The organism is Pseudomonas sp. KK18 (assembly GCF_037094675.1).
In the GTDB taxonomy this organism is placed as follows: domain Bacteria; phylum Pseudomonadota; class Gammaproteobacteria; order Pseudomonadales; family Pseudomonadaceae; genus Aquipseudomonas.
On the sequence record NZ_CP146605.1, the window covers coordinates 2,107,956 to 2,163,428 of the forward strand.

A 55,473-nucleotide genomic window follows, 5' to 3' on the forward strand; every position below is an offset into this window, starting at 1 on the left:
GGCGTCGGGCTCCATGGGTGGCTTGTTCGGGGTGGGCGGTGCAGTGGTTGCCACGCCGGTGCTGACCAGCATCTTCGGCACCAGCCAGGTGGTGGCCCAAGGGCTGTCGCTGGCCCTGGCGCTGCCGAGCACCAGCGTGACCCTGGTGACCTACGCCTGGCACCACGAAGTGGACTGGCTGATCGGCGTGCCTTTGGCCGCCGGCGGTTTGCTCAGCATCAGTTGGGGCGTGAAAGTCGCCCACGCCATGCCGGAGCGCATGTTACGCGGGCTGTTCTGCGGGTTCCTGGCGGTGTGTGCGGTGATGCTGACGTTTAAAGTTTGAAGCCTTCGAGGATGTATTCGGCGAGGCATTCGGTAATCGGCGAGGTGGTACGCGGGTTGCGCAACAATCGCAGATTGACCGACGGCAGCGGCGGAAAACCGTCCGCTGTGCCCAATATGCGCAGGTCTTCGGTCACCAGGCTTTCCATATTGATCGTGACGGCCAGGCCGGCACCCACCACTGCGAGGATCGCGGCCCCGTTGGAGCTGTGATACGCCAGTCGGTACTCCTGCCCCTGGGCGTCCAGCGCGGCGCGTGCCCACTGCGTGCAAAAACTGTCGAGGCCGGAAATGGCCAGGGGCAGGGCGCTGTGCTCATCCATGCAGAAGCAGGGCGCCGCCACCCACACCATGCGTTCATGGCGCAGCAGTTCGCCGATTTCATTTCCCGGTTCGCGGCTGATAACGGTCAGGTCGAGGTCCCGGCGCTGCATCAGCACCGGCGACGACTCACAGTGCATTTCAATCTGGATCAGCGGGTAAGCCTTGGAGAAGCGCTTGAGAATCCCCGGCAAGTAGCGCATCACGTAATCGTCGGGTGTGCCGATGCGCACCAACCCGACCATGTGCGGCTCGCGCAGGGTGTTGAACACTTCGCTGTGCAACTTCAGGATCCTGCGGGCATAGCCCAATAGCACCTGGCCTTCCGGAGTCAGCCGCACCTGGCGGCCATCGCGCTCGAACAACTTGCGCTGCAACACATCTTCTTCCAGGCGCTTCATCTGCATGCTTACCGCCGACTGGGTGCGGTTGACCTGCTCGCCGGCGCGGGTAAAGCCCCCTTGATCAGCGATGGCGACGAAGGTGCGCAGCACCTCGGTGTCGATACTCGGGTAGCTGGACAATTGATCAATCTCCGAGATGTATTGCATAAGAAACATTCGTTGGATTGATCATAGCGCCAGGCACAGACTTCAGTCATCCCCACTGGAGGGCGAGATGATGAAAGGTCAAAGAGGCTTTGTACTGATGGCGAAGCGGCCGTTTTCCGGGCTGCTTCAACTGGGTTCCCGGTGGATGGCCGTGCACCGTGAGCGTCAGCTGTTGATGAGCATGAGCGATGAGGCGCTCAAGGACATCGGGCTCAACCGTGGCGATGTCGAGCAGGAAAGCCGCCGGCATTTTTGGGAAGACCCGCTGCGAAAATGACTCGGGATGCAGTAGGGTGGTTCGCGAGCACACAAGGAGATGCCCATGCCCGCAGAACTGTCCTTTTCCCTCAAGCAGGCGCGACGCCTGGCGCTGGCCGCCCAGGGTTTTTCCGGGCGCCAGCCGCCGGCGTTGATCAAGGCGGCGCAGGTCAATCGCCTGGTTGAGCGTTTGGGCGTGTTGCAGATTGATTCGGTAAATGCGGTGGTGCGTTCGCACTACCTGCCGCTGTTTTCCCGTCTGGGGCATTACTCTCCGTTGATTCTAGAACAGGCCGCCTGGAGTTCGGGGCGGCGCCGCTCGCTGTTCGAATATTGGGGCCATGAGGCGTCGTTGTTGCCAATGGCGCTGTACCCATTGATGCGCTGGCGCATGGAACGGGCGGCCCGGGGGCAGGGGATCTATCAGCAAATGGCGCGTTTTGGTCGCGAGCAGCAGGCCACCATCGCCCGGGTGCTGGGCATCGTCGAACAACAAGGCGCCCTGGGTGCGGGCAGTTTGTCGACCCGCGAGGAGCGCGCCGGCCCGTGGTGGGACTGGAGCGATGAAAAGCATGCGCTGGAATGGTTGTTCGCCGCCGGCCAGGTGACCGTCGCCGGGCGGCGGGGTTTTGAGCGTTTGTATGACCTGCCGGAGCGTGTGATCCCGGCCGACATTCTCCAGCAACCCCCCTTGGACGAGGCTGAGGCGCAACGCGGTTTGCTGCTGCACAGCGCCACGGCGCTGGGGGTGGGCACTGAAAAAGACCTGCGCGACTACTTCCGTCTGGACCCGGCCGACAGCCGTGGGCGCCTGGCGGAGCTGGTCGAGGATGGGCAATTGATCACCTGCGAGGTCCAGGGCTGGAAACAGCCGGCTTATTGCCTGCCCGAGCCGAAAGTCCCGCGCAAGGTGCCTGCCAGCGCACTGTTATCGCCTTTTGATTCGCTGATCTGGGAGCGCAGCCGTACCGAGCGGTTGTTCGATTTCCGCTATCGGCTGGAGATCTACACGCCCCAGGACAAGCGGGTATATGGCTACTACGTGCTGCCGTTCCTGCACAACGAGCGGATTGCCGCGCGCGTGGATCTGCGGGCGGAGCGGGCGGCCGGACGCCTGGCGGTGCATGCCGTTCACGAGGAAGAGCCGGGGCTGGACGAGGAGGGCATGCGCGCGCTGGCCCTGAATCTGCGGCAGATGGCCGACTGGCTCGGGCTTGAGCAGATACAGCTCAATTGCCAGCGGGCCAGTGCGGCACGGTTGCGGGTAGAGCTTTTAACGCTTGACCTGTTTTAGCGTCTCGGCGATCAGGAATGCCAATTCCAGCGACTGATCGGCATTCATCCGTGGGTCGCAGTGGGTGTGGTAGCGGTCCGACAGCCCGTCTTCAGTAATCGGCCGCGCGCCACCGATGCACTCGGTGACGTTCTGCCCGGTCATCTCGATATGAATCCCGCCGGCGTAAGTGCCTTCGGCTTCATGCACCTGGAAGAACTCCTTCACCTCACTGAGAATCTGCGCGAAGTCCCGTGTCTTGTAGCCGCTGCTGGCCTTGATGGTGTTGCCGTGCATCGGGTCGGAACTCCACAGCACCTGCTTGCCCTCGCGCTGTACCGCGCGGATCAGGTTGGGCAGATGGTCGCCGACCTTGCTGGCACCCATGCGCGCAATCAGGTTCAGGCGGCCCGGGTCGTTGTCCGGGTTGAGGATGTCGATCAGGCGGATCAGGTCGTCGGGGTTCATGCTCGGGCCGACCTTGACCCCGATCGGGTTGTTCACCCCGCGCAGGAATTCGACGTGGGCACCGTCAAGTTGGCGGGTGCGATCACCGATCCAGAGCATGTGTGCCGAGCAGTCGTAATAGTCGTTGGTCAGGCTGTCGCGGCGCACGAAGGCTTGTTCGTAGTTGAGCAGCAGCGCTTCGTGGGCGGTGAAGAAACTGGTCTCGCGCAGTTGCGGCGAGCTGTCCATGCCACAGGCACGCATGAAGGCCAGGGTTTCGTCGATGCGGTCGGCCAGTTGGCTGTACTTCTCGGCCAGGGCGGAGTTGGCGATGAAGTCCAGGTTCCACTTGTGCACCTGGTGCAGGTCGGCAAAACCGCCCTGGGCAAACGCCCGCAGCAGGTTCAGGGTGGCGGTGGACTGGTGGTAGGACTGCAGCAGGCGGTCCGGATCGGGCACGCGGCTTTTTTCGTCGAAGCCGATACCGTTGACGATATCGCCGCGGTAGGCGGGCAGGGTGATGCCGTCGATGGTTTCATCGTTGGAAGAGCGCGGCTTGGCGAACTGGCCCGCCATACGCCCGACCTTGACCACCGGGCAGCCGGCAGCGAAGGTCATCACAATCGCCATCTGCAGCAGCACCTTGAAGGTGTCGCGGATTTTTGCCGCCGAGAACTCGGCAAAACTCTCGGCGCAATCGCCGCCTTGCAACAGGAAGGCGCGACCCTGGGTCACCTCGGCAAACTGACGGCGCAACTCACGGGCTTCACCGGCAAACACCAGCGGCGGATAGCTCGCCAGGTTTTGCTCGACCTGCGACAAATGCGCGGCGTCAGGGTACTGGGGTTGTTGCTGGATCGGCAGGGCGCGCCAGCTGTCGGGGCTCCAGGGTTGGCTCATCATGAACTCGAGTGATTTGCGGTCGGGCCGTCATGTTATCAGCAATTAGTACGTGACCTGCTGCCGCCGGTTCGCCCACAATCCCGGCTTTCCCGTTGGCACGCCGTTAGGAGTTGCAATGTCTGAGGAGCGCGTCGAGCGCCTGCTGGCCGAGGTCCATGATGACTTCGGCATGATCCGCGTGCTGGAAGTGGCCGATTACCGCTTTCTCGAGTTTGGCGATGCCATCGAGCAGAGTTGTGTGTTTACTGCTGACCCGAGCTGGTTGGAGTATGACTACACCCGCGCGATGCTGATTGGGGCGTTGTGCCATGAGCAGCCGGAGAGTGCGTTGTTCCTGGGCTTGGGCGCTGGGACGTTGACCCAGGCCTGTCTGAAGTTTTTGCCTTTGGAAGATGTTGAGGCCATCGAACTGCGGCCTGATGTGCCGCGTCTGGCCATTGAGTACTTGGGGCTGGATGATGATCCTCGGCTGTATATCCGCGTTGGGGATGCGTTGGAATTGCTGCCTTCGGCTGAGTCGGCGGACCTGATTTTTGTCGACCTGTATACGGATGTTGGCCCGGGCGTTGGGCATCTGGCTTGGACGTTTTTGGAGAACTGCCAGAAGAAGCTGAACCCGGGGGGGTGGTTGGTGATTAATCAGTGGGCTACGGATGATGGGAAGCCGTTGGGAGCGGCGTTGTTGCGTGGGTTGTATCACCGGCATTATTGGGAGTTGCCGGTGAAGGAGGGGAATGTGATTTTGCTGGTGCCGGCGGATCTGGATCAGGTGCTCGATGTGGCGGCGTTGTCGGCGCGGGCTGAGGCGTTGGCGCCGCGGTTGGGGTATTCGTTGCAGTCGCTGATCAAGGCGATTCGGCCGGCTACGTAGGGTTTTGATTGTGTACATATCCGTTGCTGCGGTAACGGCCGCTTATGGTTCCGCTCTTACAGCGGGTCACTTTTGGCAAACGCCCGGAATGCCGGCCCAGCCAAAAGTAACCAAAAGGTCTTTGCCCCACCACTCGGTGCCTCGCCTAGGCTCGGCATGCCCGCACTCCGGCCCGGTTCCGCGGGCCGCCGCGACGGGCCATCCATGGCCCGGCGCGGCTAAATCGGCATCCTTGCCGATTTACCCGCTCCACCGTGCCTACTTGCGGCCATCGTGGTTGACGGGGCCCGCAGATCAAAATCAAAAGCAAGAGCACAGCGGCCTACCGGCCGGCTTGAGTGTTAAAAGCAAAAGCAAAGACCAGAGCGAAAACAAAGCCGCTTTTCTGTAGGAGCTGGCTTGCCGGCGATGCAGACACCTCGGTACATCAGACACACCGAGGCGATGCCATCGCCGGCAAGCCAGCTCCTACAGTGCACCGTGCCCGCTTTAGCTTTTGATTTTGCTTTTAACACTCAAGTCGGCTTTCAGGCCGCTGTGCTCTTGATCTGCTTTTGATCTTGATCTTAGGCGCCCCGTTAAACCACGCTGGCCGAACGCAGGCTTTGGAGCGTGGGTAACCCGGCAGGACGCCGGGTTAGCCGTCCTGGGCCAAGGATGGCCCATGACGGCGGCCCACGGTCCAAAGCCGGAGTGAGGGCACACCGAGCCTAGGCGAGGTGCCGAGTGGTGGGGCAAGAGCGTTTTGCTTACTTTTGCGCTGTTCAAAAGTGAGCCGCTGTAAGAGCGGAACCAATAGTGGCCGTTACCTAAATAACGGATATGTACCCCGCCCCAAGCCCCCTCCACAATCAACAGCCTTTAAAAACCCCAGGCCGCTTCTCGACCATCGCCCGTACACCTTCCTTGGCATCCTCACTATTCAGCAGTTTCTCCACCAAAACGGGCAACCCGGCCGCCGCCGCGGTCTCCCCCTCGATCCGTGCCTGGCGCGCCGACATCAGCGTGGCCTGCACCCCCAGCGGCGCCTGCTGGGCAATGCGGTTTGCCAGCGCCACCGCCCGGGGCAACAAATCCTCGCTGGCCATCACCTCCTGCACCAACCCCAACCGCAGCGCTTCATGGGCATCAAACTCATCCCCCGTGAGCAACCAGCGCATGGCATTCCCCCACCCCGCGATCTGATGAAAGCGCAACGTCGCGCCCCCAAAAGGAAAAATCCCGCGCTGCACTTCCATCTGCGCAAACCGGGTATTGCTGGCACACAGGTTGATATCCGCCGCCAACATCAACTCGATACCAATGGTCAGGCAGTACCCCTGAGCCGCAACAATCACCGGCTTACTGACCCGGGGCCCCGCGAAAACGCCCCACGGGTCACAACCACCCAACGGCGGTTGCCAGCCTTGTGCCATCGTGGGCCCCACATTGGCCAGGTCCAATCCGGCGGTAAAGTGATCGCCATGCCCGAAGACAATGGCCACCCGCGCTTGCTCATTGCGATCAAATTCGCCATACGCCAGGCTCAAATCATTGAGCAATTCCAGGTCGAACGCATTGCGCTTGGCCACGCGATCCAGCCCCAGCAACAGGATATGACCCTGCTGTTCACGGCTGACGCGGCTGTTGGTGGCTTGGTTCATGGGGTGTGCCCTCGGGCGCAAAGGGAGGTTTCGGACCGAAGGGCCCGCTGTTAAGGGTGAACCGTTTAAGCGTCATGACCAACAGGGCCGGGCCTTTGAAAAATAGACCCTGCTGCCTGGATGCGCAAAGCCTTTGATGCAGAGGCGTTTACCTGCGGTTTGCGATAAAAAAAGCTCCCTTTTTCAGCGATTTCCGGTATAGTGCGCGCCGGCCTTTAACCGGGCCGCGTTTAGGTAGCGCAATTCCCCGAAGTCAGCTTCGGCTGCACGTCCGCACAGCGGACTCTTCCTTGACGAATCTTTTTCATTCATTCGTTTTCGCAAATCCCCGCCGACAAAGCAGCCAGGGCGACTCTTGAGTCTCAACACGGCATGCGCAGCTTTGGAGCATGGGTCTTTGCGGATGCACTTAGAGGCAGACCCATGACCCAGGAAACCGGCGGCTTCGCCGCTTTTAATCTTAACCCGAACATTCTTGCTGCCGTCATCGCGACTGGCTACGAAGAACCTTCGGCTATTCAGCAGCAATCGATCCCGATCATCATGGCCGGCCAAGACATGATTGGCCAAGCGCAAACCGGTACCGGTAAAACCGCCGCGTTCGCCCTGCCAATCCTGCACTGCATCGATCCTGCCAAGCGCGAGCCGCAAGCCCTGATCCTGGCGCCAACCCGTGAGTTGGCGCTGCAAGTAGCAACCGCTTTCGAAACCTACGCCAAGCAAATGCCGGGCGTTACCGTTGTGGCCGTTTACGGCGGCGCGCCTATGGGCCCACAACTGAAAGCAATCCGTAACGGCGCACAGATCGTTGTCGCCACTCCGGGCCGTCTGTGCGACCACCTGCGTCGCGACGAAAAAGTGCTGTCGACCGTGAACCACCTGGTTCTGGACGAAGCTGACGAAATGCTCAAGCTGGGCTTCATGGACGACCTGGAAGTCATCTTCAAGGCACTGCCAGCAACCCGTCAGACCGTACTGTTCTCGGCTACCCTGCCACAGTCGATCCGTGCCATTGCCGAACGCCATCTGCGCGATCCGCAACACGTGAAGATCCAGACCAAGACTCAGACCGTTACCGCGATCGAACAGGCTCACCTGTTGGTTCACGCTGACCAGAAGACCTCGGCTGTATTGAGCCTGCTGGAAGTCGAAGACTTCGACGCCCTGATCATGTTCGTGCGCACCAAGCAAGCGACCCTGGACCTGGCCAGCGCCCTGGAAGCCAAAGGCTACAAAGCCGCTGCGCTGAACGGTGACATTGCCCAGAACCAGCGTGAGCGCGTGATCGACTCCCTCAAGGATGGCCGTCTGGACATCGTTGTGGCGACCGACGTTGCTGCCCGTGGCCTCGACGTTCCACGTATCACCCACGTGTTCAACGTTGACATGCCTTACGATCCAGAGTCCTACGTTCACCGTATCGGCCGTACCGGCCGTGCTGGTCGCGAAGGTCGTGCATTGTTGCTGGTGACTCCACGTGAGCGCCGCATGCTGCAAGTGATCGAGCGTGTAACCGGTCAGAAAGTTGCCGAAGTCCGCCTGCCGGATGCCCAGGCCGTTCTCGATGCGCGCATCAAGAAACTGACCAACAGCCTGTCGCCACTGGTGGCTGATGCTGAATCGACCCACGGCGACCTGCTGGACCGCCTGACTGCCGATATCGGTTGCACCCCGCGTGCCCTGGCTGCAGCCCTGCTGCGCAAGGCGACCAACGGTCAGGCCCTGACCCTGGCTGCCATCGAGAAAGAACGTCCACTGGTGCCGAACAACGCTCCGCGCGGTGATCGTCCAGAGCGTACTGGCGACCGTCCGGACCGTGGTGATCGTGAGCGTCGTGCTCCGGTTCCATTGGCTGAAGGCCGTGCTCGCTGCCGTACCGCGCTGGGCGCGCGTGATGGCATCGCTGCCAAGAACCTGCTGGGCGCTATCCTCAACGAGGGTGGCCTGGCACGTGAAGCGATCGGTCGCATCCAGGTGCGTGACAGCTTCTCCCTGGTGGAGCTGCCGGAAGATGGCCTGGAGAAACTCCTGACCAAGCTGAAGGACACCCGCGTTGCCGGTAAGCAGTTGAAGCTGCGTCGCTACCGCGAAGATTGATCCGCCCTTGGGCTGATTGATCGAACATAAAAAATCCCCGACTGGTTCGGGGATTTTTTTTGCCTGCAATCAGGCGAAACGGTAGATGTCCATGCCCAGCGCACCCATGGTAAAGCCTTGGTGGGCTGCGCTGAATTCACCGCCGGCGCCCCGGGCGAAATACAGCGGCAGCAAATGCTCGTCGCTGGGGTGGCTGCGCACGGCATGAGGTGCCTGGCGACGATAGTCGTGCAGCGCGGCTTCATCGTTGGCTGCCAGTTTGCTGACCATCCAATCGCGAAAATCCCGCGCCCAAGGCTCGATGCTCTCCGGCCCGGCATGCCAGTCCAGTTCGCCGAGGTTGTGGGTAATGCTGCCGGAGCCGATCAGCAGCACGCCCTGTTCCCGCAGGCTCGCCAGTGCGTGGCCGACACGGGTTTGCAGGGCAGGGCCCATGCGGCTTGGCAGCGATACCTGCACCACCGGGATATCGGCCGCCGGGTACATCAGCGACAGGGGCACCCAAGTGCCGTGGTCGAAGGGGCGCTGATCATCAATGCGCGCTTCCAGGCCGTCAGCCTTGAGCAACTGCACGATTTGGGCGGCCAACTGCGGGTCACCGGGTGCCGGGTACTGCACCGCGAACAGTTCCCGTGGGAAGCCGCCAAAGTCGTGCCAGGTCTCTGGTGCGGCGCTGCCAGTCACGAGCAGCCCCTGGCTTTCCCAGTGCGCCGAGACCACCACAATGGCCTTGGGGCGTGGCAGCTCGGCTGCCAGGCGCTTGAGTGCCGGGCCACTGGCACCGGGTTGCAGGGCAAGCATGGGCGAGCCGTGGGAGATAAACAGGCTGGGCAGCATGAGTAGGGTCCTGAGGGTTAAGATGGGACCATCTTCAATCAGATCATTGATCTAAATCTAATATAAGTTTTAGCGCTATTTGATCAAGTTTTAGGATAAATCATGGAACCTGGATTTTGGCATGAGCGGTGGGCGCGCAATCAGACGGGTTTCCACTTGCCCGAGGTGAATCCTTACCTGCTGCGCCACTGGCCCGGTCTGGGTGTGGCGAGCGGGGCGCAGGTGCTGGTGCCGTTGTGCGGCAAGAGCCTGGACCTGGTGTGGCTGGCGAGCGTCGGGCATCGGGTGATCGGGGTCGAGTTGTCGGAAAAGGCCGTTGAAGAGTTTTTCAGCGAGCAGGAGCTGGCGCCGCAGGTCAGCCAGCGCGGCGCTTTCAAAGTTTTCCAGGCGGGTTCCATCGAGCTGTGGTGCGGGGATTTCTTCGCCCTGGATGCCGGTGCCGTGTTTGGTTGCACAGCGCTTTACGACCGGGCGGCGCTGATTGCCCTGCCACCGTTGATGCGCGAGCAGTATGCGGCGCACTTGAATGGGATTCTGGCGGGAGGCAGTCGTGGCCTGTTGATCACCCTCGATTATGAACAGTCGCAAAAGGCCGGCCCGCCGTTCGCGGTGAGCGATGAGGAAGTGCAATTGCTCCTGGGCGGCCGGTGGAGCCTGGATGTGCTGCAGGAGCAGGACATCCTGGGGGACAGCTGGAAGTTTGTTCAGGACGGCGTCACGCGCCTGGACGAGCGGGTGTACCGGTTGGCCAGGCGCTGAAGAGCGCCCACAAAAAAGGGGCGATTGAATCGCCCCTTCTTCTTGTCGCTATCAGCCGCGACGACGCAGTGCGTCAATTCGCTCTTCCAGTGGCGGGTGGCTCATGAACAGGCGAGCCATGCCCTGCTTGATGCCACCGTTGATGCCAAAGGCGGTCAGGGTGTTCGGCATGTGCACCGGCAAGCCCTGTTCGGAGCGCAGGTGCTGCAGGGCGCTGATCATCGCGCCGGTACCGGCCAGGCGTGCGCCGGCTTCGTCTGCGCGGAATTCCCGTTTGCGCGAGAACCACATCACGATCGAGCTGGCGAGGAAGCCCAGTACCAGTTCGGCGAAGATGGTCGCCACGTAGTAGGCCATGCCCTGGCCCTGTTCGTTCTTGAAGATCACCTTGTCGACGAAGTTGCCGATGATCCGCGCGAAGAACATCACGAAGGTGTTCACCACGCCCTGGACCAGCGCCAGGGTGACCATGTCACCGTTGGCCACGTGGCCGATCTCGTGGGCCAGCACCGCCTTGATTTCGTCGGGCGAGAACCGCTCCAGCAAGCCCTGGCTGACGGCCACAAGGGCGTCGTTCTTGTTCCAGCCGGTAGCAAAGGCGTTCGCTTCATAGGCCGGGAAGATCCCGACTTCAGGCATCTTGATCCCGGCTTCGCGGGACAGTTGCTCGACGGTCTGCAGCAGCCATTGCTCATGACGGGTGCGTGGCTGGGTAATGATCTGGGTGCTGGTGCTCATCTTCGCCATCCACTTGGAGATGAACAGCGAGAAAATCGACCCGGCAAAACCAAAGACCGCACAGAAGATCAGCAGCTGATTGAGGTTCAGATCAACCCCGTTGGCCGCCATGATCCCATTGAAGCCGAAAAGGCTCAGCGTGATGCTGGCAATCAGCACGACCGCCAGGTTAGTGGCCAAGAACAGCAGAATGCGCATCATGGTTGTAGAATTCTCCTCATGCTTAATATGTCGCGTACTGCGGGGTATATAAGGTGCGGCATGGGGCTATTCAACCGGGGGACTATTTCAAACTGTGTCCTACAGCCTGAATGTAGAGCCTTGAAGGGAATTTCCGAGGCCTGGTGTGGCTCGGCAGCCTCGCCCCATTGCCTTGCAGCCCTGTAATTATAGGGTGATGCCCGAGCAAGGGTGGAGCCGGCAGGTGTAAAAGGCGATACCGCCCACGCAGGGCAGAGAAGTGTTGCCAGATAATCGCTGTACGACCACGGGGGGGCCGTACAGCGCAATGCCCATTACTGGCGATAGGACTTCAGGAAGTTGCCGATGCGACCAATGGCCATCTCCAGGTCATCCACCCGCGGCAGGGTGACCACCCGGAAGTGATCCGGCCACGGCCAGTTGAACGCCGTACCCTGGACCACCAGCAGCTTTTCCGACAGCAGCAGGTCGAGCACGAACTTCTCGTCGTTGAGGATCGGGCACACTTTCGGGTCGATCCGCGGGAACGCATACAGCGCCCCCATCGGCTTGACGCAACTGACGCCGGGAATCGCGTTCAGCAGTTCCCAGGTGCGGTTGCGCTGCTCCAGCAGGCGGCCTTGTGGCAGCACCAGGTCGTTGATGCTCTGGTAGCCGCCCAGTGCGGTCTGGATGGCGTGCTGGCTCGGCACGTTGGCACACAGGCGCATGTTGGCCAGCATGTCGATGCCCTCGATGTAGCTCTGGGCATTGTGCTTGGGGCCGGAAATGGCGATCCAGCCGGAACGGAAGCCCGCCACCCGGTAGGATTTAGACAGCCCGTTGAAGGTCAGGCACAACAGGTCCGGCGCCAGGGAGGCGGTGCAGATGTGCACGGCGTCGTCGTAGAGGATCTTGTCGTAGATCTCATCGGAAAACACCACCAGGTTGTGCTGGCGCGCGAGTTCGAGCATGCCCAGCAACACTTCCCTGGAGTAGACGGCGCCGGTGGGGTTGTTCGGGTTGATGATCACCAGGGCCTTGGTGTTCGGGGTGATCTTGGCCTTGATGTCGGCCAGGTCCGGGAACCAGTCGGCACCTTCGTCACACAGGTAATGCACCGGATGGCCACCGGCCAGGGTTACGGCGGCGGTCCACAGCGGGTAGTCGGGAGCCGGAACCAGCACTTCGTCGCCGTTGTTGAGCAGGGCCTGCATGGACATGACGATCAGCTCGGACACGCCGTTGCCCAGGTAGATGTCTTCGATGCCGACACCTTCAACCTGCTTCTGCTGGTAGTACTGCATGACGGCCTTGCGCGCGCTGAACAGGCCTTTGGAGTCGCTGTAGCCTTGTGCGGTAGGCAGGTTGCGGATCACGTCCTGGAGGATTTCGTCCGGCGCTTCGAAACCAAAGGGTGCCGGGTTGCCAATGTTCAGCTTGAGGATGCGATGGCCTTCCTCTTCCAGGCGTTTGGCGTGCTTGAGCACCGGGCCGCGAATGTCGTAGCAGACGTTGGCGAGCTTGTTCGATTTGCTGACCTGCATGGCGATGTGATCCTGAAAATGAACGATCCAGACGGTGTGAAGACTACCGTGCTGAGAATCCTGCGTTGGCCTGACCCATAAATACGTTTGAATGCCGGTAACGCGGGTGCCAGACTGGCGCTTTGAAGAGGCGCAATCATACGTGCCGCCTGATCCATGGAAAAGACACAGATCAGGCTTTTTCAGTTGCCGAGGTGTACCGATGGAAAAGTTGCAGAAAACCGTTGAAGAATGGAAAGCCATGCTCGACCCGGAGCAGTACAACGTGTGCCGCCTCAAAGGCACCGAGCGACCGTTCAGCGGCAAGTACAACGGCACCAAGACCGACGGCGTCTACCACTGCATCTGCTGCAATGAGCCGCTGTTCGATTCCAGGGCCAAGTTTGACTCCGGCTGCGGCTGGCCCAGCTTCTACGAGCCGATCGCCAAGCAGGCCATGGTCGAGATCCGGGACGTCAGCCACGGCATGATCCGCACCGAAGTCACCTGCGCCAAGTGCGATGCGCACCTGGGCCACGTGTTCCCGGACGGACCGCCACCGACCGGTTTGCGTTACTGCATCAACTCGGTGTGCCTGGACCTGGTACCGCGCTGAGCCGTCAGGCTCCTGCGGGCTTCGTGCCCGCAGGAGCCGTTATATCAAGGCATAAGTCCCGCCAATTAAATTGCACACAATTGAATTGCCTACTATCGTTCAGTCCTTCTTATCTTTGTAGAGGCACTGCCATGAGCGACAACCTGCTGAGCATCCCTTGCACCACCATCAAGGGTGAGCAAAAGACCTTGGCCGATTTCGCCGGCAAGGCGATTCTGGTGGTCAACACTGCCAGCAAGTGCGGCTTCACCCCGCAATACAAGGGGCTTGAAGAACTCTGGCAGCATTACAAGGACCAGGGCCTGGTGGTATTGGGCTTTCCCTGCAACCAGTTCGGCAAGCAGGAGCCGGGCAACGAAGGCGCCATTTCGGAGTTTTGCGAGCTGAACTTTGGTGTCAGTTTCCCGCTGTTCAAGAAGATTGACGTCAACGGCAGCGATGCCCACCCATTGTTCGTACAGCTTAAAAAGCAGGCCCTGGGATTGCTGGGCTCCAAGGGCATCAAGTGGAACTTCACCAAGTTCCTGATCGGTCGCGACGGCCAGGTGGTCAAGCGCTTCGCCCCGACCACCAAGCCCCAGGACCTGACCCAAGAGATCGAAGCCCTGCTCAAATGACCGACCTGTCCCTGGCCCTCGACGACCAACTGTGCTTCAAGCTCTACGCCGCCTCCCGCGCAGTCACCCGGGCCTACAAGCCGATGCTCGATCAGTTGGGCCTGACCTATCCGCAATACCTGGTGATGCTGGTGCTGTGGGAATGGCAGGCTGCAGTGGTGTCGCAGCCTACGGTCAAGGCCCTGGGCGAGCGCCTGCTGCTGGATTCCGGCACGCTGACGCCACTGCTCAAGCGCCTGGAGCAGCTTACCCTGGTGCGGCGTCAGCGCAGTGCGCTGGATGAGCGTGAAGTGCACCTGAGCCTGACCGATGAAGGCCGGCACCTGCGCGACCGGGTGCAGCCGCTGAAGGCCCGCCTGTTGTGTGACAGCGGCGTTGATCTGAACCAGGCCGATGCCTTGCGTGACGGTCTGGATCAGCTGTTGCGCCAGATCAAAGACTTGTCGTAGTCGGCACCCACAGATCGAGCAAGGCCTTGAGTTCTTCCCGGCGAAACGGCTTTGCCAGGTAATCGTTCATGCCCGCAGCCCGGCAGCGCTCGCGTTCCTCGGACATGGCATTGGCCGTCAAGGCGACGATCGGCAAGTCCGGCCAGCGCCCGCTGCGGCGGATCTGCCGACTGGCCTCATAGCCATCCATCACCGGCATATTGCAGTCCATCAACACCATGTCGAAGCCTTGCTCTTCCAGCAGCTTGAGGGCTTCACCACCGTGGGCGGCGACGATCACCTCGCACCCGAGCTTGCCGAGCATGCCCTTGGCCACCAGTTGATTGACCGGGTTGTCCTCCACCAGCAGGATGCGCGCCCGGTGGGCGAGGGGGCCGGTTTCCAGCTGGATCAGGTCCAGGACCAGGTCCGGATCGGTGCGCAAGTTGCGTTGCAGGACCTGGTACAGCGCGGTGCGGCTCAGGGGGCGGGCCTGTTGCTGCAAGGGGGCCAGGGCCGCGACTTCTTCGCTGGGCATGAAGTTGCCGTAGGCGGTTACCACCAGGATCGGGGCGGTGATCATCGGGCGCAGGCGGAACAGGCATTCGGGGCAGTCGGTGATCAGCAGGTCGGGATTCTGCCCGCTCAAGTCATCGTCGATGGAATAACAGCGCGGAGCCAGGCCCCAACTCGGCAGCAGGCTGGTGAGGAGTTCTGCCAGCCCGCTGCTGGTGCTGGTGATGGCGATTACATCTCCAGCCAAAGGCGCCAGGCGCACCGCCGGCAAGTGGGTCGGCAAGGGCAGGTCGGCACAGAACTGGCTGCCAAAGCCAGCTTCCGAGCTGATGCTCAGGCGGCCTTTCATGGCTTCGCACAGGTTGTGGGTCAGCGCCAGGCCCAGGCCTGTCCCGCCGAACTGGCGGGTGATGCCCGCACCGGCTTGGGTGAACGGCTGGAAAATCTTGACCTGGGCATCCTGGGCGATCCCGATACCGGTGTCGCACACCTCGATCCTGACCCGGCCGGCCTGGGCACTGAGGCGTACATCCACCCGGCCGAAACGTGTGAACTTCAGGGCGTTGGACAGCAAATTGCTGACAATCTGCCGTACCCGCGTCGGGTCGCCCAGCACCTGGGCGGGAAACTGCGGGTCGATCAGGCACGTCAGCTCCACGCTGGGCGCGGCGTTTTGCGAGAGCAGGTTGGCGGTGTCTTCAACCAGTGAACCGAGGTCGAACGGGATGCTTTCCAGTTCCAGTTGGCCGGCGTCGAACTTCGACAGGTCGAGGATATCGTTGAGTAGCTCCACCAGTACTTTGCCGGAGTCATGGGCGATCGACAGTTGCTGGCGTTGCTCGGCGTTCAGCGGGCTGTCGAGGGAGAGGGCGATCATCCCCAGCAGGCCGTTCAGCGGTGTACGGATTTCATGGCTCATGTTGGCCAGGAACGCCGCCCGTGCCTGGGCCATGCCCAGGGCCGTCATCTTCGCCGCTTCCAGCTCGTCGTTCGACAGCGTCAACCGATGATTGATCGCCTTGAGCTCGGTGGTGCGGGCGGAGACGATGTCTTCCAGTTGGCCGAGGTATTCGGTCAGGCGATTTTCAGCGTGCCGGCGTTGCTGGATTTCAGTCTCCATGTTTTCAAACTGTTGGTTGGCGACGTTGACCAGTACGCCGATCTCGTCGTGCTCGTGCCCCGGCGGGCAGTCCAGGCGCTCGTGCTTGCGTGAGCTCAGCTCGCGGATAATGCGCACCAGCGGCTTGGTCAGCATCACGTAGAAAAGCGCCAACAGAATGCCGGTGAGGATCAGGCTGCGGGCGAAGCCGTTGAGCAGGGTGATCTCGGCGCGGTGCAGGAAGCGGCTGCCGAACGCGTAGGTGTCTACGTCAAGACGCAGTACACCGAGGGAATCGTTGGGCATGTGGGCGAGGTAGAGCCGATCTTCGAATTGGCGGTTGGCGCCAAACAGGAAGTCGCTGATGGGCCGGTAGGTGCTTTCCTTGCGCGGGCGATGGACATCGGCCAGCACCAAACCGTTGTTGTCGATCAGTTGTGCATGGGTGATGGCGGGGGAGTGCAGCAGGCCCAGCGTCAGTTCCTGGGCCAGCTCGGCGTCGATGTTGTAGGCGATGCGCGAAGCCGGGTTATGGCTGATTTCAATCAGCGCACGTATTTCCCGGTTGATGGAAGCGTCTTCGCTGGCATAATCAATCCCAATCTGTATCAGGCTGAGCAAGGTTCCCAAGACGAATCCGACCAGCACTGTCAGTCTGGCTTGTTTATAAGACAAGCGGTGGGCGAACTTGATATCCATCGGGTGCTGTACCACTTTACGTTTCCTTTCGCCCGGCAAGCATAGCTGAACATCCACAGGCTCAAACTTGCCCGGCATGAATCGATTTTATTCGGTGCAGCCCTGCACGGTCTGCCTCAGGGTTGCCAATACGCCATCTTTTACAAGAACTTGCCAGAGGAATAGTCGTGGATTCTCGATTGAATGCCTTTCTTGAGCGTGCCGACGCGGTACTGGCTCGCCTGGAGCCCTTGTTGCCTGCCCCGCGTGAAGCCGTTGACTGGAACCATTGCCTGGCTGCCCGTTGGCAGCGCGAAGGTCGCAGCGGCTTTTTATTGCCACTGGAAGTCAGCCTGGATATGCGCCTGTCCGACCTGATCGGCGTGGATAAACAGCGCGAACAATTGGCCCGTAACACCCAACAGTTTCTCGACGGCCTGCCGGCCAACCATGCGCTGCTCTGGGGCTCGCGCGGCACCGGTAAATCGTCCATGGTGCGCGCCTTGCTGGCCCAGCACGCCAAGGCCGGGCTGCGCCTGATCGAAATCGAGCGCGATCACCTGGCGGACTTGCCGCGGGTGGTCGAGCAACTGATCAAATTGCCACAACGCTTTATGTTGTTCTGCGATGACCTGTCTTTCGAAGCCGGCGAGAGCGATTATCGTGTGCTCAAGAGCGTACTCGACGGCTCCCTGGAGCAGGCGCCGGAAAACGTCCTGTTGTATGCCACCTCCAACCGTCGTCACCTGGTGCCCGAGAACCAGAGCGATAACGAGAACTGGAAGACCATAGACGGCGAGCTGCATCCCAACGAAGCGGTGGAGGACAAGATTGCCCTGTCTGACCGTTTCGGTTTGTGGCTGTCGTTTTACCCGTTCAATCAGGAGCACTTCCTGGATGTGGTCGAGCACTGGATCGGCGAGTTGGCGAGCAAGGCCGGTCTGCAGTGGCAACGCGATGAAGAGTTGGACATCCTCGCCGTGCGCTGGGCCACCGGGCGCGGTAATCGCAACGGCCGTTGTGCCTATCAGTTCGCCCGCTACTGGGTGGGCCTCAAGTTGTTGGAGCGTCAACCATGATTGATTTGCAACAGGCTGGAACCGGCCTCGATGGCTACGCCATGCTGCATGCGCAGCTGGAATCGCTGTTGGCGGATGAGCGGGATTTCATTGCCAATGCCGCGCAGTTTTCTGCGTTCCTGTTCAACCAGCTGGATGATTTGAACTGGGCAGGCTTCTACCTCAACCGCAATGAAGAGCTGGTGCTCGGGCCGTTCCAGGGGCAGATCGCCTGTGTGCGCATTCCGTTCGGTCGCGGTGTGTGCGGCGCGGCAGCGGCCTCGCGGCAAACCCAGCGGGTGGAAGACGTGCACGCGTTCCCGGGGCATATCGCCTGTGACAGTGCGTCCAACAGCGAGTTGGTCGTCCCGTTGGTCAAGGACGGCCGCTTGATTGGTGTGCTCGACCTGGACAGCCCATCGCTGTCGCGGTTTACCCCGCAGGATCAGGCCGGCATCGAGCAGTTGGCGGCGATTTTCCTGCGGTTGACCGATTGTTGATGGGGTGAGTCTCCTGCAGGAGCGAGCAAGTTCGCTCCTGCAGGCTATCGACAGTCCAGCACGTCCAGTTGCATCTGCAGCATCCTCTCCAGCTCAAGCATGGATTTCTCTATTGCCTTGATGCCCGCCTCGATAACGTGTGGTGTCTCGCGTTCGCCACACGCCTGCTCCAACGCTTCGCATTGTCCGGACAAGGTATCGGCCTGGATGATCCGGGCGGCGCCCTTGATCTTGTGGGCCTGGTCGATCAGGTCGCCGGGCGCGGCTTGCCGTGCCAGCATGGCCATCAGCTCGACCCGATCATTCCGGCTGCTGCTGAGCAACTCCTCGAGCAAACGCCGGCTCAACTGTGGGTCACCGCCCGTCATCGCGTCCAGGCTTTGCAGGGTAAACACGTTGCGGGTGGGCAGCGGATCGACCTGCGCCAGGTGCTGTTCCAGCGCAGTAAGACTGATGGGTTTGAACAGGCAGTCATTCATGCCGGCGTCAAAGCAGCGTTGTTTCTCCTCGGGCTGCGCGTTGGCGGTGAAGCCGAGTATCACGCACGGAGTTTTCTGCTCGCGCTCCTCATACTCGCGAATGGAGTGACTCAATTCGTAGCCGTTCATGATCGGCATATTGCAGTCGGCAATGACCAGGTCGAAGTGTTCCTGGCGCCAGGCCTGGAACCCCGCAGCACCATGATGGGCCGCGGTGAACTGATGCCCCAGGAAACCCAGTTGCTGGCACATCAGCAAGCGGTTGGCCGGATGGTCATCCACCACCAGCACGTTGAGCACTGGCGCCGGCGTGGCCGCGGCCGGTTCGAGCTTGTCTACGGCCTTGACCGGCGGCAGGCTGGTCATCTTCAGGCTGACGTGGACCTGGGTGCCTACCATGGGCACGCTGCTCAGGCTCAATTGGCCGCCCATCATGGCGCACAGGCTGCGACAGATCACCAGGCCCAGGCCGGCGCCGCTCCTGGCCAGGTGCCCGGAGTTGTCGGCCTGGGCGAACGGCTCGAACAGGCGTAGCTGGTCTTCGCGATTGATCCCGATGCCGGTGTCCTCCACTACCAGTTTCATCTCGATCTGTTGAGGTTGCCCGGTCGCCTTCAGCTGCACCTTGATCTTCACCTGCCCGCGTTCAGTGAACTTGATCGCATTGCTCACCAGGTTCGAGAGCACCTGCTTGAACCGCAGAGGGTCGATCAGTACGTCGGTATCCTCGACATCGGGGGTGAACTCCAGCACCAGGCTCAGGGTTTTCTGGCGCGCCAGGCCATCGAACACGCGGACCACCGACTCGATGACTTCGCGCAGGTTGACCCGCTCCGGGGCCAGGCTCAATCGACCGGACTCGATACGTGCAATGTCCAGAATGTCGCCGATCAACTCCAGCAGGTCCTTGGCCGAGTTGTAGGCGACCTCGATCGCAGGGCGATCAAGATGACCCTGATCGGCGCGCTTGAGTGTCAATTCCAGCATGCCAATGACGGCGTTCATCGGCGTGCGGATTTCGTGGCTCATGGTGGCCAGGAACGTACTTTTCGCGCGATTGGCCTCGTCGGCGCGTTCCTTGGCGGCGCGCAGCTCGTCGAACAACTGGCGCCGTTCGCTGATATCGATCCAGCCGCCAATGATGCCCTGGACCTCGCCCACGGAGTCGCGGTAGGGGAGGATCCAGTGGTAGATCGTGAGTTTTTTCCCGTGCACGTGCAGGGTGCGATCAAGGATCAACGGTTTACCCTCGGCCACTACCCGCTGGTAGTCGGCATGGTACTGCGCCGCCTCCGTCTCAAGGGCCATGCTCATCTGCGTGATGCTTTTGCCGATGACGTCTTCACGCTTGATGTCGAACGTCTGCAGGTAGCTGTCGTTGCAGGTCTGCAGATAGCCGTTGTGGTCGCGTACGTAGATCGGATGGGGCGTTTCATTGACCAGCGCCCGCATGAACTCGAACTGGTCGTTAAGGGCGCGCTCGGCCAGTTTTCGGTGCTTGATCTGGCGCTGCAGGTAGCCGTTCCAGGCCAGGGAAATCAACAGCAGCAGCCCGGTGCCGATGATGATCTGGGCAATCAGGCGATGGTAATTGCGCCAGTAGCCATCGGACGCTGCGTTGTAGCCGCGCCAGCGGCTGTTGATCGCCGCCATCTCATCCGGGGCGATACTCAGCAGTGCCTTGTCCAGGATCGAACTCAGCTCCGTGGCGTGTCGGGACGTCGCCAGGGCAAACGTCGCAGGCAACGTGCCGATGCTGGAACTGATCTGCAGTTTGTCCTGGAATGCCGGAGAAGAAAGCAGGTAGTTGGCGATCACCAAAGGGTTCACTGCGCCGTCGACTTGCCCCTGTGCCAGCAATTCCGATGCCTTGAAGGTATCCCCGGTTTCCACCAGGTTTATCTGGGCAAATGCCTGCTGCAGGAATTTTTCCAGCTGATTGCCCTGGGTAATCGCCAGGCGCTTGCCGGCCAGTTCTTGAAGGCTTGTGGGCGCGCCCGGCTCTTTACGGGTCAATAATACGTAGGAGTTTTCCAGGTAGGGGCGGCTGAAGTTCAACTGGGACTCGCGCCCGGTACTGGGGGTAATTGCGCCGATGATGTCGGCTGCGCCGGTCTGCACCAGTTCCATCATGTTGGCGACGTCACGCACGTGTTGAATCTCGAAGCGCAGGCCGGTTCGCAGGCGGATCAGCTCCAGCACGTCGGCGGTGATGCCTCGGAAGTTGCCGTCGGTATCAAAGAACGTCAGGGGGGCGAGGGTTTCATTGACCACCACCTTCACCACGGGGTTGTCCTTGAGCCAGCGCTCTTCGCGCAGGCTCAGTTGCAGCTTGCGGTCGGTCAGCAGAATGTCGCTGCCCGCACTCCAGCGCTTGGCGATGCTGTCACGCTCATAGGTTGATACGCCATCGAGCACTGAGTCGATGATACTCAGGAGAATGGGTTGATCCTTGCGCAAGGCGAAGCTGAACCCGTGGGCCTCGTGCTTGCCGAAGTTGGCCATGCGGATATTTTTCAGGTAGCCCTTGTTGATCATGTAGTGAGTGGAAATGGTGTCGCCCAGGAATACGTCAGCCTGGTCGAATGCCACGGCATTCAAGGCATTTTGATAGGACGGGTAGGCGTGGATGGTCGCCTTGGGGTACAGCGCCTGCACTTCGTCCATGGGCAGGTAATGGTAGACAAGACTCAGGCGCAGGCCGGCCAGGCCGTCGCCAAGGTCGCGGTTCTCACCTTCACGGGTCACCAGTACCGGCTGATCCACTGCGTAGGGCAGTGACAGGACGATGTCGGGATTCGCCGCTTCAAAACCGTTGGCAGACCCCAGAAAATCGATTTCGCCGTTTGCCAGCGCCTGGATCGCGGCTTCACGGGAGGAGTAGCGCAACACGGTGAGCGGTATCGCCAGTGTCCTGGCCAGCAGCCCGGCGTAATCGGCAGTCAGCCCTTCATAATCACGCCCGCTGGAGGTGATGTCGAAGGGCGGATAGTCGGGTGCAGAGGTGCCCAGTATCAGTTCCCGTTTGTTCTGCAGCCACTGGCGCTGTGTCTTGTTCAGGGGGGTGTCCAGTTGAACGGCACCGGCACGCCCCAGCAGGGCATATTGCTCGGGAACAGTTTGTTCGGCAGGCACGGAAGTGCTGAGGCACACCCCGATACTCAATATGATTAGATAGTCCTTTAATCGCCTGGGCATCCGATTTCTCACACTAGCGCGTTACGTTTTGCCATCTCGATAAGTTCTACCAAGGATTTGGCTTTCAGTTTTTGCATGAGCCTTTTTTTGTAAGTGCTGACGGTTTTGTTGCTGAGAAACATGCCCTTGGCGATTTCCTTGTTTGTCCGGCCTTGGGCAAAAAGTTGTAATACCATGAGTTCACGATCGTTGACGACTTTGAAAAGTTCAAGCTCTTCATTGTTATCCGTTTCGTTAGTGCTGCCGTTAAGGGCCTGGCTCGGGAAGTAGTTGTAACCTGACAAGACCGCCCTGATGGCACTGAGCAGTTCGCTCAAGTCACCTTCCTTGCACACATAGCCATCGGCACCGGAGCGCATGCACCGGGTAGCAAAGAGCTTGGGGGTCTGGGCGGTGAGTATCAACGTCTTGGTCGGCGTACTCATTGCGTTGAACCGGCACAGCACTTCCAGGCCATCGAGTTTCGGAATGCCGATATCAAGGATAATCAGGTCAGGCTGACACTCCTTGACCATTTGTATCGCATCACAACCGTTATCGGCTTCTCCCACTACTTTATAGCCTTCGTGTTCTAACAACATCCGAATGGCAAGTCGGATGACGGGGTGGTCGTCAATAATAAAAACTGAGTTCATGATCAAATTCCATACAGGCGCAAATAAAGTCGGCACATTAGCTCACATGGCAATGAAGGAGGATGAACTTGATGTGGAACAAACGTAAAACAAGAATAATCCTACATCAAAAAAAGCAAGGGATTACGCTCTGTGAGGTGTTTGTTGTTTGGGTGTAAGAGTTTTGCGTGGGTGGAATTTAAAAGTAACTGGTCGTGAGAGGGCAGCGTTATAAAGAGGCGTTTTCGGATTGCCCGGGTGTTTAACTTCCTACTTTTCTGTTGAGCGAGTAAGGCGTGATTGGCGTATGAGTTCATTCAGCTCAAGGTGGCTTAACGGCTTCGACAAATAGCCAAGTAATGGAAAGTTGCGTCGGGATGCCTGGGCCATCAGGTGTTCCAGTTCATTGACGGGCAGGCCGCTGAGCAATATCGCGGACCTTATAAAGCCTCTGCGGTTGGCAATTTCAATCAACTCCAGCCCAGGCAAGTCGGGCAAACATTGATCACAGAGCAGAATATCGAATGGCACGTCGGTTTGTGTCATCAGCCGCATTGCCTGTTCTGCATTCTCGGCCAGTGCCAGGTCGTGGTAGCCATAGTTTCGTAGCAGGCATTGGGTGGCCAGCAATTGAAAGGGGTGATCCTCCACCAACAGGATGCGAAGTTGTTCGAGCATGGTTTTTTCCATGGAATGGACAAGAGCCCTGAAGACGCTCCACCAGGGCGTGTAGTAAGAAGTTAATGGGCCCGCCAGCTATCGGGCGCAGGAGCAGGTCGAAAGACTGCGGTCAGGGCGCGCGATTATTCATCGCGGCGGGGAAGAACTTCGATCAGGCCGCTCTGTTCCGTGCGTAGGGCGATTCTTTGAAAAGTCGCCCTGGCCATCAGCCAGGGCTCCGATTTATTGCGGGCTGGAGCGGCCGGTCATCTCGCGGGCCATCTCGCTGGCGTAGCTGTCAGTCATGCCGGCGATAAAGTCGATCATGCGCAGGAAGGACGCGTGCAATGACCAGGAGGGATCCGGGGCGCTATTGCCCAACAGGTCGAGGATGCGTCGGTTCTTGAACGACGGGGTGCGACCGCCATGTTGTTCCAGGGCCGCGCCGCAGAAGGCATTCAAGAGGATTTCCAGGGTGGTGTAGGCGCCGATCTCATGCAGGGTCTTGCGCTTGTCCTGGAAGATCTTCTTGCGGGCCATGTCCTTGGCATCCAGCACGCAGCGCTTGGCCGGGCCGTGCATATGTTCCACCAGGTCCCCCGGCAGGGTGCCGGCCAGCAGCGCGTCCTGTTGTTCGACGAACGCCCGGGCCGCGGCGTTGGTCAGGTGTTCGATGGCCTTGCCTCGCAGGATCGCCAGCTTGCGTCGCCGGGAATCCAGCGGGCCGAGTTGCCGATAGGTTTGCGGCAAGTCGTCGCCCACCAGGTCCAGCAGCAGTGACTCGACCTCGGCGTATTCCAGCAGCTCCATTTCCAGGCCGTCTTCGAGGTCGATCAACGCGTAGCAGATATCGTCGGCCGCCTCCATCAGGTACACCAGCGGGTGCCGGGCCCAGCGTTGTTCTTCCAACTGCGGCAAGCCGAGCTTCTGGGCGATCTGCTCCAGGATCGGCAGTTCGCTCTGGTAGCAGCCGAACTTGTGTTTCTTGTAGCCCAGGGAGTCGGCGTGGCGGGCGGTCCAGGGGTATTTCAGGTAGGTGCCCAAGGTGGCGTAGGTCAGGCGGGTGCCACCATCAAACTGGTGGTATTCCAGTTGCGTGAGTACCCGGAAGCCCTGGGCATTGCCTTCGAAATTGAGGAAGTCATTGCGTTCGGCGCTGCTCATGTCATCCAGCCAGCCACGGCCTGAAGCTTGCTGGAACCAGTGCCGGATCGCGTCCTCGCCGGAATGGCCGAAGGGTGGGTTGCCGATGTCATGGGCCAGGCAGGCCGACTGCACCACCATCCCCAGGTCGCTCGGGTCGCACCAGTCGGGCAGGGCACTGCGGATGGTCTCGCCTACGCGCATGCCCAGGGATCGTCCCACGCAACTGACTTCCAGGGAGTGGGTCAGCCGGGTGTGGATGTGATCGTTGCTGGTCACCGGGTGCACTTGCGTCTTGCGGCCCAGGCGGCGAAACGCACCGGAAAAGATGATGCGGTCATGGTCTTTGTGAAACGGACTGCGCCCCAGTTCTTCCGGGCTGTGCAGGGGTTTTCCAAGGCGTTCGCGGGTAAGCAGGGTGGGCCAATCCAAGGCGGGTACTCTCCGTGCGGTGAATGACGGCTCCCAGCTTCCCGGTTCAGCCAGGCCTTCGCAAGCGAAAAACTACAGGCCGGCGGCGTCGATATCGATTAACAGCAGGCGCTGACCATTATCAAAGAATTGTCCGGCAGTCAGGCAGTACTGGTTGGTCGTGGCATCGCGATAGGTTGAGGAGAGGGTCAGCCGCCGCTCCTCCCAACCTTCGGCCAGCAAATGATAAAAATACGGACGCCATGACCAGTTGTGGCCCAGGTAGCGGCTGTCGGCTTGCCAGGCGCCCTGGTGCCATTCGAAGTTGGGTGTCAGTTGCGTGCCATGCCGGTCGCACTGGTAAAAACGCAGCAGCCAGGGAAACGCCGGCAATTGCGGCAGGTGGCTCAGCGGTGCGCGGGTGTGGGCCCAGGTTTGCAGGATCTGCATCAGCTCCGCCAGTTGCTGGCGCAGTTGCATGATCCGGCCACGTTCGGCGAGCTTCTGTTGGACATAGCCGGTGCGCAACTGGGCGAAGCGCGGCACGAATGCGTCGGTGTCGAACCAGTCCAGTTGGGCCTGGGCGAACAGGTAGCCCTGGACATAACGCGAACCGCATTCCAGGGCGAAATTCAGTTGGGCCTCGGTTTCCACCCCTTCGGCGATGATCCAGCAGCCGGTTTTTTCCGCCATTTGCGCCAGTGCCCGTACCACCTCACCGCTCGGGCCACCGCGGGCCGCGGCCTGGAACAGGCGCATGTCCAGCTTGAGAATGTCCGGCTGCAAGGCCAGCACCCGGTCCAGCTGCGAATAGCCGGCGCCGAAGTCATCAATGGCAATCCGCGCGCCGGCCTCGCGGTAGCGCTCGACGACTTCGGCCAGGCGCAGGATATCGCCGCCCAGTTCAGTGATCTCGAACACGATGCGGCGCGGGTCGACGTTATGCAGTTGCAATTGCTTCAGGCTCGGCAGCGCCTGGCCCGGGCGCAGGCGGGTGATCCAGCGTGGCGAGATATTCAGGCTGAGGAACCACTCCTGCGGGGCTTCATGCAGGCGGCTCAGGGCATTGTCACGGATCTGCCGGTCCAGGCGGCGCAAGGCCACCGAGGGCGTGCGCGGGTCGGCGAACAGCGGACCCACCGAGCGCAGTTGGCCATTCGCCTGGCGTAGGCGGCCCAGGGCTTCTACGCCGGCGATGCGGCCGGTGGCGGTGTCGATGAATGGCTGGAAGCAGGCGAGCGGTTGCCCGTCGATCACGGGGCCTCCTTAAAAGACCGGAAATAAAAAAGGCCCGGCCCTCAATGGAGAGGGCCGGGCCTGATCTGTTTGCAAGAATGCAGCCAGCACGCTCAACTTTTGCGCGAAGCACCTTGCATGGCCAGTTTGATCAGCGGGATCAGGCCGGCACCCAGCCGCACCAGGCGGGTCATGGTGCCGATTCCGCCGCCCTTGGCGCCTTTGCCGGTGAGAAACCCCAGCAGCGTCACCACGCCCACGCCCCACAGCGGCGCGTGCTTGATGCCAAAACCGTCCTGCCAGCTCTGGCCCATGTTGCGGACCTTTTGCAGCGGCAGCATCAGTTGCTGGGACTCGTGACGGATTTCCTGGCGGTGCATTTCCATGCGCAGGCGGATCAACGCCTTGCGCATTTCTCGCCGGGAAGTGTTTTGCGGCAATTCAGTCATGCTCATGGCAGCAGGCGCTCCCGGTCGTTGGCCAGCTCTTCGAGGGTGGCGTGGAACGGCGTGGACTCATCGAACACCGCCGCCTTCAGGCGCAACCCGCAGAATGCTGCGGCCAGTATGTAGAACACACACAGGCTGATAATCCCGGTCAGGCGGTAGGTATCCCACACCAGAATCATCACCAGCGCCGACAAACCCACCAGCAACAGCAAGGCAAACACCAGCGCCAGGCCGGCGAACAGCAACAGGCTGACGGTGCGGGCTTTCTGCTCCTGCAACTCGATGCCGAACAGCTCGACATGGCTGTGCAGCAAACCCAGGACAGCCGCGCCCAGGCGCCGTGAAGTAGAACTTGGGCCCGTGGACGAGCCGGATTCGCCGATAGACATGATTAGCGCCTTGTAGCCAGCAGGCCGATCAAAAAGCCCACGCCGGCCGCAATGCCGACGGACTGCCAGGGGTTGGCCTGCACATAGTCTTCAGTGGCCGTGACCGCCGCCTGGCCGCGTTCGCGCAGGGAGTCCTCGGTCAGTTGCAGGGTTTCACGGGCCTTGAGCAGGCTTTCGTGAATCTTGCTGCGAAGCTCGTCAGCCTGGTCACCGGCGAGGATCGCAGTGTCGTCCAGCAGCTTCTCGGTATCGCTGACCAGGGTTTGAAAATCCGCCATCAGTATTTCTTGAGCAGTCTTTGCCGTTTTTCTGGCCATGGTTATCTCCGTGAGTGGCTGGTCTGTTTACTTCTGGTTTCGAGTCACCGGTGTCGGTGAAGGTTCACTGCAATTGTCTGGTACAGCTTTTGCTTTGCCTTGGTGCGCGGGCCCGGGGCCTTGCGCTGAATCCGGGCGGTTGGGGCTCAAACCCTGAAAAACCTTACCCTAAATAACTAAAACTCGCGGAAAAACCCTGTCGGATTCTGCCTTTTTCAATGATCGCTGCGCCAAAGCGGTTCACGGCCTCAAACGAGGGTCGGACCGCTGGTGCCAATTTAGTGCGCATCATGAAGGTCATGAACTGCTTTGGTGCTTTTTCCTGCATGTGCAGGCCTGCCATCCTCCATGGAAAATTTGCAAAGCGCGGTGGACACCCTCGTCCACAGCTCCAACACGCTGTTTATTCTGATTGGTGCGGTCATGGTCCTGGCCATGCACGCCGGCTTTGCCTTCCTGGAAGTCGGCACGGTGCGCCAGAAGAACCAGGTCAATGCCCTGTCGAAAATCCTCAGTGACTTCGCGATTTCCACACTGGCCTATTTCTTTATAGGCTATTGGATCTCCTACGGGGTGACCTTCATGCAACCGGCGGCGGTGATCAGCGCCGACCACGGCTACGGCCTGGTGAAGTTCTTCTTCCTGCTGACCTTCGCGGCGGCGATCCCGGCGATCATTTCCGGGGGAATCGCCGAGCGTGCACGGTTTGTTCCGCAACTGTGTGCCACTGCGTTGATCGTAGCCTTCATCTACCCGTTTTTCGAAGGCATGGTGTGGAACGGCAACTACGGCCTGCAAGCCTGGTTGCTGGCCACCTTCGGCGCCAGCTTCCATGACTTTGCCGGCAGCGTCGTGGTGCACGCCATGGGCGGCTGGCTGGCGCTGGCGGCGGTGTTGTTGCTGGGGCCAAGGCAGGGGCGTTATCGGGAAGGGCGCCTGGTGGCGTTCGCGCCGTCGAGCATTCCATTCCTCGCGTTGGGCTCGTGGATCTTGATCGTCGGCTGGTTCGGCTTCAACGTCATGAGTGCGCAAACCCTGTCCGGGGTCAGCGGGCTGGTGGCGGTCAATTCGTTGATGGCGATGGTCGGTGGCACGGTAGCGGCATTGGTGATCGGCCGTAACGACCCAGGCTTCTTGCACAACGGTCCATTGGCCGGGTTGGTGGCGATCTGTGCCGGTTCCGACCTTATGCACCCGGTGGGCGCGTTGGTGACCGGCGTGGTGGCGGGCGGCTTGTTCGTCTGGTTCTTCATTGCCGCCCAGGATCGCTGGAAGATCGACGATGTGCTGGGTGTATGGCCGTTGCACGGCCTCTGCGGCGTGTGGGGCGGGATTGCCTGCGGGATCTTCGGCCAGACCGCCCTGGGCGGTTTGGGCGGCGTCAGTCTGATCAGCCAGTTGATCGGCACCGCACTGGGTGTGATGGTGGCGCTGGCCGGTGGGTTCCTGGTGTATGGGGTGATCAAGCGCGTTTACGGGCTGCGCTTGAGCCAGGAAGAGGAGTATTACGGCGCGGATTTGTCGATCCACAAGATTGGCGCGGTCAGTCAGGATTGAGGGGCGCGTCCCCTTCGTTCTGGTTGCAGCCATGTAACAGGCGGTACCGGCTCTGGCGCACTTCATCGACACGGCCTTGCACCTGCTGCTCCGACAACCCCAGCAGGATCAACGCATGGGAGGCGAGCATCAGGCTCGACTCCAGCAACTCGGGCACCACTTCAGTGGCGCCGGCGGCTTTCAGTTCGGCCAGCTGACTGTCGTCGCGGGTGCGTACCAGGATCGGTACGGTCAGGTTGATCCGCCGCGCTTCGTTGAGCACGGTCAGGGCGACGTCGCTGTTGTCCACCGCGATCACCACCAGGCGCGCACGTTCCAGGCCGACCGCGCTGAGCAGGGCGCCACGGCGGCAGTCGCCGTAATGCACGGCGCTGTCTTCGGTAGAAGCTTCCTGGACCCGCTCCGGGTCGTCATCAAGGGCAATGAACGCCTGTTGTTCACGGTGCAGGAAGCGCCCGATGGACTGGCCAACCCGGCCGTAGCCGCAGATCACCGCGTGGTCGCGCAGCTCGGCATTCAGGGCCGTAATCTCTTCAAGCTGTACTTGCTGGTTGGGCTTGCGGTGCAGGCGCAGGGCAATCGCGGGTGCAGCCCTGAGCAACAGCGGAGTCAATAGCATCGAGCAGAAGGTGGCAGCCAGCAGCAGGCCGCTGATGTCGGCGGGCATCAGGCGGCTTTGCTGCATTTGCGCCATCAAGGCGAAACAGAACTCGCCGCCCTGGGCCAGCGCCAGCCCGCTGCGCCAGGCGGTTTCACCGTCGCTGCCGCGCAGTTGCACCAATAGCGCGACCACACAGCCTTTGATCAACATCAGCGTGAGGGTCAGGCCGAGAATCAACAGGCTATGACTGACGAACAGTTGCAGGTCGATCAGCATGCCGATGCTGACAAAAAACAGTCCCAGCAGGATGTCGCGAAACGGCCGGATATCGGCTTCGATCTGATGGCGGTAATGGCTTTCCCCCAGCAGCATGCCGGCGAGAAACGCACCGAGTGCCGGGGACAGGCCCAGCAAGTGGGTCAGCCAGGCGGTGAGCAGTACGATCACCAGTGCCAGCAGCACGAACAATTCGGCCGAATGGGACGCCGCCACCTCACGGAACAAACGCGGCAGCAACCAGCGGCTGGCCAACAGCAGGCCAAGGAACAGCACCACGGTTTTGCCCAGGGTCAGTGGCAATGCCCAGTACCAGGCTTGCTCGCTGTTACCGGCGAACACTGGCACGAGGGTCAGCAGCAATACGGCCACTACATCCTGGAACAGCAATACCCCAATCGCATTCTGGCCATGGCTGCTGAAGATTTCGCCGAGGCTGGTCAGCTCCTTGCTGACGATGGCGGTGGACGACAGTGCCAGTCCAGCACCGAGCAACAGCGCGGTCGTCGGCGACAGGCCGAACAGTGCCAGCAAACCGCCCAGCAGCAACCCGCAGCACAGTACCTGCAGGCTGCCCAAGCCAAACACCACCCGGCGCAGGCTGAGCATTTTGTTGAGAGAAAACTCCAGGCCCAGGGAAAACAGCAGGAACACCACACCCAGTTCGGCAAGATCTGGCAACTCTTCGCTGTCATTGACCCAGTCGAGGGCGGTGGGGCCCACGGCCAGGCCAACACACAGATAGCCCAGCACCGGCGGCAGTTGCAGGCGACGAAACAGCGCAATCACCACCAGGGAGGAGGCCAGGATAATCAGCAGGTTGGCAAACACATGCAGCTCCATTGCAGGTATTACGGGAAAAAAGTCGCGAGAGTCGCTGAATCAGTTATACGCCATGCTGATCTGGGTCAGGCTTTTGCAGTGTCCCGACGCTGTTAGAATAGGTGCCTGATTCTTCTCGGACCCTTTGCCATGCTTCCTGAATGTCAGTTGTTCGGCACCCTGGGCTGCCATCTGTGTGAGATTGCCGAAGCCGAAATCATGCCGTTGGTCGAACACGGCCTGCTGGTGGAGTTGGTGGATATCGCCGATTCCGAGGCCCTGTATGAAGCCTACGGCCTGCGGATTCCGGTGCTGCGCCGGGTAGACACGGGCGCGGAGCTGGAGTGGCCGTTCGACGAAGCGCAGGTAGTGAACTTTCTTAGCTAGCACTCGGCGATGGCGAGTTCCCGATTATTCGGTTACTGTATGTTTGTACAGCGATTGAATGAGAGGGAACGCCCGTGGTGAATGTTGAACAACTGAAAAGCAGCGTCAATCGCATGTCCGCCGACGTCGTGCGCGACGCGGTGAACGAGCTGCGCCTCGATGGCCTGGTCACGGAAGGCAAGACGCCGTTTAACAAAGTGCATTTCAACACCTGCTTTGCCGAGATCGAGGCGCTGTTCCAGCGCGCGGGTTATCACAAGCAGCTGGATGTGGTGGGTTATCAGGGCTTGCTGTATGCGCTTTACGACCCGGGCCGCTGGGAAGCGGTGGATGTGCTGCGCTGGCTCAAGGAATTCACCGAGGCGGCCAGTGCGTCACCGGTGTTGCGCGCGGAATTGGCCAAGGCCTGAATCTGTGCTGGGCCTGATCCGGCTGCATGCGGGATAATGTGCGCCTGTATGTCCACGTCTTGAGCCTGCCCATGTCCGTTTTTTCCGCTGCCCAGCACCAAGCCAGCACCTTGTACCTGCCGCCAGGCGCCTGGGCCACCGTGCTGGATTGCCTGTGTGAGCACTTCCAGGCCATCAGCCGTGAGCAATGGCTGGACCGCATCGCCCGAGGCCGGGTACTGGACATCAATGGCACCCCCATCAATCAGGACCTCGCCTACCGCGAAGGCCTGTGCATCTACTACTTTCGCGAAGTACCGAACGAGAAAGTAATCCCGGTGCAGGAGACGATCCTGTACGCCGATGAACACCTGGTGGTAGCCGACAAGCCGCACTTCCTGCCGGTCACGCCTGCCGGTGAATACGTCGAGCAGACCCTGTTGCGGCGTTTGATCCGTCGCCTCGACAACCCGGCGCTGGTGCCGCTGCATCGCATTGATCGGCATACCGCGGGGCTGGTGCTGTTTTCGGCCAACCCCCAGACGCGCTCGGCGTATCAACAGCTGTTTCCCACGCGCAAGATCGACAAGTTCTACGAAGCCATTGCCCCTGCATTGCCTGGGCTGACCTTTCCGCTGGTGCACAAAAGCCGGCTGGTGGATGGCGAGCCGTTCTTTCGCATGCAGGAAGGCGCGGGGGCGAGCAACACCGAGACGGCGGTCGAGGTGCGGGAAAAAAATGGCGACCTGTGGCGCTATGGCCTGTTTCCGGTGACCGGCAAGAAGCATCAGTTGCGGGTGCACATGACGGCCCTGGGCGCGAGTATCTGCAACGATCCGTTCTACCCCGACGTTATCAAGGATGCCGAGGACGACTACGCCAACCCGCTCAAGCTGCTGGCCCAGGGGGTGCGTTTCATCGACCCGGTCACCGGCCTTGAGCGCGACTTTCGCAGCGAGATCAGCCTGGACTGGTAAACCCCAGCAACGAAAAAGCCCGCATTACGCGGGCTTTTTTGTATCTGGCGTTAAGACTTACAGGTCTTTAACGGTGCGAACCTGATCCTTGTTGATCTGGGTGCGCTTGCCATCCAGCTGTTCGAATTCGTAGAAGCCGGTGGACTTGTCGAATTTAGGAGTGTCGACGGCCTGGATTTCGCGACCGTCATTCAGGGTGATCACTGTCGGCGAGGCGCAACCGGCAAGGGTAGCGAGGCCCAGTGCAAGCATGAGAGCGGCGATGGTCCGTTGAGTCATGAGTTTGTCTCCGAGAGAATGCTTTGTTGAGTACTGACCTTGTGACGTGTGCAACGTCGGCAAAGTTCCTTGTTCGACGCTCATTCTGACACGCTGGGCGGGCGGTGCAACAACTCCGGTGTATTGAGGTTGGCCAGGCGCGGATCGTCGGCGGGGCAATCCAGGGCCTTGGCCCCCAGCGCCTGCATGATCTGGCGCGGGCTGCGCTCGCCGGCTGCCCAGGCCCGTTCGAAGGGCTCGCGCAGCGAAGTGGGGATCACGCAGAGCAGCGGTTCCCAGAAATCGCCGTGGCGCACCATCACCGGCAGCAACGGGCTTTGCTGCGCCGTACTGCGCAGGTCGGCGAGCAATCGTGCATCGATCTGCGGCACATCGCACGGCAATACCAGCAGATGCCCATGCTGCGCCACCGCCAGTCCTGCGCGAATGCCGGCCAGTGGCCCGGGAAAGTCGGGGCTGTCATCGCCGACCAATTGATCGGCGTAGGCCGCGTACTGCGCCTGGTTGCGATTGCAGGAGATGATCAGGTCGTCGGTCAACGGCCGCACCAGGCGATGCAGGTGCGCGATCAGCGGCTGCCCGTGCCAGTCCAGCAGGCCCTTGTCGAGGCCGCCCATGCGCTGGCCACGACCGCCGGCCAGCAAAAGGATCGAGCAGGGCAGTGGGGAAGAATGGCTTGGCATGACGGCTCCTGCGGGCAGTGAAATGGGGGGCTGTGATATAACATCGGGCTGTTCCTTCGACAACCGGACCGAGCCATGAAAGCCAAGGCTGATGCGCCCTTTGTACCCCTGAATATCGCTGTATTGACGGTCAGCGACACCCGCACCCTGGAAACCGACACCTCGGGCCAGGTCTTCGTCGACCGCCTGACCGCCGCCGGTCACCTGCTGGCCGAGCGAGTTTTGCTTAAAGATGATCTGTACAAAATCCGTGCGCAAGTGGCGCACTGGATTGCCGAAGACGTGGTGCAGGTGGTGTTGATCACCGGCGGCACCGGCTTCACCGGCCGCGACAGCACCCCGGAAGCGGTGAGCTGCCTGCTGGATAAGCAGGTGGATGGTTTCGGCGAACTGTTCCGGCAAATCTCCGTGGCCGATATCGGCACCTCCACCGTGCAATCCCGTGCCCTGGCCGGCCTGGCCAACGGCACACTGGTGTGCTGCCTGCCGGGCTCCACCAACGCGGTGCGCACCGGTTGGGACGGGATTCTCGCCGAGCAACTGGATAACCGTCACCGCCCGTGCAACTTCGTCCCGCATTTGAAACAGGCCGAGCCCTGTGAATCCCGTGGGTAAGCCGGGCAAGACCGGCGCGTTGATGCCGGTGGAAGACGCCCTCGAACAATTGCTGGCGATGGCCGAGGCAGCGCCGATTCGCGAGCCGGAAACGTTGCCGCTGGCCGAGTGTGATGGTCGGGTGCTGGCCCAGGCGTTGATCTCCACGCTGGACTTGCCGCCCTGGCCCAACAGCGCCATGGACGGATACGCCCTGCGCCTGGCGGACTGGACCGGTGAGCCACTGGCAGTCAGCCAGCGCATTTTTGCGGGCACGGCACCCGAGCCCTTGGCTGCCGGTACCTGCGCGCGGATCTTCACCGGAGCCCCGGTACCGGAGGGCGCGGACTGCGTCGAGATGCAGGAAAACGCCGTGGTCCATGCCGATCAGCGGGTGAGCTTCACCGAAGCGTTGCAGGTGGATCAAAACATCCGTCCCCAAGGCCAGGAAACCACGGTGGGCGAGTGGGTGTTGCCAGCAGGTACACGCCTGGGCCCGATCGAGTTGGGCCTGGCGGCTTCGCTGGGTCGTGATCGGCTGGAGGTGGTACGACGCGCCCGCGTGGCTGTGCTGTCCACCGGCGACGAGTTGATCGAGCCGGGTCTGCCGCTGGGCCCCGGGCAGATCTACAACAGTAATCGCCGGGTGCTGTGCAGCTGGCTGGAGCGCCTGGGCTGCGAAGTGGTGGATGCCGGGATCCTGCCGGACGACCTGGAACAAACCCGCGAACGCCTGGGCGCATTGGGCTCGGTAGACCTGATTCTGTCCACCGGCGGTGTGTCGGTGGGGGAGGCGGATTTTCTCGGGATTGCGCTGCGGGAAGAAGGGAAGCTGGCGCTGTGGAAGCTGGCAATCAAGCCGGGCAAGCCGCTGACGTTCGGGCATTTCCGTGGTGTACCGGTGATCGGTTTGCCGGGCAATCCGGCGTCGACGCTGGTGACCTTTGCCTTGCTGGCGCGGCCTTACCTGTTGCGTCGCCAGGGCGTGGAAGACGTGCAGCCGCTGCGCATTGAAGTGCCAGTGGGGTTTGTCTGGCCCAAGCCGGGGAATCGCCGCGAGTATTTGCGCGGGCGGCTGGAGCAGGGCAAGGCGATCATCTACCGCAACCAGAGCTCGGGTGTGCTGCGTAGCGCGGCGTGGGCCGAAGGTTTGGTAGAAGTGCTGGAGGGGACGACGCTGGAGATCGGTGACCGGGTCAACTTCATTCCGCTGAGTGAAGTGTTGAACTGAGCCCGATCTATCAAACAATGAAGATCAAAATGTGGGAGCGGGCTTGCTCGCGAAAGCGGTGGATCAGTCACCCGATGTATTGACTGACCCTCTGCATTCGCGAGCAAGCCCGCTCCCACATTTGATTTGTGTTCATCCTGCAATTACGGCAAGTCGCGACTCGCGTAAAACGCACTCAACACCTTCACCAGGTGCGCCAGGTCGTGGCTGCCGCACAGCTCGCGAATCGAGTGCATCGCAAACGTCGGCAAGCCGATATCCACGGTGCGCACGCCCAGGTGGCTGGCGGTGATCGGGCCGATGGTCGAGCCGCAACCCATGTCGCTGCGTACCACAAAGCTTTGCACCGGCACTTCTTCGGCCATGCACAGGTGGCGGAAGAACCCGGCGGTTTCGCTGTTGGTGGCGTAGCGCTGGTTGCTGTTGACCTTGATCACCGGGCCGGCATTGAGTTTCGGGCCGTGGTTGGCGTCGTGCTTCTCGGCGTAGTTGGGGTGCACGCCGTGGGCGTTGTCGGCAGACACCAACAGCGACTTCTGGATAGTGCGTACGAATTCATCACCCTCGGGCAGCAGGCGACGCAGGGTCTGCTCCAGCATCGGGCCGTCGGCACCGCAGGCGGAGCACGAGCCGACTTCTTCGTGGTCGTTGCAGACCAGCACGCAGGTTTCATCGGTTTCGGCGGTGAGCAGGGCTTGCAGGCCGGCGTAGCACGACAGCAGGTTGTCGAGGCGGGCACCGGCGATAAAGTCGCCATTGAGGCCGATCACGGCCGCGCTCTGGGTATCGTAGAAGCTCAGCTCATAGTCGAGCACCACGTCAGCGTTCAACCCGTGTTCACGAGCCAGTTGCTCGGTCAGCACTGCGCGGAAGTCTACGCGCTCGTCACCGGCGAACTGCGCAAGGATCGGCGGCAGTTCGGTCTGGGCATTGATCGCCCAACCCTGGTTGGCTTCACGGTTCAGGTGAATGGCCAGGTTGGGGATGATCGCGATGGGCAGCTTGAAGTCGATCAGCTGGCTTTCGACCTTGCCGTCGCGGCGGAAAGTGACGCGGCCGGCCAGGGACAGATCGCGGTCGAACCACGGCGCCAGCAGCGCGCCGCCGTACACTTCCACACCCAGTTGCCAGAAGCCCTGGCGTTGCAGTTCAGGCTGTGGCTTGACCCGCAGGCACGGGCTGTCGGTGTGGGCGCCGACCAGGCGGATGCCGCCTTGCAGGGGCGAGTGGCGGCCGAGCTTGAAGGCGATGATCGAGGAGTCGTTGCGGGTCACGTAGTAGCGCCCGTTGGCCTCGGTGGTCCAGGTCTCGCGCTCGTCAAGACGCTGGAAACCGGCCGCTTCCAGGCGCTGTGCAAGGGCGGCGGTGGCATGGAACGGGGTAGGGGAGGCCTTGAGGAAGTCGATCAGGCCTTGGTTCAACTCTTCGCGCATAAGTAGCTCCAGACAGCAATGGCGCGAGTTTACCGTCCGACGGGATAAGTGCACAGAACAAATGTGGGAGCGGGCTTGCTCGCGAATGCGGTGTGTCAGTCGCCGAATGAGCTAACTGATCCACCGCATTCGCGAGCAAGCCCGCTCCCACATTTTAATTGCGTTTACAGCTTAAAACGGCGCGGGGCACTCGAAGCGCAGACGCTCGCCGCTCTGGGGATGGGTGAAGCTCAGCATGCTGGCGTGCAGACACAGCCGTGGCCAGGCAGCCAAGGCCTGTTCGTGGGCATACAAGCCATCGCCCAGCAACGGATGCCCGATGGACAGCATATGCACGCGCAGTTGATGGGAGCGGCCGGTGATCGGCGTCAGCTCAACCCGGCACCAGTCGCCGCAACGCTCCAGGACTTTCCAGAAGGTCAGCGCGTTCTTGCCGAACTCGTGGTCCACCACGTGCCGTGGCTTGGTCGGCGGGTCGTAGCGCAAGGGCAAGTCGATGCTGCCGCTGTCCAGTTCCGGTTGGCCCCAGCAGAGTGCGGTGTAGGCCTTTTCGGTTTCCCGGTCATGAAACTGGCGGGACAGTTCACGGTGGGTATCCGCGTCTCGGGCCAGCAGGATGATCCCGGACGTTTCCCAGTCCAGGCGATGGACGATGCGGGCTTCGGGGTAGCCGTTTTCCTGCAGGCGGGTGATCAGGCAGTCCTTGTTGTCGTCGGCGCGACCGGGCACCGAGAGCAGCAGGGTAGGCTTGTTCACCACCAGGACAGCAGCGTCCTGATGAAGGATATGGACATTGGACAACGGCATTAAAACAGCCTCGTAACAAACGCCAACGGCGGCTCGCTCACCCGGCCCCGTGAGGGGAGCCAGGTAACCGAGCCGCCGTGGCGACCGCCTTTTCGATCAACGATCAGGCAGGGTGATATTGAGTTCCAGAATCGAGCAGCTGCCGTCATTTTCCAGGGCGACATGCACGTCATCGTTACCGATGTTGACGTACTTGCGGATCACTTCCACCAGTTCCTTCTGCAGGGCTGGCAGGTAATCCGGGGTGCTGCGTTGGCCGCGTTCGTGCGCCACGATGATCTGTAGACGCTCTTTCGCTACCGACGCGGTACTTGGCTTTTTGTTGGCGCGAAAGAAGTCGAGAAATTTCATTGTTTAGTTGCCTCCAAAGATACGCTCGAAGAATCCCTTCTTCTTAACATCGAGGAAGCGATGTTCCACGGTCTTGCCCAGCAAGCGATCTACCGCATCGCTGTACGCCTGGCCGGCGTCGCTCTGGTCGTCAAGAATCACCGGCACACCTTGGTTGGATGCCTTCAGGACGGCCTGGGATTCCGGGATCACACCCAGCAGGGTCACGGCGAGGATTTCCTTCACGTCTTCAACGCCGAGCATTTCGCCATTGCTGACGCGCTCAGGGTTGTAGCGGGTCAGCAGCAGGTGTTCCTTGATCGGATCTTCACCTTTCTCGGCGCGCTGGGACTTGCTGGCCAGCAGGCCGAGCATGCGGTCCGAGTCACGTACCGAGGAGACTTCAGGGTTGGTCACGACGATGGCTTCGTCGGCGAAGTACATCGCCAGGTGAGCGCCGGTCTCGATACCCGCCGGGGAATCGCACACCACGTATTCGAAGGTTTCCTTCAGTTCGGCGAGGACCTTGCCCACGCCTTCCTTGGTCAGCGCGTCTTTGTCGCGGGTCTGGCTGGCGGCCAGTACATACAGGTTCTCAAGGCGCTTGTCCTTGATCAGTGCCTGTTGCAGGTTGGCTTCGCCATTGACGACGTTGACGAAGTCGTAAACCACGCGGCGTTCACAGCCCATGATCAGGTCGAGGTTACGCAAGCCGACGTCGAAGTCGACGATAACTGTCTTGTGGCCGCGCAGAGCGAGGCCGGTACCGATAGCGGCGCTGGTGGTGGTCTTACCCACACCACCCTTGCCGGATGTAACCACGAGAATCTTGGCCAAGGTGTTTCACCCCTAAGGAAAAAGGACTTTTTAGTCCCTGAAAAACATCTCTTGTCACTCGCTGCAGGCGGGCAGCTCTTGTAGGAGAAAGCACGGTTTGCCTGGGCAAACCCCACCTTAAAATTATTCCTACACAAGTTTTGCCGTTTTCGCTGTGCTATCAGAGTCCAGAGATGCTTGGAAAATGCGGCAGTATCCGTTAAAGACGAACGATGTTCAACACATCGCCCGACAGGCTGACTTGTACCCCGGCCCCCCACAGCGGATCGCGGCGCAAATCTTCCGAAACCTTGTACTGGCCTGCGATGGACACTAGCTCAGCGGTCAACTGCTGGCAAAAAATACGGGCCTTGGTGTCACCTTTTATGCCGGCCAGGGCACGACCACGCATGGGGCCGTATACATGGATGTTTCCATCGGCGAGAAGTTCCGCCCCCGGGCTGACCGGGGCGATGACGACAAGGTCGCCACCCTGGGCGTAAATCTGCTGCCCGCCCCGTACGGGAGAGGTGATGATCTTTGTCGGCTTGATCGTCGGCTCCGGCGGTTTCTCAGGTTTTTTCTTCTCTTCGCCGACCAACGGGTCGAGCGGACGCTCGCGGGCACCCGACGGCGGCAGTACTGGCAGTTCAATGGCGATTGCCGCGGCGATGTCTTCGATACGGCTGGCACGGATCGCCAGGGTGCGCAGGCCATGCTGGCGGCACACGCGCATCAGCCCGGGCAGGTCGACCGCGCCCTGGCCGGCCGGGAGCTTGTCCAGGGCCAGCACCAGCGGTGCATTGTTGAAGAAGTTCGGCGCCAGGGCGACCTTGGCGGCGAGCTGGCGGTCCAGGGCATCAAGGTCGTTGCGGGCCAGTTCCAGCACGGTAATGGCGAGCATGCTGCCTTTCAACTGGAACACGGGATCTTGGTCTAGCGGTTCGGTTTGGCTCATGGTCGGCAAAGCGGCTTGTCACGAAAAGTGTCGAGACTTATAACGAGAACATCCGCTAGCCGCAAGCCGGGTCGAACCGTTGTAGAATGCGCGGCCGTTGTCTTTACCGGAATCTTGAATGGATCGCCCGCGTTTTCGAGCTGTATTTTTTCATCCGCGCTTCTGGCTGTTATGGCTGGGGCTGGGTTTGCTGTGGCTGATTGTGCAGTTGCCGTACCGGGCTTTACTGGGGATTGGCCGTGCCTTGGGGGCGGGAATGTACCGGGTGGCCGGTGAACGTCGACGTATCGCCGCACGAAACCTGGAACTGTGCTTCCCGGAAAAGTCCGCTAAAGAGCGTAAACATTTGCTCAAGGAAAACTTTGCCTCCACCGGCATCGCGTTCTTCGAGATGGCCATGAGCTGGTGGTGGTCCAAGCCGCGCCTGGCGCGCCTGGCCCATGTCGAAGGGCTGGAGCACCTCAAGCAGGCGCAACTGGAAGGCAAGGGCGTGATCCTCATGGCCCTGCATTTCACCACCCTGGAAATCGGCGCCGCCTTGCTCGGGCAGAAGCACACCATCGACGGCATGTACCGCGAGCACGGCAACCCCTTGTTCGATTTCGTCCAGCGCCGTGGCCGCGAGCGGCACAACCTCGACTCCCTGGCCGTAGAGCGCGAAGACGTGCGCGGCATGCTCAAGCTGCTGCGGGCCGGTCGTGCGATCTGGTACGCACCGGACCAGGACTACGGCGCCAAGCAAAGTATCTTCGTGCCGCTGTTCGGTATTCAGGCCGCCACCGTCACTGCCACCAGCAAGTTCGCACGCCTGGGCAAGGCTCTGGTGGTGCCGTTCACCCAGGAGCGCCTGGCCGACGGCAGCGGTTATCGCCTGGTGATCCATCCGCCGCTGACCGACTTCCCGGGTGAATCCGACGAGATCGATTGCCTGCGCATCAACCTGTGGGTCGAAGCCTCCGTGCGCGAATGCCCCGAGCAATACCTGTGGACGCACCGCCGCTTCAAGAGCCGGCCGCCAGGTGAACCTAAACTGTATGAAAAACGCCGCCGTTGATCTGAAGTCCCCAAGCACCATGGAGTGATGCAATGCGCCCAGCTGAACCGGTCACAGGCTTGATTCTTTCCGGCGGCGGGGCGCGGGCCGCCTATCAGGTGGGGGTACTGGCGGCGATAGCCGAGCTGTTGCCGCCGGGCGCGGCCAATCCGTTTCCGGTGATCGTCGGCACCTCGGCCGGGGCGATCAATGCAGTGAGCCTGGCCAGTGGCGCCATGGACTTTACCGCCGCCATCCAGCGCCTGACCGCCTTCTGGCAGGGCTTTCGCAGCCACCTGGTGCTGCGCAGCGACTGGCCCGGGGTGATCAGCCAGGCCAGTCGATTCCTTATCCACAGCCTGCTGGGGATGGGGGCGCAGGTGCCAGTGGCGCTGCTCAACAGTTCGCCGCTGCGGGACTTGTTGCGCGACAAACTGCACCTGGAAGGGATCGCGCAGTCGATCCGCGAGAAACACCTTCATGCTGTGGCGGTGACCGCGTTCGGGTACGAGTCCGGGCAAGCCGTGACCTTCTATCAGGGCGGCGGCACCATCGATGCCTGGTTGCGGCATCGGCGCATCGGCATTCCCACCCAATTGACCGTTGAACACTTGCTGGCCAGCTCGGCGATTCCGTTGCTGTTTGCGCCGGTCAAACTCGGGCAGGAATATTTTGGTGACGGGGCGGTGCGCCAGTCGGCGCCGATCAGTCCTGCGTTGCACCTGGGCGCCAGCCGCGTGCTGGTGGTGGGGGTCAGTGGCAACCCGCGTGGCAACGATCCATCGAACCCGGCGCGCACCTTCACCGGCCAGGAGCCGACGTTGGCGCAGATCGGCGGGCACATGCTCAACAGCACGTTCATCGACAGCCTGGAAAGCGATATCGAATTGCTCGAGCGCCTGAACCAGTTCAGCCACGTGTTGCCGGCCAACGCGGCGATACAAGGTTTGGCGCCAGTGGAAGTATTGGTGATCGCTCCCAGTCAGCCAATCGACGAAATCGCGGCACGTCACCGCCAGGAATTGCCGGCGGCATTGCGCCTGTTTCTGCGCGGGCCGGGGGCGACCAAAACCAGTGGCGCGGGGGTGCTCAGCTACCTGCTGTTCGAGGCGGGGTATTGCAGCGAATTGATCGAATTGGGAAGGCGGGATGCGCTGGCCAAGCGCGAAGAGTTGCAGCGGTTCCTGGGCCTGACACCGGACTGAATGTGGGAGCGGGCTTGTGTGGGAGCTGGCTTGCTCGCGAATGCGGTGTGTCAGTCGCCAGATGTATTGACTGACCCACCGTATTCGCGAGCAAGCCCGCTCCCACATAAACCCGATTCCACAGGGGATAGGCGGTGTGGTTAGAAGTGGTACTTCACCAACAGGCTCGCAGTGTCCTGGTTGGTCTCGAACGCGCCGCTGTCCTGGATCCCGTACTTGTTCTTCCAGTAGTCGTATTCGATACCGACATACAACTGCTTCTCGCCCCAATGCAACGCCTTGCCCAGGTCATATTTGATCTGCGGGTTGAAGTGCAGGTTGGCGTGGTAAGTGCCGCGGGCGTTCTTGTCGTTATCCACCACCCAGTCCATGAAGCCGTCGATCAGCACATTGGAGTTGCCCACCGGGATCGTGTACGACCACACCGGTGTGATCTGCCATACGCCGTCACCCGGGCGATTGCCTTCGGTCTGGCGCTGGTAGAAGTTCAGCTGGAAGTAGTCGAAACCAGGGATTGCCAGGTCGAAGCCCGGGCCGAGCAAGTACGACTCGTTGTCGCCTTCGCCGAACTCGTAAGTGAACGCCAGCAACACGTCCTTGATCGGACCGAACGACAAGTCCTTGTCGAAAATCTTGCCGAACGACAAGCGTGGGCTGAACTCACCGTAGTAAGTACTCGGGCCGACATTGCCGTCTTCCTTGCCGTTGTAAAAGATGCGGTCGAGGAAGAAGAAGTTGTCGCCGTACTTCCACGCATCGGCGTGTTCGAAGGTCACGGTTTGCTGGATCTGCGGGTTAACAGTGAAGTTCTTGCCCCACAGATAAGTCAGGCTGTTGTTCTGCCACTGCAGCAGATCACCGGCCATGGCCTGGCCCCCGGCCAGCAGGGATCCTGCCAGCATCAGGCTGTTCACGGTACGTTTCATTCGGTTGCTCCCGAGGTAAAGGTTTCTGGTTTTTTTTCTAAGCGGACGCTCTGGTGTGGCGTCTTTTGGCTTGCCGCAAAAATCGTCTGTTCGGTCAGCTTTGATGCTTTTAGCAAGAGCTGCGCCAAGGTGTTTAAAAAGCCAAAAAATCCCCGTCGGCTGTGATGAACACAGTCGAATTCGGAGAGTTTTTGCACACGTTGGCTGCGGACGTGGGGCCGGGATAAGTTGGCCTTGCAGTCAGCTTTTACATTCGCTGTTTTTTTTTGAGTCGATTTGAGCGGGCGCCGAGAATACTGACTCCCAGGCCTGTGCTCAAGTGCGCCGTTAAAGAGCGCGCGGGGCGAGAATGGGGCACGGCGCGTGGCCGGCCCCGGGTGAATGGCGTACATGGTGTGTTCCCTGATCGTTATTGTTTTTGTTGTGACGCAGGAATCAATGTGGGTGTGCGTGAGCGCTTGGGGCAGCACGTTCGGCGCCACCCAGGATGTTGAATAACAGGTTCAGCGACAGCGCGCTGATCGTGGCCATGGCGATGCCGCTGTGAGTGATCGGGCTCATCCATAGCGGCAGCTGTGCAAAGAATTCGGGACGTACCACCGGGATCAATCCCATGCCGATACTCACCGCCACCAGCAATTGGTTACGGCGGTCGGCAATGTCGGCTTCCTGGAGGATCTTGATCCCGGTGGCTGCCACCATGCCGAACATGGCAATCGCCGCGCCGCCCAGCACTGCGGGTGGAATCGACGCTACCAAAAAGGCGGCCTTGGGCAGCAGGCTCAGCACAATCAGGAACGCGCCGGCCACGATCGTCACCGAACGGCAGCGCACGCCGGTCATCTGCACCAGGCCGATGTTCTGCGCGAACGAGGAGTGGGTGAAGGTGTTGAAGAACCCGGCAAAAAACGATGCGCCGGCGTCACACAACAGGCCACGGCGGAGCATTTTCGGCGTGACTTCCTGGCCGGTGATCTTGCCCAGGGCGAGGAACATCCCGGTGGACTCGACGAAGATGATCACCACCACCAGGCACATCGACAGGATCGGCGCCAACTCGAACTTGGGCATGCCGAAATGCAGTGGCGTCACCACTTGCACCCACGGGGCGCGCGCCAGGCCGCTGAGGTCGACCATGCCGATCATCCCGCACAGCCCGTAGCCGAGGGCCATGCCGATCAGCACCGAGATATTCACCCAGAAGCCGCGCATGAAACGGTTGATCAGCAGGATGGTGGCCAGCACCAGCGCGGCAATCGCCAGGTAAATCGGTGAGCCAAACGTGGACGCCGCTGCGCCACCGCCGGCCCAATTGACCGCGACGGGAAACAGCGAAAGACCAATGGCGGTGATCACGGTACCGGTCACCAGCGGTGGAAAGAAGCGCACTACCTTGGACATGAACGGCGCGATCACCATGCCGAAAAAACCGGCGGCGATGGTCGCACCGAAGATCCCCTGCAGGCCGATGCCGGGCATGCCGGCCATGGCCACCATGCTGCCGACAGCGGCGAAACTGGCGCCCATCATCACCGGCATACGAATGCCTACCGGGCCGATACCGAAGGACTGGACCATGGTTGCGATGCCCGCCACCAGCAGGTCGGCGTTGATCAGGAAGGCGATTTCTTCACGGCTCAGGCCCGCGGCCTGGCCGATGATCAAAGGCACGGCGACGGCGCCACCGTACATCAGCAAGACGTGTTGCAGGCCTACCAGAATCAGTTGCAAGAGGGGCAGCCGCACCATGGCGGGCGCGGCAGGAGTCTGCGTTTCTAGCTGGGACATGCAACACCTCGGATCTTTTTATTGTTGTGTTGTTCGGCATTCAATTGCCGGGTGGAACTCATTCGTCAAAGCACACCGCAGATCCCATGTGGGAGCGGGCTTGCTCGCGAACGCGGTGGTTCAGTCACCTGAAGTGTTGAATGACACACCGCATTCGCGAGCAAGCCCGCTCCCACACGAGTCCTGCGTTAATCAGTCAGTTGGTACGCGCCCCCTGAGTGATCCAGGTGCCAATCAAGTCCCGTTCCTGCTGGGTCATCTGGGTGATATTGCCCAGCGGCATGATCTGGCTGGCCACGGCCTGTGCCTGGATGCGCGGGGCCATTTGCTGGATCTGCTGCGGCGTATCAAACATCACCCCGGCCGGCGCGGTGCTGAACAGCGGGCTTGTCGGCTTGGCCGAATGGCACACCGCGCAGCGCTCCTGGATCACCCCGTGGACCTTGTCAAAATCAATCGATGCCTGGGCCGGTGCTGCTTCGGCAGGTGCCGGTGCAGGTGCCGCTGGAGCAGCCGGTTTAAGCCCGCCACCCAACGCCGTTTCCGGCAGCGGCTGGTATTCGATGGCCGCAGGAGCCTTGGCCACATCCGGTGCAGTCGCCACCGGTTTTGGGCCGGTCACGTAGGCCAGGCAAATCATCGCCAGCGCGCCAACCGGCAAGGTCCAGGCGTATTTCTGGCTGTTGTGACGGGTGTTGAAGTAGTGACGCACCAACACCGCCGCCACCGCGATACCTGCGAGGATCAGCCAGTTGTATTGGCTGCCGTAGGTGCTCGGGAAGTGGTTGCTGATCATGATGAACAGCACCGGCAAGGTGAAGTAGTTGTTGTGGCGCGAACGCAGCAAACCCTTGGCCGGCAGTGCCGGGTCGGGCGTGCGGTTTTCGGCGATGGCCGCCACCAGCGCACGCTGGGCCGGCATGATGATGCGGAACACGTTGCCCACCATGATGGTGCCGATCACGGCGCCCACATGCAGGTACGCACCACGACCGCTGAACACTTTGCTGAAGCCGTACGCGGCGGCAATCAACAGCACGAACAGGATCAGGCCGAGCAGGGCGGGGCGCTTGCCCAGTGCCGAGTCGCACAGAAAGGAGTAGATGAACCAGCCGGCCAACAGCGAGCCGAGGCCCAGCAACACACCTTCCGGACCGCTGAGGCTGCTGCCCGGGGCCAGCAGGTACAAGGTCGGGTTGGCGTAGAACACCACGCACAGCAGCGCGATGCCGGACATCCAGGTGAAGTAGGCTTCCCATTTGAACCAGTGCAGGTTGTCCGGCATGGTCGGCGGGGCCAGTTTGTATTTTTCCAGGTGGTAGATACCGCCACCGTGGATCGCCCACAAGTCACCGGCGAGGCCGTCCTTGGGGTTGACGCGGTTGAGGTTGTTTTCCAGCCAGACGAAGTAGAACGAAGCGCCGATCCAGGCGACGCCAGTGATCATGTGAACCCAGCGCACGCTCAGGTTCAGCCATTCCATCAAATGTGCTTCCACAGTCTTTACCTCTCGCCTGTCACTCTGTCGTCGAGTGATCAGACCTTCTCTTATTGGTGGGGGGCGAGGATCAACCGCTCATCCTCTTTAAAAAAATGCTCATCGCAGTTATTGCCTGTGCCACTGCGATCAACCACCAGGAAGTCATCCCGCTTTTCGATCGTCAGCACCGGGTGGTGCCAGACGCCGCGATGGTAATTAATGCCCTGCCTGCCGTTGGTAACGAAGGCGCGGACCAAGCCCGATACAGGTTCATCGCCAAGTGGCGCGACCACGATCAGAAAGGGGTTGCCGAGCAGCGGGATGAAAGCCTGGCTGCCCAGCGGGTGTCGTTCCAGCATGCACACGGTCAGCGGCATGTCCTGCGCGTCGGCGCGGAAGATGCTGATGATCGCGTTATCTTCTGGCGTGGCGGTTTCAACCGTCGCCAGTTTATGAAAGCGCATGGTCGACCCGTTGTTGATCATGAAGTGATCGCTGCCATCGGTTTCGATAACGTCTCCGAAAGGGGCGAAGGCTTCTTTGGTCAGGGGTTCGATCATCAGTGTGCGCATGGCTGTCTTCTTAATCTTGTGTATGGATCGTTCCCACGCTCTGCGTGGGAACGCCGCCCTGGACGCTCTGCGTCCGCTCTTGTGACGCAGAGCGTCACGGTATGCATTCCCACGCAGAGCGTGGGAACGATCGGGTGTTACTTCGAGACCTTACCGAGAACCCGCAGGCGGCTCACACCACCATCCGGGAACACATTCAGACGAATGTGGGTGATCGGGCCCAGCGCCTTGATCTGCTCGGCAAACGTGTGTTCAGCGTGCATTTCCAGTTTCTGCGCCGGCAGCAGTTCGCGCCAGAACAGCGATTGGGTTTCGATCTGGCTGTCGGTGCCGCCCTTCACGAACGCGCCCTGGATCGAGCAAGTGTCCGGGTAGTTGCCCTTGAAGTGCAGGGTGTCGACCACGATCTTCTCGATCTCGCCCGGGTGGCCCAGTGCGACGATCACCCAGTCATTGCCCGGCGTACGACGACGTGCGGTTTCCCAGCCGTCGCCCATGTTGATGCCACGGCCCGGGTTGAGGATGTTGCTCATGCGCCCGAAGTGTTCATCGGAGCAGGCCAGTGCGCGGCCGCCGTTCAATGCAGCAGCCAGGTCCACCTGTTCGTTGTCGCCCACCGCCGACCAGTCGCGGAACGGAATGCCGTACACACGCAGACGGGCCACGCCACCATCCGGGTAGATGTTGAAACGCAGGTGGCTGAAGGCCTGGTCGTTGTTGATCTCGTGGAAGTGATGGCTGTTGCCTTGCAGCTCTACAGCCGACAGCACTTCAACCCATTGGGTGTTGTCATCCGGCTCGCCGCTCGCGAGGAAGCAGGCTTCCAGGGACGCCGATGGCGGGAAGTTGCCGGTGAAGAATGAAGTGTCGATGTCCACGCCTTTGATCGAACCCGGTACGCCCAGGCGGATAACTGCGCTGTCGTAGCCTTCGAAGCGCTTGCGGCGCGACTCCCAGCCGTCCATCCACTTGCCGTTGTCATCGAAAACGCCCTCCTTCCACACGGCCGGGGTCGGCTGGAACAGGCGGTTGGCGTCGGCGAACCAGTCATCGGTGACAGAGATGATCTTGGTGCCCAGGCGGGCGTCGGCCAGGTTGACGAACTTTTCGAAAGGTACGGGTTGCGCTTTCATTCTTCTTGTCTGCCTTAAAGTAAGTGGCTTGGGATGCTCGCCAGGCCCTGGGCGTTCATGAACCGCTCGGGCCAGGTCTGCTAAAGGGTCAGTAATCGGAACAACGCGATTTTATTGATCTCGGCCAGCGCACATTTGAACTCGGCTTCCACCGAGTTGTGAATGCGCGTTTCAAACGCGGCAAGGATCTGGTGCCGGTTGCTGCCTTTTACCGCCATGATGAAGGGAAACTTGAACTTGGCCTTGTAGCCATCGTTCAGCTCGGTGAAGCGCGAAAACTCGTCGCTCGAGCATTGGTGAATACCGGCGCCAGCCTGTTCATTAGTGCTGGCTTCGGTCAACTGGCCCTGGACGGCCGCTTTGCCCGCCAGGTCCGGGTGAGCGTTGATCAGGGCCAGTTGACTGGTGTGATCGGCGCTCAACAGGATGTCGCTCATGCGCTGGTGCAGGGTTTCGATCTCGTCGATCGAAGCGTCCTGGCCCAGGTCGAAGGCCTTTTCGGCCACCCATGGCGAATGTTCGTAGATGTCGGCGAAGGCTGCGACGAATTCGTCGCGGCTCAGGCTCGACGGTTTCAGGGTTTGGAACGCGGTCATTTGGCGGCTCCCTGGAAAGGGTGTACGTCATGCCAGTGACGGGCGATGTCGACGCGGCGGGTAAACCACACCTGGTCATGGCCCTTGGCGTATTCGATAAACCGCTTGAGGGCGGCCAGGCGTGCCGGGCGGCCGATCAGGCGGCAGTGCAAGCCGATGGAGAGCATTTTCGGTGCGTCCGCGCCTTCGGCATACAGCACGTCGAAGGCGTCTTTCAGGTATTCGAAAAAGTCGTCGCCCTTGTTGAAACCCTGGACCTGGGTGAAGCGCATGTCATTGGTGTCCAGGGTGTAGGGGATCACCAGGTGCGGCTTGCCGGTCGGGTTGTTGGGTTCCCAGTAGGGCAGGTCGTCGTCATAGGTGTCGCAGTCATAGAGGAAGCCGCCTTCCTCCATCACCAGCCGCCGGGTGTTGGGGCCGGTGCGGCCGGTGTACCAGCCCAGTGGGCGCTCGCCGGTGAGTTCGGTGAGGATGCGGATCGCTTCGAGCATGTGCTCGCGTTCCTGGGCCTCATCCATGTATTGGTAGTCGATCCAGCGGTAGCCGTGGCTGCAGATCTCGTGGCCGGCGGCGACCATCGCGCGGATCACATCCGGGTGGCGCTGGGCGGCCATGGCCACGGCGAAAATGGTCAGCGGGATATCGAATTCCTTGAACAACTTGAGGATGCGCCACACGCCGGCACGGCTGCCGTATTCGTACAGCGACTCCATGCTCATGTTGCGCTCGCCTTGCAGCGGTTGCGCCGAGACCATCTCGGACAGGAAGGCTTCCGACTCTTTGTCGCCGTGCAGGATGTTGCGCTCACCCCCTTCTTCGTAGTTGAGTACGAACGACAGGGCGATACGGGCCTTGCCCGGCCAGTGTGGGTGAGGAGGGTTACTGCCGTAACCGATCAGGTCGCGTGGGTAGTCAGCGCTCACTGCAGTCTTCCTTCTTGTTCGTGGTAGCGGTGTGTGTGGCGGCCGGGCAGCGGAAAGACTGGGTGGCGTCACAACGATGACTGATTGTATACAACTTAGTGTGCACTTTGTAAGCCTGTATTTCTGCATTTTTTCCGCAGGGTCTTTGCAGAATTGCACTGCAAGAAACCTGCCTGACTGGTCAGCTAAATTGAAAAAAACGTCATTCACTGTAGGAGCGAGCTTGCTCGCGAAAAACCTGAGAGCGCCTCGTTAACCCTGAAGCGCTGCGTTATCGTTAACGATCTTCGCGAGCAAGCTCGCTCCTACAGTATCGGCGTCAGCAACGGAACGCAGGCTTGTTGAATTTATTGTGTACAATTTTTTTGAAAAGTGTCTTAATCAGCCATCGCCGACTTTTTCAGTGACCTGAAAAGGTGCGGTCTTTCACTTTTTACTGACTTCGGGAGGCGCGCAGACGCTATGGGACGTTTGACCACACACGTATTGGACGCCGCGCATGGCTGCCCTGGCAGCGCAATCAAGGTTGAGTTGTACCGTGTCGAGGGCGCACAGCTTGAGCTGGTCGCCAGCACCCTGACCAACAGCGACGGCCGCTGCGATGCACCCCTGCTGCAAGGCGATGACTACCGCAGCGGTGTCTATCAGTTGCAGTTCAACGCCGGTGATTACTACCGCGCCCGCGGTGTGCAACTGCCCGAACCTGCATTTCTCGATGTGGTGGTGCTGCGCTTCGGCATCAGCGCCGAACAGGATCACTACCACGTGCCTTTGCTGATTTCGCCTTACAGCTACTCCACCTATCGCGGTAGCTGAGTCGTCACCGCGCTTCACACCCCCAAAGCTCTTCGTTGGTTTTTCGCCCGCTCACACTGCGGGCTTTTTTTCGCCTGCTGATTGCACCATAAAGGCGGCCCCGATCTTCAGTGCGATCGGGGCTGGATCTTCAGCGGCTCAATAGCGACGCAGCGCCGGCGCCTGTGAACAAGCCCGCACTGATCCGGTTGAACCAGCTCTGGCCCCTGCCGCTGCGCAGGTAGCGCGCGGCACCATGGGCGCCGAGGCCGTAGGCCAGTTTGCACAGCAGGTCGAGCACGGTCCAGGTGGCGATCATGATCAGCAACTGCGGCAAAAAGGCCTGCTGGGCACTGAGGAATTGCGGCAGGAAGGCGGCGAAAAACAGGATGTCCTTCGGGTTGCTGGCGCCCAGCACAAAGGCCCGGCCAAACAGCGCACGAAATCGCGGGGTGGCGGCCACTTGCGGTACGTCGGCGACGTGGGCCGGTTGCCGGGATTGCTGCCAGCTCTGCCAGGCGAGGTAGAACAGGTACAGCGCGCCGACGATCTTCAGGGCGCTGAACAGCTGTTCCGAGGCCAACAACAACGCACCCAAACCCAGCGCCGAGGCGCTCAGCAGGCAGATCGAAGCAATCACCCCGCCGAGAAAGGCCGGGTACGAACGGCGCAGGCCGTAGTTCAGGCTGTTGCTGATCATCAATAAGGACAGGGGGCCGGGGATCAGGATCACCACCAGCGCAGCGCCGCTGAACAGCAGCCAGGTTTCCAGACTCATTGCATTCCTCCATTCGTACAAAAGCCCCACCCGACGGGGTGAGGCAGGGTCAAGCGGGTTGGCCTACAGGAACGCGAACTTGGCGATGAAGATCGCGCAAAGCACCCACAGGCTGATGGAAATTTCCTTGTGTTTACCCGTGCCGGCCTTCAGCGCCACGTAGGTGATGAAACCCAGGGCGATGCCGTCGGCCACCGAGAAGGTCAGGGGCATCATGATCGCCGTGACGATCGCCGGAATGCTGTCGGTGGCGTCGTCCCAATTGATATGGGCCATGCCGCTCATCATCAGCATCGCCACATAGATCAACGCGCCGGCGGTGGCATAGGCCGGAATCATGCCAGCCAGCGGGGCAAAAAACATCGCTGCGATAAACAACACGCCAACCGTAACCGCCGTCAGCCCTGTGCGGCCACCAGCGGCAACCCCGGCGGCGCTTTCCACGTAACTGGTGACTGGCGGCACGCCGACCATGGCGCCGAACACGCTGGAGGCGCTGTCGGCTTTCAGGGCGCGGGAGAGATTTTCGATCTTGCCGTCGGCATTCACCAGGCCTGCGCGCTGGGCCACGCCCATCAGGGTGCCGGCGGTGTCGAACATGTGCACAAACAGGAAGGCGAACACCACGCTGATCATGCTGACGTTGAACACGCCCATCACGTCCATGGCCATCCAGGTCGGCGCCAGGCTTGGCGGGGTGGCCAGGATGCCGTGGTACTCCACCAGGCCCAGGCCCCAACCGGCGAGGGTCACGGCGATGATGCTGATCAGGATCGCGCCGAATACCCGGTGGTAGCTGAGGATCGCAATCAACAGGAAGCAGATGGCCGCCAGCAATGGGGCGGGTTCATGCAGGGAGCCGAGCTTGATCAGGGTGGCCGGGCTTTGCACGATGATGCCGGCGGTTTTCAGGCCGATCACCCCGAGAAACAATCCGACGCCGGCGCCCATGGCATGGCGCAGGCTCACCGGAATGCTGTTGAGCAGCCACTCGCGAATGCGTGAGAGCGTCAGGATCATGAACAACACACCGGAGATAAACACCGCACCCAGTGCCGTCTCCCAGTTGTAGCCCATGGTCCCGACCACGGTGTAGGTGAAAAACGCGTTCAGGCCCATGCCCGGCGCCAGGCCTACTGGCCAGTTGGCGTACAGGCCCATCAGCAGGCAACCCAGCGCGGCGGCGATGCAGGTGGCGACAAACGCCGCGCCGTGATCGATGCCGGCGTCGGCCATGATGTTGGGGTTGACGAAGATGATGTAGGCCATGGTGATAAAGGTCGTGAGGCCAGCGATCAGCTCGGTCTTCACTGTGGTGCCATGCAAGCGGAGTTTGAACAGGCGTTCCAGCCAACCGTTGTGGGTTGGCGAGAGGTCGAGCGTAGGGGCTTCGGATTTGCGGCTTTCCACAGCAAGTACTCCTCAAGAGTTTTATTGTTATTTCCAGCGCCGGACACATGAGTGGGCAGCAGCGCTTTGAGGTACCAGCGGGTTTTGTTGACCAATAGGTCAGGAACTCGCACGAAGCGAATTATGCTTTTGTATACAAATAAAGCAAATAATGTTTTCTATTTTGTGTGCGAAAGGGGATGAAAGGCAATTCAGGATTGGCCACTGAGTGCCTTGTTTACCGCCAGCCAGCCTTCTACCGCCGTCTCGCCTGCCTCGGCAAACGCCCGTTGCAGCAGCTTTACCTGTTCGCGCCGCAGCGATTGTTCGAAACGCCGGCCTTCCTCGGTCAACTCCAGCAGGCGCTTACGCTTGTCGGTCTCGGACGCCACGCTGTCCACCAGGTGCATTTCCTGCAGTTGGCGCAACGGCATGTTCAGCGCCTGTTTGCTCACGCCGAGCAGTTCCAGCAGCTCCTTGACGCTCAAGGCCGGGTAGCGCGCGATAAAAAACACGATGCGTTGATGCACCCGGCTCAAGCCGCGGCGCTCCAGCATTTCGTCAGCCTTGGCGGTGAACGCCTGGTAGCCGAAGAAGAAGGCTTCCATGGCGGTTTGCTGGCTGGTCTGGTTTTTAAGGTCAAGCATATTGACGTATCTGCCCAAGTCGTCGTAATTTCGGTCAAGCAGTTTGACGTATTTTCCCCAGGCTTTGCTACCGGTGACCCTTATGGCCTTCTCAGAACGTGTTTCGCGTCTTAAAAGCTCCCTGATCCGTGAAATCCTCGCGGCGGCGCAAAAGCCGCAGGTGATGTCCTTCGCCGGTGGCCTGCCGGCCGAAGTGATGCTGCCCACGCTGGATTGGGAAGGCATGCCGCTGAATATCGGCCAATACGGCATGAGCGAAGGCGAGCCACAGTTGCGTGAATTGCTGGCGGCCGAGGCGCGGGTGCTGGGTATTGCCTGCGATGCGCGCCAGGTCATGGTGGTCAGCGGCTCCCAGCAAACCCTGGACCTGGCGGCCAAGCTGTACATCGACAAGGGCACCAAAATTCTCCTGGAAGGCCCGACTTACCTTGCGGCATTGCAGATTTTCCAATTGTTCGGCGCCGATTGCCTGACCGTACAGCTTGAGGCGGACGGTCCGGACCTCAGAGCCTTGCGCAGCAGCCTTGAGCAGCATCGCCCGTCCTTCGTCTACCTGATCCCGACGTTCCAGAACCCTTCGGCGGTGCGCTACAGCGATGCCAAGCGCGAGGCCGTCGCCGCGTTGCTGGACGAGTTTGGCGTAACCCTGATCGAAGACGAACCCTACCGCGAACTGACCTTCGACGGCGGCAGCGCACAACCCATCGTCAGCCGGCTGAAAAAGGCCAGCTGGATCTACACCGGCACCGTATCCAAGACCTTGTTGCCCGGCCTGCGGGTCGGCTACCTGATTGCCAGTCCGGACCTGTTCCCGCACCTGCTCAAACTCAAGCAATCAGCCGACCTGCACACCAACCGCGTTGGCCAGTGGCAGGCGATGCAATGGATCGGCACCGAGAAATACCAGCATCACCTGGTAGCGTTGCGCAGCTTTTACCGAGGCCGGCGCGACGCTTTCCAGGCTGCACTGGCGCGGCATTTCAGCGACCTGGCCGACTGGCAAATACCCCAGGGCGGATTATTCTTCTGGCTGACCTTGAAACAGCCGCTCGATACCCGCACCTTGTTGGCACCTGCGCTCGACCAGGACATCGCGTTCATGCCCGGTGAGCCGTTCTTTTCCGAGCCGGACAATCATCACGGTCACCTGCGGCTCAATTTCAGCCATATCGACCCGGCGCGCTTGGACGAAGGTCTCAAGCGTCTCGCTGCGGTGGTCCGTCAAGCACAGCACGCGCAAGCGGCATAGGGGAGCCTCCATGTACAAGGTCTACGGCGATTACAAATCGGGCAACTGCTACAAAGTCAAACTCATGCTCAGCCTGTTGGGCATCGACTATGAGTGGATCGATGTCGACATCCTGAAGGGCGACACCCAGACCGCGGAGTTCCTGGCCAAGAACCCCAACGGCAAGATCCCGGTGCTGGAGCTGGAAGACGGCACCTGCCTGTGGGAGTCCAATGCGATTCTCAACTTCCTGGCCGACGGCAGCGAGTTCCTGCCCAGCGAACCGCGCCTGCGCACCCAGGTTCTGCAGTGGCAGTTTTTCGAGCAGTACAGCCACGAGCCGTACATCGCGGTGGCGCGGTTTATCCAGTTTTACCTGGGGCTGCCGGAAGATCGCCTGGAGGAATACAAGAAGCTGCACAAGGGCGGATACAAGGCCCTGAAGGTGATGGAGCGCCAGTTGCAATTGACACCGTATCTGGTGGGCGACCAATTCTCGATTGCCGACGTGGCGCTGTATGCCTACACCCATGTGGCGGATGAAGGTGGCTTTGACCTTAGCGCCTATCCAGGTGTGCAAGCCTGGTTGAAGCGCGTGGCCAGCCATCCCAAGCATGTGCCGATGCTGGGCTGAAATGCGGTCAAAAATGTGGGAGCGGGCTTGCTCGCGAAGGCGGTGTACCAGTCAGCACATGTATTGGCTGACCCACCGCCTTCGCGAGCAAGCCCGCTCCCACATTTAGTTTTGCGGTGCGCCAGGTAATTCTTCACTGAGCAACTCAAAACAGCGCTGCGCCGCTGGGCTCAACGGCTGTCCACTGCGACTGATCAACCCGATCTCCCGGTTCACCCCCGGATGATCAATGGTAATCCGCTTCAACCCCTCCAGACTGTCCGCCGCCGATTCCGGCAACACACTGATCCCCAAGCCCTGCCGCACCAACGCCAACACGGTCGACATGTAGTTGGCCTCCATCCCCGCGAGCATCGTCAGGCGTGTTTCATCGAACAACGCGTCCACCTGTTCCCGCACGCTGCTGTCGCGGCCGGTGAGGATGATCGGCTGGTCGGCCAGTTGCTCCAGGCTCAACTTTGCAAAACGAGTCAGCGGATGATCCAGCGGCACGAACGCACATAACCGATCATTCAGCACCGGCACAAACGCCAGTCCATGACTCAGCCGCGCCCGCACACCAATGCCGAAATCCACCTCGCCCGAACGCACTTGCGCATGAATGCGGTGAGCAACCAGATCATGCAAGCGCACCTCGATCCCGGCAAAACGCTCGCGAAACAGGCGCAGGGCGGGAGGTAACGCGCCGGCGCACACGGAGGGCAGGGCGGCGATGGTCACCACGCCTCGTCGTAGCGCTGCCAGGTCACGGGAGCCGGTGACGATGTTGTCCAGGTCCAGCAACAGCTTCTCCATCGGCCCGCGTGCATCCAGCCCTGCGGCGGTGATGCTGACGTGGCGCGGGCTGCGGTCGAGCAGCGCGACGCCCAGCCATTCCTCCAGTTGTTGCACCTGCACGGTCAGCGCCGAGGGCGACAAATGCAGTTCGTTGGCAGCCTTGGTAAAGCTGCCCGTGCGGGCAACGGCGAGAAACGCCTGGATATGCTGGATCGAATTTTTCATTTTTATTTTGCTCGGGCGTTTTGTTTTTTCGAATGTGGGGTGCCGAATATTCCAATTTACAAAGCCTA

General features: G+C 60.8%; 57 protein-coding genes (1 of these 57 cut by a window edge). 22 read left to right on the forward strand and 35 right to left on the reverse strand.

Features of this window, described 5'->3' with window-relative positions:
- Positions 1-325, forward strand: the 3' portion of a protein-coding gene (locus V6607_RS09465; protein ID WP_134326000.1) for a sulfite exporter TauE/SafE family protein. 425 nt of this gene lie to the left of the window's left edge; 325 of the gene's 750 nt are visible here — the last part of the coding sequence; its start codon lies beyond the left edge, outside the window; the stop codon is at positions 323-325.
- Here V6607_RS09465 and V6607_RS09470 read toward each other — a convergent pair.
- Complete coding sequence (locus V6607_RS09470) at positions 315-1,196, reverse strand: LysR family transcriptional regulator (protein ID WP_023659060.1); 882 nt, start codon at positions 1,194-1,196, stop codon at positions 315-317. The two genes, V6607_RS09465 and V6607_RS09470, sit on opposite strands and share 11 nt — an antisense overlap.
- A 70-nt stretch (positions 1,197-1,266) precedes the next feature.
- On the opposite strand from V6607_RS09470, the gene V6607_RS09475 reads away from it, so the two are divergent.
- Both V6607_RS09475 and V6607_RS09480 read left to right on the forward strand, forming a co-directional pair.
- Positions 1,267-1,473 (forward strand): DUF1127 domain-containing protein, encoded by a 207-nt coding sequence (locus V6607_RS09475; protein WP_003218685.1) that lies wholly within the window; start codon positions 1,267-1,269, stop codon positions 1,471-1,473.
- 45 nt (positions 1,474-1,518) lie between these two features.
- On the forward strand, positions 1,519-2,748 hold the full coding sequence (locus tag V6607_RS09480) for a winged helix-turn-helix domain-containing protein (protein WP_008437776.1): 1,230 nt from the start codon (positions 1,519-1,521) through the stop codon (positions 2,746-2,748).
- On the opposite strand, the gene V6607_RS09485 is transcribed toward V6607_RS09480, so the two are convergent.
- Positions 2,728-4,074: a 3-deoxy-7-phosphoheptulonate synthase class II gene (locus V6607_RS09485; protein ID WP_087693647.1), complete on the reverse strand. Its 1,347-nt coding sequence runs from the start codon at positions 4,072-4,074 to the stop codon at positions 2,728-2,730. The genes V6607_RS09480 and V6607_RS09485 overlap by 21 nt on opposite strands.
- A gap of 118 nt (positions 4,075-4,192) precedes the next feature.
- Here V6607_RS09485 and V6607_RS09490 point away from each other — a divergent pair, with 118 nt between their 5' ends.
- The gene (locus tag V6607_RS09490) at positions 4,193-4,948 is read left to right on the forward strand and encodes a spermidine synthase (RefSeq protein ID WP_134326001.1); all 756 of its coding nucleotides are present in this window, start codon (positions 4,193-4,195) and stop codon (positions 4,946-4,948) included.
- 851 nt (positions 4,949-5,799) lie between these two features.
- Here V6607_RS09490 and V6607_RS09495 read toward each other — a convergent pair.
- Entirely contained in the window at positions 5,800-6,591 is a 792-nt protein-coding gene (locus V6607_RS09495; RefSeq protein WP_134326003.1) for a crotonase/enoyl-CoA hydratase family protein, read from the reverse strand.
- A 423-nt stretch (positions 6,592-7,014) separates the two neighbouring features.
- On the opposite strand from V6607_RS09495, the gene V6607_RS09500 reads away from it, so the two are divergent.
- On the forward strand, positions 7,015-8,688 hold the full coding sequence (locus V6607_RS09500; protein ID WP_003209050.1) for a DEAD/DEAH box helicase: 1,674 nt from the start codon (positions 7,015-7,017) through the stop codon (positions 8,686-8,688).
- A gap of 69 nt (positions 8,689-8,757) precedes the next feature.
- Here V6607_RS09500 and V6607_RS09505 read toward each other — a convergent pair whose 3' ends face one another.
- Entirely contained in the window at positions 8,758-9,525 is a 768-nt protein-coding gene (locus V6607_RS09505) for a class III extradiol ring-cleavage dioxygenase (RefSeq protein ID WP_003209052.1), read from the reverse strand.
- A gap of 102 nt (positions 9,526-9,627) precedes the next feature.
- Between V6607_RS09505 and V6607_RS09510 the strand changes: the two genes are divergently transcribed.
- Positions 9,628-10,284, forward strand: coding sequence for a thiopurine S-methyltransferase (locus V6607_RS09510; protein ID WP_134326004.1), 657 nt, complete (start codon positions 9,628-9,630; stop codon positions 10,282-10,284).
- 51 nt (positions 10,285-10,335) lie between these two features.
- Here the strand turns inward: V6607_RS09510 and htpX are convergent, their stop codons facing one another.
- Complete coding sequence (gene htpX / locus V6607_RS09515) at positions 10,336-11,223, reverse strand: protease HtpX (RefSeq protein WP_003209055.1); 888 nt, start codon at positions 11,221-11,223, stop codon at positions 10,336-10,338.
- A gap of 314 nt (positions 11,224-11,537) precedes the next feature.
- Positions 11,538-12,749, reverse strand: coding sequence for a pyridoxal phosphate-dependent aminotransferase (locus V6607_RS09520; protein WP_003209058.1), 1,212 nt, complete (start codon positions 12,747-12,749; stop codon positions 11,538-11,540).
- A 202-nt stretch (positions 12,750-12,951) separates the two neighbouring features.
- Here V6607_RS09520 and msrB point away from each other — a divergent pair, with 202 nt between their 5' ends.
- From msrB to V6607_RS09535, 3 genes are all read left to right on the forward strand, one after another.
- Positions 12,952-13,344, forward strand: coding sequence for a peptide-methionine (R)-S-oxide reductase MsrB (gene msrB, locus V6607_RS09525; protein WP_134326005.1), 393 nt, complete (start codon positions 12,952-12,954; stop codon positions 13,342-13,344).
- Positions 13,345-13,475: 131 nt separating this feature from the next.
- Positions 13,476-13,961 (forward strand): glutathione peroxidase, encoded by a 486-nt coding sequence (locus V6607_RS09530; RefSeq protein WP_338743755.1) that lies wholly within the window; start codon positions 13,476-13,478, stop codon positions 13,959-13,961.
- Positions 13,958-14,410 (forward strand): MarR family transcriptional regulator, encoded by a 453-nt coding sequence (locus V6607_RS09535; protein ID WP_134326006.1) that lies wholly within the window; start codon positions 13,958-13,960, stop codon positions 14,408-14,410. Before V6607_RS09530 ends, V6607_RS09535 begins: the two co-directional genes overlap by 4 nt.
- Here the strand turns inward: V6607_RS09535 and V6607_RS09540 are convergent.
- Complete coding sequence (locus tag V6607_RS09540) at positions 14,394-16,703, reverse strand: response regulator (protein WP_003209064.1); 2,310 nt, start codon at positions 16,701-16,703, stop codon at positions 14,394-14,396. The two genes, V6607_RS09535 and V6607_RS09540, sit on opposite strands and share 17 nt — an antisense overlap.
- Before the next feature lie 167 nt (positions 16,704-16,870).
- On the opposite strand from V6607_RS09540, the gene V6607_RS09545 reads away from it, so the two are divergent.
- Both V6607_RS09545 and V6607_RS09550 read left to right on the forward strand, forming a co-directional pair.
- Positions 16,871-17,761: an ATP-binding protein gene (locus V6607_RS09545; protein ID WP_338743756.1), complete on the forward strand. Its 891-nt coding sequence runs from the start codon at positions 16,871-16,873 to the stop codon at positions 17,759-17,761.
- Complete coding sequence (locus V6607_RS09550) at positions 17,758-18,240, forward strand: GAF domain-containing protein (RefSeq protein WP_003209067.1); 483 nt, start codon at positions 17,758-17,760, stop codon at positions 18,238-18,240. Before V6607_RS09545 ends, V6607_RS09550 begins: the two co-directional genes overlap by 4 nt.
- Before the next feature lie 44 nt (positions 18,241-18,284).
- Here the strand turns inward: V6607_RS09550 and V6607_RS09555 are convergent, their stop codons facing one another.
- The 8 genes from V6607_RS09555 to V6607_RS09590 all read right to left on the reverse strand — a co-directional run bounded on the left by V6607_RS09555 (position 18,285) and on the right by V6607_RS09590 (position 27,136).
- The gene (locus tag V6607_RS09555; RefSeq protein WP_134326007.1) at positions 18,285-21,917 is read right to left on the reverse strand and encodes a transporter substrate-binding domain-containing protein; all 3,633 of its coding nucleotides are present in this window, start codon (positions 21,915-21,917) and stop codon (positions 18,285-18,287) included.
- A gap of 8 nt (positions 21,918-21,925) precedes the next feature.
- Positions 21,926-22,552, reverse strand: a complete 627-nt coding sequence (locus V6607_RS09560) for a response regulator transcription factor (protein ID WP_003209072.1) — start codon at positions 22,550-22,552, stop codon at positions 21,926-21,928.
- Between the two features lie 249 nt (positions 22,553-22,801).
- Positions 22,802-23,209, reverse strand: a complete 408-nt coding sequence (locus tag V6607_RS09565) for a response regulator (protein WP_003209073.1) — start codon at positions 23,207-23,209, stop codon at positions 22,802-22,804.
- A gap of 225 nt (positions 23,210-23,434) precedes the next feature.
- Entirely contained in the window at positions 23,435-24,766 is a 1,332-nt protein-coding gene (locus tag V6607_RS09570) for a deoxyguanosinetriphosphate triphosphohydrolase (protein ID WP_003209075.1), read from the reverse strand.
- A 72-nt stretch (positions 24,767-24,838) separates the two neighbouring features.
- Positions 24,839-26,002 (reverse strand): EAL domain-containing protein, encoded by a 1,164-nt coding sequence (locus V6607_RS09575; protein ID WP_008432158.1) that lies wholly within the window; start codon positions 26,000-26,002, stop codon positions 24,839-24,841.
- Positions 26,003-26,094: 92 nt separating this feature from the next.
- Positions 26,095-26,436 (reverse strand): hypothetical protein, encoded by a 342-nt coding sequence (locus V6607_RS09580; RefSeq protein ID WP_008432159.1) that lies wholly within the window; start codon positions 26,434-26,436, stop codon positions 26,095-26,097.
- The gene (locus V6607_RS09585; RefSeq protein WP_003209078.1) at positions 26,433-26,819 is read right to left on the reverse strand and encodes a phage holin family protein; all 387 of its coding nucleotides are present in this window, start codon (positions 26,817-26,819) and stop codon (positions 26,433-26,435) included. Before V6607_RS09585 ends, V6607_RS09580 begins: the two co-directional genes overlap by 4 nt.
- Before the next feature lie 2 nt (positions 26,820-26,821).
- Positions 26,822-27,136, reverse strand: coding sequence for a YqjD family protein (locus tag V6607_RS09590; RefSeq protein ID WP_003209080.1), 315 nt, complete (start codon positions 27,134-27,136; stop codon positions 26,822-26,824).
- Between the two features lie 348 nt (positions 27,137-27,484).
- Here V6607_RS09590 and V6607_RS09595 point away from each other — a divergent pair, with 348 nt between their 5' ends.
- On the forward strand, positions 27,485-28,693 hold the full coding sequence (locus tag V6607_RS09595) for an ammonium transporter (protein ID WP_008432160.1): 1,209 nt from the start codon (positions 27,485-27,487) through the stop codon (positions 28,691-28,693).
- Here the strand turns inward: V6607_RS09595 and V6607_RS09600 are convergent.
- Positions 28,680-30,401 carry a monovalent cation:proton antiporter-2 (CPA2) family protein gene (locus V6607_RS09600; protein ID WP_032898912.1) on the reverse strand — a complete coding sequence of 574 codons (1,722 nt, stop codon included), beginning with the start codon at positions 30,399-30,401 and terminating at the stop codon, positions 28,680-28,682. The genes V6607_RS09595 and V6607_RS09600 overlap by 14 nt on opposite strands.
- Before the next feature lie 141 nt (positions 30,402-30,542).
- Here V6607_RS09600 and V6607_RS09605 point away from each other — a divergent pair, with 141 nt between their 5' ends.
- The 3 genes from V6607_RS09605 to V6607_RS09615 all read left to right on the forward strand — a co-directional run bounded on the left by V6607_RS09605 (position 30,543) and on the right by V6607_RS09615 (position 32,145).
- Positions 30,543-30,779, forward strand: a complete 237-nt coding sequence (locus V6607_RS09605; RefSeq protein WP_008432163.1) for a glutaredoxin family protein — start codon at positions 30,543-30,545, stop codon at positions 30,777-30,779.
- A 74-nt stretch (positions 30,780-30,853) separates the two neighbouring features.
- A complete protein-coding gene (locus V6607_RS09610; RefSeq protein WP_003209087.1) occupies positions 30,854-31,189 on the forward strand; it encodes a hypothetical protein in 336 nt (111 codons plus the stop codon).
- Between the two features lie 65 nt (positions 31,190-31,254).
- A complete protein-coding gene (locus V6607_RS09615) occupies positions 31,255-32,145 on the forward strand; it encodes a pseudouridine synthase (protein WP_085984630.1) in 891 nt (296 codons plus the stop codon).
- A gap of 57 nt (positions 32,146-32,202) precedes the next feature.
- Here the strand turns inward: V6607_RS09615 and V6607_RS09620 are convergent, their stop codons facing one another.
- Together V6607_RS09620 and mobA are read right to left on the reverse strand one after the other, a co-directional pair.
- Positions 32,203-32,424 (reverse strand): YgdI/YgdR family lipoprotein, encoded by a 222-nt coding sequence (locus tag V6607_RS09620; protein ID WP_003209090.1) that lies wholly within the window; start codon positions 32,422-32,424, stop codon positions 32,203-32,205.
- A gap of 80 nt (positions 32,425-32,504) precedes the next feature.
- Entirely contained in the window at positions 32,505-33,107 is a 603-nt protein-coding gene (mobA, locus tag V6607_RS09625; protein WP_008432167.1) for a molybdenum cofactor guanylyltransferase MobA, read from the reverse strand.
- 75 nt (positions 33,108-33,182) lie between these two features.
- Between mobA and moaB the strand changes: the two genes are divergently transcribed.
- Both moaB and glp read left to right on the forward strand, forming a co-directional pair.
- Complete coding sequence (gene moaB / locus V6607_RS09630) at positions 33,183-33,722, forward strand: molybdenum cofactor biosynthesis protein B (protein WP_003209092.1); 540 nt, start codon at positions 33,183-33,185, stop codon at positions 33,720-33,722.
- Positions 33,706-34,932, forward strand: a complete 1,227-nt coding sequence (gene glp / locus V6607_RS09635) for a gephyrin-like molybdotransferase Glp (RefSeq protein ID WP_008432170.1) — start codon at positions 33,706-33,708, stop codon at positions 34,930-34,932. The genes moaB and glp overlap by 17 nt, the downstream gene beginning before the upstream one ends.
- A gap of 143 nt (positions 34,933-35,075) precedes the next feature.
- Here the strand turns inward: glp and V6607_RS09640 are convergent, their stop codons facing one another.
- From V6607_RS09640 to minC, 5 genes are all read right to left on the reverse strand, one after another.
- A complete protein-coding gene (locus tag V6607_RS09640) occupies positions 35,076-36,365 on the reverse strand; it encodes a M18 family aminopeptidase (protein ID WP_003209095.1) in 1,290 nt (429 codons plus the stop codon).
- 171 nt (positions 36,366-36,536) lie between these two features.
- Positions 36,537-37,172, reverse strand: coding sequence for an RluA family pseudouridine synthase (locus V6607_RS09645; RefSeq protein WP_008432172.1), 636 nt, complete (start codon positions 37,170-37,172; stop codon positions 36,537-36,539).
- Between the two features lie 96 nt (positions 37,173-37,268).
- Positions 37,269-37,523, reverse strand: coding sequence for a cell division topological specificity factor MinE (gene minE, locus V6607_RS09650; protein ID WP_003175252.1), 255 nt, complete (start codon positions 37,521-37,523; stop codon positions 37,269-37,271).
- 3 nt (positions 37,524-37,526) lie between these two features.
- The gene (gene minD / locus V6607_RS09655; RefSeq protein WP_003209098.1) at positions 37,527-38,339 is read right to left on the reverse strand and encodes a septum site-determining protein MinD; all 813 of its coding nucleotides are present in this window, start codon (positions 38,337-38,339) and stop codon (positions 37,527-37,529) included.
- A gap of 199 nt (positions 38,340-38,538) precedes the next feature.
- Positions 38,539-39,276, reverse strand: a complete 738-nt coding sequence (gene minC, locus V6607_RS09660) for a septum site-determining protein MinC (protein ID WP_003209099.1) — start codon at positions 39,274-39,276, stop codon at positions 38,539-38,541.
- 118 nt (positions 39,277-39,394) lie between these two features.
- Between minC and V6607_RS09665 the strand changes: the two genes are divergently transcribed.
- Both V6607_RS09665 and V6607_RS09670 read left to right on the forward strand, forming a co-directional pair.
- The gene (locus V6607_RS09665) at positions 39,395-40,330 is read left to right on the forward strand and encodes a lipid A biosynthesis lauroyl acyltransferase (protein WP_134326008.1); all 936 of its coding nucleotides are present in this window, start codon (positions 39,395-39,397) and stop codon (positions 40,328-40,330) included.
- A gap of 32 nt (positions 40,331-40,362) precedes the next feature.
- Positions 40,363-41,514, forward strand: coding sequence for a patatin-like phospholipase family protein (locus tag V6607_RS09670; protein ID WP_087694783.1), 1,152 nt, complete (start codon positions 40,363-40,365; stop codon positions 41,512-41,514).
- A 140-nt stretch (positions 41,515-41,654) separates the two neighbouring features.
- Here the strand turns inward: V6607_RS09670 and V6607_RS09675 are convergent, their stop codons facing one another.
- The 8 genes from V6607_RS09675 to puuE all read right to left on the reverse strand — a co-directional run bounded on the left by V6607_RS09675 (position 41,655) and on the right by puuE (position 48,932).
- Positions 41,655-42,440 (reverse strand): outer membrane protein OmpK, encoded by a 786-nt coding sequence (locus V6607_RS09675; protein ID WP_003209104.1) that lies wholly within the window; start codon positions 42,438-42,440, stop codon positions 41,655-41,657.
- A complete protein-coding gene (locus V6607_RS09680; RefSeq protein ID WP_134326009.1) occupies positions 42,437-42,832 on the reverse strand; it encodes a hypothetical protein in 396 nt (131 codons plus the stop codon). The genes V6607_RS09675 and V6607_RS09680 overlap by 4 nt, the downstream gene beginning before the upstream one ends.
- Before the next feature lie 43 nt (positions 42,833-42,875).
- Positions 42,876-44,228, reverse strand: a complete 1,353-nt coding sequence (locus V6607_RS09685) for a nucleobase:cation symporter-2 family protein (RefSeq protein ID WP_087694784.1) — start codon at positions 44,226-44,228, stop codon at positions 42,876-42,878.
- Positions 44,229-44,424: 196 nt separating this feature from the next.
- On the reverse strand, positions 44,425-45,726 hold the full coding sequence (locus V6607_RS09690) for a urate hydroxylase PuuD (protein ID WP_087694785.1): 1,302 nt from the start codon (positions 45,724-45,726) through the stop codon (positions 44,425-44,427).
- 50 nt (positions 45,727-45,776) lie between these two features.
- A complete protein-coding gene (locus tag V6607_RS09695) occupies positions 45,777-46,280 on the reverse strand; it encodes an ureidoglycolate lyase (protein WP_003209110.1) in 504 nt (167 codons plus the stop codon).
- Positions 46,281-46,417: 137 nt separating this feature from the next.
- Positions 46,418-47,413: an allantoicase gene (gene alc / locus V6607_RS09700; protein ID WP_003209112.1), complete on the reverse strand. Its 996-nt coding sequence runs from the start codon at positions 47,411-47,413 to the stop codon at positions 46,418-46,420.
- A gap of 80 nt (positions 47,414-47,493) precedes the next feature.
- Entirely contained in the window at positions 47,494-48,009 is a 516-nt protein-coding gene (gene uraD / locus V6607_RS09705; protein WP_008432188.1) for a 2-oxo-4-hydroxy-4-carboxy-5-ureidoimidazoline decarboxylase, read from the reverse strand.
- On the reverse strand, positions 48,006-48,932 hold the full coding sequence (gene puuE, locus V6607_RS09710; RefSeq protein ID WP_008432189.1) for an allantoinase PuuE: 927 nt from the start codon (positions 48,930-48,932) through the stop codon (positions 48,006-48,008). The genes uraD and puuE overlap by 4 nt, the downstream gene beginning before the upstream one ends.
- Positions 48,933-49,394: 462 nt before the next feature.
- Here puuE and uraH point away from each other — a divergent pair, with 462 nt between their 5' ends.
- Positions 49,395-49,748 (forward strand): hydroxyisourate hydrolase, encoded by a 354-nt coding sequence (gene uraH / locus V6607_RS09715; protein ID WP_134326010.1) that lies wholly within the window; start codon positions 49,395-49,397, stop codon positions 49,746-49,748.
- 130 nt (positions 49,749-49,878) lie between these two features.
- Here uraH and V6607_RS09720 read toward each other — a convergent pair whose 3' ends face one another.
- The 3 genes from V6607_RS09720 to V6607_RS09730 form a co-directional block, all read right to left on the reverse strand.
- Positions 49,879-50,505 carry a LysE family translocator gene (locus V6607_RS09720; RefSeq protein ID WP_008432192.1) on the reverse strand — a complete coding sequence of 209 codons (627 nt, stop codon included), beginning with the start codon at positions 50,503-50,505 and terminating at the stop codon, positions 49,879-49,881.
- A 63-nt stretch (positions 50,506-50,568) separates the two neighbouring features.
- Positions 50,569-51,915 (reverse strand): NCS2 family permease, encoded by a 1,347-nt coding sequence (locus V6607_RS09725; RefSeq protein WP_003212843.1) that lies wholly within the window; start codon positions 51,913-51,915, stop codon positions 50,569-50,571.
- Between the two features lie 191 nt (positions 51,916-52,106).
- Positions 52,107-52,541, reverse strand: a complete 435-nt coding sequence (locus V6607_RS09730; RefSeq protein WP_003212841.1) for a MarR family transcriptional regulator — start codon at positions 52,539-52,541, stop codon at positions 52,107-52,109.
- Positions 52,542-52,623: 82 nt separating this feature from the next.
- Here V6607_RS09730 and V6607_RS09735 point away from each other — a divergent pair, with 82 nt between their 5' ends.
- Positions 52,624-53,790, forward strand: a complete 1,167-nt coding sequence (locus V6607_RS09735) for a PLP-dependent aminotransferase family protein (RefSeq protein WP_134326011.1) — start codon at positions 52,624-52,626, stop codon at positions 53,788-53,790.
- A 10-nt stretch (positions 53,791-53,800) separates the two neighbouring features.
- On the forward strand, positions 53,801-54,403 hold the full coding sequence (locus tag V6607_RS09740; RefSeq protein WP_008432197.1) for a glutathione S-transferase family protein: 603 nt from the start codon (positions 53,801-53,803) through the stop codon (positions 54,401-54,403).
- Positions 54,404-54,508: 105 nt separating this feature from the next.
- Here the strand turns inward: V6607_RS09740 and V6607_RS09745 are convergent, their stop codons facing one another.
- Entirely contained in the window at positions 54,509-55,405 is an 897-nt protein-coding gene (locus tag V6607_RS09745) for a LysR family transcriptional regulator (protein WP_003213144.1), read from the reverse strand.
- Positions 55,406-55,473 lie beyond the last annotated feature (68 nt).

Bases quoted from the DNA above. Each gene is read 5' to 3' on its own strand.
- V6607_RS09665 (WP_134326008.1), top strand. From the start codon at position 39,395: ATGGATCGCCCGCGTTTTCGAGCTGTATTTTTTCATCCGCGCTTCTGG.
- V6607_RS09680 (WP_134326009.1), bottom strand. From the start codon at position 42,832: ATGTACGCCATTCACCCGGGGCCGGCCACGCGCCGTGCCCCATTCTCG.
- uraH (WP_134326010.1), top strand. From the start codon at position 49,395: ATGGGACGTTTGACCACACACGTATTGGACGCCGCGCATGGCTGCCCT.
- minE (WP_003175252.1), bottom strand. From the start codon at position 37,523: ATGAAATTTCTCGACTTCTTTCGCGCCAACAAAAAGCCAAGTACCGCG.
- V6607_RS09670 (WP_087694783.1), top strand. From the start codon at position 40,363: ATGCGCCCAGCTGAACCGGTCACAGGCTTGATTCTTTCCGGCGGCGGG.
- V6607_RS09685 (WP_087694784.1), bottom strand. From the start codon at position 44,228: ATGTCCCAGCTAGAAACGCAGACTCCTGCCGCGCCCGCCATGGTGCGG.
- V6607_RS09640 (WP_003209095.1), bottom strand. From the start codon at position 36,365: ATGCGCGAAGAGTTGAACCAAGGCCTGATCGACTTCCTCAAGGCCTCC.
- V6607_RS09620 (WP_003209090.1), bottom strand. From the start codon at position 32,424: ATGACTCAACGGACCATCGCCGCTCTCATGCTTGCACTGGGCCTCGCT.
- V6607_RS09510 (WP_134326004.1), top strand. From the start codon at position 9,628: ATGGAACCTGGATTTTGGCATGAGCGGTGGGCGCGCAATCAGACGGGT.
- V6607_RS09495 (WP_134326003.1), bottom strand. From the start codon at position 6,591: ATGAACCAAGCCACCAACAGCCGCGTCAGCCGTGAACAGCAGGGTCAT.
- V6607_RS09535 (WP_134326006.1), top strand. From the start codon at position 13,958: ATGACCGACCTGTCCCTGGCCCTCGACGACCAACTGTGCTTCAAGCTC.
- V6607_RS09560 (WP_003209072.1), bottom strand. From the start codon at position 22,552: ATGAACTCAGTTTTTATTATTGACGACCACCCCGTCATCCGACTTGCC.
- minC (WP_003209099.1), bottom strand. From the start codon at position 39,276: ATGAGCCAAACCGAACCGCTAGACCAAGATCCCGTGTTCCAGTTGAAA.
- V6607_RS09745 (WP_003213144.1), bottom strand. From the start codon at position 55,405: ATGAAAAATTCGATCCAGCATATCCAGGCGTTTCTCGCCGTTGCCCGC.
- V6607_RS09530 (WP_338743755.1), top strand. From the start codon at position 13,476: ATGAGCGACAACCTGCTGAGCATCCCTTGCACCACCATCAAGGGTGAG.
- uraD (WP_008432188.1), bottom strand. From the start codon at position 48,009: ATGACCGCGTTCCAAACCCTGAAACCGTCGAGCCTGAGCCGCGACGAA.
- alc (WP_003209112.1), bottom strand. From the start codon at position 47,413: ATGAAAGCGCAACCCGTACCTTTCGAAAAGTTCGTCAACCTGGCCGAC.
- V6607_RS09645 (WP_008432172.1), bottom strand. From the start codon at position 37,172: ATGCCGTTGTCCAATGTCCATATCCTTCATCAGGACGCTGCTGTCCTG.
- V6607_RS09555 (WP_134326007.1), bottom strand. From the start codon at position 21,917: ATGCCCAGGCGATTAAAGGACTATCTAATCATATTGAGTATCGGGGTG.
- V6607_RS09565 (WP_003209073.1), bottom strand. From the start codon at position 23,209: ATGCTCGAACAACTTCGCATCCTGTTGGTGGAGGATCACCCCTTTCAA.
- V6607_RS09480 (WP_008437776.1), top strand. From the start codon at position 1,519: ATGCCCGCAGAACTGTCCTTTTCCCTCAAGCAGGCGCGACGCCTGGCG.
- V6607_RS09520 (WP_003209058.1), bottom strand. From the start codon at position 12,749: ATGCAGGTCAGCAAATCGAACAAGCTCGCCAACGTCTGCTACGACATT.
- V6607_RS09490 (WP_134326001.1), top strand. From the start codon at position 4,193: ATGTCTGAGGAGCGCGTCGAGCGCCTGCTGGCCGAGGTCCATGATGAC.
- V6607_RS09540 (WP_003209064.1), bottom strand. From the start codon at position 16,703: ATGGATATCAAGTTCGCCCACCGCTTGTCTTATAAACAAGCCAGACTG.
- V6607_RS09470 (WP_023659060.1), bottom strand. From the start codon at position 1,196: ATGCAATACATCTCGGAGATTGATCAATTGTCCAGCTACCCGAGTATC.
- V6607_RS09500 (WP_003209050.1), top strand. From the start codon at position 7,015: ATGACCCAGGAAACCGGCGGCTTCGCCGCTTTTAATCTTAACCCGAAC.
- mobA (WP_008432167.1), bottom strand. From the start codon at position 33,107: ATGCCAAGCCATTCTTCCCCACTGCCCTGCTCGATCCTTTTGCTGGCC.
- V6607_RS09695 (WP_003209110.1), bottom strand. From the start codon at position 46,280: ATGCGCACACTGATGATCGAACCCCTGACCAAAGAAGCCTTCGCCCCT.
- V6607_RS09485 (WP_087693647.1), bottom strand. From the start codon at position 4,074: ATGAGCCAACCCTGGAGCCCCGACAGCTGGCGCGCCCTGCCGATCCAG.
- V6607_RS09585 (WP_003209078.1), bottom strand. From the start codon at position 26,819: ATGTCTATCGGCGAATCCGGCTCGTCCACGGGCCCAAGTTCTACTTCA.
- V6607_RS09595 (WP_008432160.1), top strand. From the start codon at position 27,485: ATGGAAAATTTGCAAAGCGCGGTGGACACCCTCGTCCACAGCTCCAAC.
- V6607_RS09580 (WP_008432159.1), bottom strand. From the start codon at position 26,436: ATGAGCATGACTGAATTGCCGCAAAACACTTCCCGGCGAGAAATGCGC.
- V6607_RS09740 (WP_008432197.1), top strand. From the start codon at position 53,801: ATGTACAAGGTCTACGGCGATTACAAATCGGGCAACTGCTACAAAGTC.
- moaB (WP_003209092.1), top strand. From the start codon at position 33,183: ATGAAAGCCAAGGCTGATGCGCCCTTTGTACCCCTGAATATCGCTGTA.
- V6607_RS09590 (WP_003209080.1), bottom strand. From the start codon at position 27,136: ATGGCCAGAAAAACGGCAAAGACTGCTCAAGAAATACTGATGGCGGAT.
- V6607_RS09730 (WP_003212841.1), bottom strand. From the start codon at position 52,541: ATGCTTGACCTTAAAAACCAGACCAGCCAGCAAACCGCCATGGAAGCC.
- V6607_RS09675 (WP_003209104.1), bottom strand. From the start codon at position 42,440: ATGAAACGTACCGTGAACAGCCTGATGCTGGCAGGATCCCTGCTGGCC.
- V6607_RS09735 (WP_134326011.1), top strand. From the start codon at position 52,624: ATGGCCTTCTCAGAACGTGTTTCGCGTCTTAAAAGCTCCCTGATCCGT.
- V6607_RS09475 (WP_003218685.1), top strand. From the start codon at position 1,267: ATGAAAGGTCAAAGAGGCTTTGTACTGATGGCGAAGCGGCCGTTTTCC.
- msrB (WP_134326005.1), top strand. From the start codon at position 12,952: ATGGAAAAGTTGCAGAAAACCGTTGAAGAATGGAAAGCCATGCTCGAC.
- V6607_RS09605 (WP_008432163.1), top strand. From the start codon at position 30,543: ATGCTTCCTGAATGTCAGTTGTTCGGCACCCTGGGCTGCCATCTGTGT.
- V6607_RS09505 (WP_003209052.1), bottom strand. From the start codon at position 9,525: ATGCTGCCCAGCCTGTTTATCTCCCACGGCTCGCCCATGCTTGCCCTG.
- V6607_RS09550 (WP_003209067.1), top strand. From the start codon at position 17,758: ATGATTGATTTGCAACAGGCTGGAACCGGCCTCGATGGCTACGCCATG.
- htpX (WP_003209055.1), bottom strand. From the start codon at position 11,223: ATGATGCGCATTCTGCTGTTCTTGGCCACTAACCTGGCGGTCGTGCTG.
- V6607_RS09720 (WP_008432192.1), bottom strand. From the start codon at position 50,505: ATGAGTCTGGAAACCTGGCTGCTGTTCAGCGGCGCTGCGCTGGTGGTG.